At 69.2% G+C, this 55,252-nt stretch carries 51 protein-coding genes and 2 pseudogenes; 31 read left to right on the forward strand and 22 right to left on the reverse strand.

From position 1 onward, the window contains the following. Positions 1 to 421: 421 nt before the first annotated feature. The 3 genes and pseudogenes from ACIPQB_RS10215 to rpmE form a co-directional block, all read right to left on the reverse strand. A pseudogene (locus tag ACIPQB_RS10215) lies at positions 422 to 559 on the reverse strand (DUF2188 domain-containing protein); the annotation flags it as partial. An 82-nt stretch (positions 560 to 641) separates the two neighbouring features. Beyond that, positions 642 to 1,220 carry a TMEM175 family protein gene (locus tag ACIPQB_RS10220; protein WP_446485117.1) on the reverse strand — a complete coding sequence of 193 codons (579 nt, stop codon included), beginning with the start codon at positions 1,218 to 1,220 and terminating at the stop codon, positions 642 to 644. Between the two features lie 167 nt (positions 1,221 to 1,387). Then, positions 1,388 to 1,615: a 50S ribosomal protein L31 gene (gene rpmE / locus ACIPQB_RS10225; protein WP_056751777.1), complete on the reverse strand. Its 228-nt coding sequence runs from the start codon at positions 1,613 to 1,615 to the stop codon at positions 1,388 to 1,390. A 113-nt stretch (positions 1,616 to 1,728) separates the two neighbouring features. On the opposite strand from rpmE, the gene ACIPQB_RS10230 reads away from it, so the two are divergent. Then, complete coding sequence (locus ACIPQB_RS10230) at positions 1,729 to 3,582, forward strand: ABC transporter transmembrane domain-containing protein (protein WP_446485118.1); 1,854 nt, start codon at positions 1,729 to 1,731, stop codon at positions 3,580 to 3,582. On the opposite strand, the gene ACIPQB_RS10235 is transcribed toward ACIPQB_RS10230, so the two are convergent. Next, positions 3,579 to 4,691 carry a Rieske 2Fe-2S domain-containing protein gene (locus tag ACIPQB_RS10235; protein WP_446485119.1) on the reverse strand — a complete coding sequence of 371 codons (1,113 nt, stop codon included), beginning with the start codon at positions 4,689 to 4,691 and terminating at the stop codon, positions 3,579 to 3,581. The genes ACIPQB_RS10230 and ACIPQB_RS10235 overlap by 4 nt on opposite strands. Before the next feature lie 354 nt (positions 4,692 to 5,045). Between ACIPQB_RS10235 and ACIPQB_RS10240 the strand changes: the two genes are divergently transcribed. After that, positions 5,046 to 6,011 carry an NAD-dependent epimerase/dehydratase family protein gene (locus ACIPQB_RS10240; protein WP_446485120.1) on the forward strand — a complete coding sequence of 322 codons (966 nt, stop codon included), beginning with the start codon at positions 5,046 to 5,048 and terminating at the stop codon, positions 6,009 to 6,011. A gap of 176 nt (positions 6,012 to 6,187) precedes the next feature. Here the strand turns inward: ACIPQB_RS10240 and ACIPQB_RS10245 are convergent, their stop codons facing one another. The 3 genes from ACIPQB_RS10245 to ACIPQB_RS10255 all read right to left on the reverse strand — a co-directional run bounded on the left by ACIPQB_RS10245 (position 6,188) and on the right by ACIPQB_RS10255 (position 9,961). Next, the gene (locus tag ACIPQB_RS10245) at positions 6,188 to 7,801 is read right to left on the reverse strand and encodes a family 43 glycosylhydrolase (RefSeq protein WP_446485121.1); all 1,614 of its coding nucleotides are present in this window, start codon (positions 7,799 to 7,801) and stop codon (positions 6,188 to 6,190) included. Positions 7,802 to 7,985: 184 nt separating this feature from the next. Then, positions 7,986 to 8,408: a TonB family protein gene (locus ACIPQB_RS10250; protein WP_446485122.1), complete on the reverse strand. Its 423-nt coding sequence runs from the start codon at positions 8,406 to 8,408 to the stop codon at positions 7,986 to 7,988. A gap of 113 nt (positions 8,409 to 8,521) precedes the next feature. Beyond that, positions 8,522 to 9,961, reverse strand: a complete 1,440-nt coding sequence (locus ACIPQB_RS10255) for a sugar porter family MFS transporter (RefSeq protein WP_446485123.1) — start codon at positions 9,959 to 9,961, stop codon at positions 8,522 to 8,524. A 273-nt stretch (positions 9,962 to 10,234) separates the two neighbouring features. Between ACIPQB_RS10255 and ACIPQB_RS10260 the strand changes: the two genes are divergently transcribed. From ACIPQB_RS10260 to ACIPQB_RS10270, 3 genes are all read left to right on the forward strand, one after another. Then, a complete protein-coding gene (locus ACIPQB_RS10260) occupies positions 10,235 to 12,415 on the forward strand; it encodes a TonB-dependent receptor domain-containing protein (RefSeq protein ID WP_446485124.1) in 2,181 nt (726 codons plus the stop codon). Positions 12,416 to 12,905: 490 nt separating this feature from the next. Continuing rightward, positions 12,906 to 15,308 carry a TonB-dependent siderophore receptor gene (locus ACIPQB_RS10265; protein WP_446485125.1) on the forward strand — a complete coding sequence of 801 codons (2,403 nt, stop codon included), beginning with the start codon at positions 12,906 to 12,908 and terminating at the stop codon, positions 15,306 to 15,308. Positions 15,309 to 15,310: 2 nt separating this feature from the next. Beyond that, positions 15,311 to 16,585: an MFS transporter gene (locus ACIPQB_RS10270; RefSeq protein ID WP_446485126.1), complete on the forward strand. Its 1,275-nt coding sequence runs from the start codon at positions 15,311 to 15,313 to the stop codon at positions 16,583 to 16,585. A gap of 68 nt (positions 16,586 to 16,653) precedes the next feature. Here ACIPQB_RS10270 and ACIPQB_RS10275 read toward each other — a convergent pair whose 3' ends face one another. Next, positions 16,654 to 17,346: a TorF family putative porin gene (locus tag ACIPQB_RS10275; RefSeq protein ID WP_446485127.1), complete on the reverse strand. Its 693-nt coding sequence runs from the start codon at positions 17,344 to 17,346 to the stop codon at positions 16,654 to 16,656. 253 nt (positions 17,347 to 17,599) lie between these two features. Then, on the reverse strand, positions 17,600 to 18,403 hold the full coding sequence (locus ACIPQB_RS10280) for an SDR family NAD(P)-dependent oxidoreductase (protein WP_446485128.1): 804 nt from the start codon (positions 18,401 to 18,403) through the stop codon (positions 17,600 to 17,602). 92 nt (positions 18,404 to 18,495) lie between these two features. Here ACIPQB_RS10280 and queF point away from each other — a divergent pair, with 92 nt between their 5' ends. Next, positions 18,496 to 18,951 (forward strand): preQ(1) synthase, encoded by a 456-nt coding sequence (gene queF / locus ACIPQB_RS10285; protein WP_446485129.1) that lies wholly within the window; start codon positions 18,496 to 18,498, stop codon positions 18,949 to 18,951. Position 18,952: 1 nt separating this feature from the next. Here queF and ACIPQB_RS10290 read toward each other — a convergent pair whose 3' ends face one another. Then, positions 18,953 to 19,570 (reverse strand): nitroreductase family protein, encoded by a 618-nt coding sequence (locus ACIPQB_RS10290; protein WP_446485130.1) that lies wholly within the window; start codon positions 19,568 to 19,570, stop codon positions 18,953 to 18,955. Here ACIPQB_RS10290 and ACIPQB_RS10295 point away from each other — a divergent pair. Together ACIPQB_RS10295 and cysE are read left to right on the forward strand one after the other, a co-directional pair. Beyond that, positions 19,521 to 20,268, forward strand: a pseudogene (locus ACIPQB_RS10295) (NUDIX domain-containing protein). The gene ACIPQB_RS10290 and the pseudogene ACIPQB_RS10295 sit on opposite strands and share 50 nt — an antisense overlap. 103 nt (positions 20,269 to 20,371) lie before the next feature. Continuing rightward, positions 20,372 to 21,202, forward strand: coding sequence for a serine O-acetyltransferase (cysE, locus tag ACIPQB_RS10300; RefSeq protein WP_446485131.1), 831 nt, complete (start codon positions 20,372 to 20,374; stop codon positions 21,200 to 21,202). Between the two features lie 72 nt (positions 21,203 to 21,274). Here the strand turns inward: cysE and ACIPQB_RS10305 are convergent, their stop codons facing one another. From ACIPQB_RS10305 to ACIPQB_RS10315, 3 genes are all read right to left on the reverse strand, one after another. Then, entirely contained in the window at positions 21,275 to 21,496 is a 222-nt protein-coding gene (locus ACIPQB_RS10305; RefSeq protein ID WP_446485132.1) for a hypothetical protein, read from the reverse strand. Positions 21,497 to 21,826: 330 nt separating this feature from the next. Next, the gene (locus ACIPQB_RS10310; RefSeq protein ID WP_446485133.1) at positions 21,827 to 23,587 is read right to left on the reverse strand and encodes an aspartyl protease family protein; all 1,761 of its coding nucleotides are present in this window, start codon (positions 23,585 to 23,587) and stop codon (positions 21,827 to 21,829) included. Between the two features lie 439 nt (positions 23,588 to 24,026). Continuing rightward, positions 24,027 to 24,980, reverse strand: coding sequence for a hypothetical protein (locus ACIPQB_RS10315; protein ID WP_446485134.1), 954 nt, complete (start codon positions 24,978 to 24,980; stop codon positions 24,027 to 24,029). 182 nt (positions 24,981 to 25,162) lie between these two features. Between ACIPQB_RS10315 and ACIPQB_RS10320 the strand changes: the two genes are divergently transcribed. After that, on the forward strand, positions 25,163 to 25,711 hold the full coding sequence (locus ACIPQB_RS10320) for a PAS domain-containing protein (RefSeq protein ID WP_446485135.1): 549 nt from the start codon (positions 25,163 to 25,165) through the stop codon (positions 25,709 to 25,711). 119 nt (positions 25,712 to 25,830) lie between these two features. On the opposite strand, the gene ACIPQB_RS10325 is transcribed toward ACIPQB_RS10320, so the two are convergent. Continuing rightward, complete coding sequence (locus ACIPQB_RS10325) at positions 25,831 to 26,775, reverse strand: aldo/keto reductase (RefSeq protein WP_446485136.1); 945 nt, start codon at positions 26,773 to 26,775, stop codon at positions 25,831 to 25,833. 68 nt (positions 26,776 to 26,843) lie between these two features. Then, positions 26,844 to 27,374, reverse strand: coding sequence for a gamma carbonic anhydrase family protein (locus tag ACIPQB_RS10330; protein ID WP_446485137.1), 531 nt, complete (start codon positions 27,372 to 27,374; stop codon positions 26,844 to 26,846). 315 nt (positions 27,375 to 27,689) lie between these two features. On the opposite strand from ACIPQB_RS10330, the gene ACIPQB_RS10335 reads away from it, so the two are divergent. Further along, positions 27,690 to 28,475 carry a PhoH family protein gene (locus ACIPQB_RS10335; protein ID WP_446485138.1) on the forward strand — a complete coding sequence of 262 codons (786 nt, stop codon included), beginning with the start codon at positions 27,690 to 27,692 and terminating at the stop codon, positions 28,473 to 28,475. 128 nt (positions 28,476 to 28,603) lie between these two features. Then, on the forward strand, positions 28,604 to 30,592 hold the full coding sequence (locus ACIPQB_RS10340) for an OPT family oligopeptide transporter (RefSeq protein WP_446485139.1): 1,989 nt from the start codon (positions 28,604 to 28,606) through the stop codon (positions 30,590 to 30,592). A gap of 204 nt (positions 30,593 to 30,796) precedes the next feature. Here the strand turns inward: ACIPQB_RS10340 and ACIPQB_RS10345 are convergent, their stop codons facing one another. Further along, a complete protein-coding gene (locus tag ACIPQB_RS10345; protein ID WP_446485362.1) occupies positions 30,797 to 31,483 on the reverse strand; it encodes a GNAT family N-acetyltransferase in 687 nt (228 codons plus the stop codon). Between the two features lie 2 nt (positions 31,484 to 31,485). Next, complete coding sequence (locus tag ACIPQB_RS10350; RefSeq protein WP_446485140.1) at positions 31,486 to 32,118, reverse strand: TetR/AcrR family transcriptional regulator; 633 nt, start codon at positions 32,116 to 32,118, stop codon at positions 31,486 to 31,488. 70 nt (positions 32,119 to 32,188) lie between these two features. On the opposite strand from ACIPQB_RS10350, the gene ACIPQB_RS10355 reads away from it, so the two are divergent. Together ACIPQB_RS10355 and ACIPQB_RS10360 are read left to right on the forward strand one after the other, a co-directional pair. Then, the gene (locus tag ACIPQB_RS10355) at positions 32,189 to 33,457 is read left to right on the forward strand and encodes an MFS transporter (protein ID WP_446485141.1); all 1,269 of its coding nucleotides are present in this window, start codon (positions 32,189 to 32,191) and stop codon (positions 33,455 to 33,457) included. A 203-nt stretch (positions 33,458 to 33,660) separates the two neighbouring features. Beyond that, a complete protein-coding gene (locus ACIPQB_RS10360; protein WP_446485142.1) occupies positions 33,661 to 34,248 on the forward strand; it encodes a dihydrofolate reductase family protein in 588 nt (195 codons plus the stop codon). Positions 34,249 to 34,259: 11 nt separating this feature from the next. Here the strand turns inward: ACIPQB_RS10360 and ACIPQB_RS10365 are convergent, their stop codons facing one another. After that, positions 34,260 to 34,817, reverse strand: coding sequence for a sugar O-acetyltransferase (locus ACIPQB_RS10365; protein ID WP_446485143.1), 558 nt, complete (start codon positions 34,815 to 34,817; stop codon positions 34,260 to 34,262). 169 nt (positions 34,818 to 34,986) lie between these two features. Here ACIPQB_RS10365 and ACIPQB_RS10370 point away from each other — a divergent pair, with 169 nt between their 5' ends. After that, on the forward strand, positions 34,987 to 37,884 hold the full coding sequence (locus ACIPQB_RS10370; RefSeq protein WP_446485144.1) for a M16 family metallopeptidase: 2,898 nt from the start codon (positions 34,987 to 34,989) through the stop codon (positions 37,882 to 37,884). A gap of 4 nt (positions 37,885 to 37,888) precedes the next feature. On the opposite strand, the gene ACIPQB_RS10375 is transcribed toward ACIPQB_RS10370, so the two are convergent. Beyond that, positions 37,889 to 38,032: a hypothetical protein gene (locus ACIPQB_RS10375; RefSeq protein WP_446485145.1), complete on the reverse strand. Its 144-nt coding sequence runs from the start codon at positions 38,030 to 38,032 to the stop codon at positions 37,889 to 37,891. Between the two features lie 71 nt (positions 38,033 to 38,103). Here ACIPQB_RS10375 and ACIPQB_RS10380 point away from each other — a divergent pair, with 71 nt between their 5' ends. From ACIPQB_RS10380 to ACIPQB_RS10435, 12 genes are all read left to right on the forward strand, one after another. Further along, positions 38,104 to 39,063 (forward strand): LysR substrate-binding domain-containing protein, encoded by a 960-nt coding sequence (locus tag ACIPQB_RS10380; protein ID WP_446485146.1) that lies wholly within the window; start codon positions 38,104 to 38,106, stop codon positions 39,061 to 39,063. 51 nt (positions 39,064 to 39,114) lie between these two features. Beyond that, positions 39,115 to 39,321: a DUF3126 family protein gene (locus ACIPQB_RS10385; protein WP_446485147.1), complete on the forward strand. Its 207-nt coding sequence runs from the start codon at positions 39,115 to 39,117 to the stop codon at positions 39,319 to 39,321. 17 nt (positions 39,322 to 39,338) lie between these two features. Continuing rightward, positions 39,339 to 39,677 carry a class I SAM-dependent methyltransferase gene (locus tag ACIPQB_RS10390; protein ID WP_446485363.1) on the forward strand — a complete coding sequence of 113 codons (339 nt, stop codon included), beginning with the start codon at positions 39,339 to 39,341 and terminating at the stop codon, positions 39,675 to 39,677. Between the two features lie 24 nt (positions 39,678 to 39,701). Further along, positions 39,702 to 40,919, forward strand: coding sequence for a glycosyltransferase family protein (locus tag ACIPQB_RS10395; RefSeq protein ID WP_446485148.1), 1,218 nt, complete (start codon positions 39,702 to 39,704; stop codon positions 40,917 to 40,919). Positions 40,920 to 40,995: 76 nt separating this feature from the next. Continuing rightward, the gene (locus ACIPQB_RS10400; RefSeq protein WP_446485149.1) at positions 40,996 to 41,286 is read left to right on the forward strand and encodes a hypothetical protein; all 291 of its coding nucleotides are present in this window, start codon (positions 40,996 to 40,998) and stop codon (positions 41,284 to 41,286) included. 254 nt (positions 41,287 to 41,540) lie between these two features. Further along, positions 41,541 to 42,212, forward strand: coding sequence for a hypothetical protein (locus ACIPQB_RS10405; RefSeq protein ID WP_446485150.1), 672 nt, complete (start codon positions 41,541 to 41,543; stop codon positions 42,210 to 42,212). A 60-nt stretch (positions 42,213 to 42,272) separates the two neighbouring features. Then, the gene (locus ACIPQB_RS10410) at positions 42,273 to 42,584 is read left to right on the forward strand and encodes a hypothetical protein (protein ID WP_446485151.1); all 312 of its coding nucleotides are present in this window, start codon (positions 42,273 to 42,275) and stop codon (positions 42,582 to 42,584) included. 95 nt (positions 42,585 to 42,679) lie between these two features. Further along, complete coding sequence (locus tag ACIPQB_RS10415) at positions 42,680 to 42,931, forward strand: hypothetical protein (protein WP_446485152.1); 252 nt, start codon at positions 42,680 to 42,682, stop codon at positions 42,929 to 42,931. 100 nt (positions 42,932 to 43,031) lie between these two features. Further along, on the forward strand, positions 43,032 to 43,775 hold the full coding sequence (locus tag ACIPQB_RS10420; protein WP_446485153.1) for a response regulator: 744 nt from the start codon (positions 43,032 to 43,034) through the stop codon (positions 43,773 to 43,775). After that, positions 43,772 to 45,094 (forward strand): ATP-binding protein, encoded by a 1,323-nt coding sequence (locus ACIPQB_RS10425; protein WP_446485154.1) that lies wholly within the window; start codon positions 43,772 to 43,774, stop codon positions 45,092 to 45,094. The genes ACIPQB_RS10420 and ACIPQB_RS10425 overlap by 4 nt, the downstream gene beginning before the upstream one ends. Before the next feature lie 109 nt (positions 45,095 to 45,203). Continuing rightward, positions 45,204 to 45,899, forward strand: a complete 696-nt coding sequence (locus ACIPQB_RS10430) for a carbonic anhydrase (protein WP_446485155.1) — start codon at positions 45,204 to 45,206, stop codon at positions 45,897 to 45,899. Continuing rightward, complete coding sequence (locus ACIPQB_RS10435; RefSeq protein ID WP_446485156.1) at positions 45,896 to 47,449, forward strand: SulP family inorganic anion transporter; 1,554 nt, start codon at positions 45,896 to 45,898, stop codon at positions 47,447 to 47,449. The genes ACIPQB_RS10430 and ACIPQB_RS10435 overlap by 4 nt, the downstream gene beginning before the upstream one ends. Here the strand turns inward: ACIPQB_RS10435 and ACIPQB_RS10440 are convergent. Then, the gene (locus tag ACIPQB_RS10440; RefSeq protein WP_446485157.1) at positions 47,410 to 47,625 is read right to left on the reverse strand and encodes a hypothetical protein; all 216 of its coding nucleotides are present in this window, start codon (positions 47,623 to 47,625) and stop codon (positions 47,410 to 47,412) included. The two genes, ACIPQB_RS10435 and ACIPQB_RS10440, sit on opposite strands and share 40 nt — an antisense overlap. Before the next feature lie 556 nt (positions 47,626 to 48,181). On the opposite strand from ACIPQB_RS10440, the gene ACIPQB_RS10445 reads away from it, so the two are divergent. The 3 genes from ACIPQB_RS10445 to ACIPQB_RS10455 are packed head-to-tail and all read left to right on the forward strand — an operon-like array spanning position 48,182 to position 52,171. Next, a complete protein-coding gene (locus ACIPQB_RS10445) occupies positions 48,182 to 50,347 on the forward strand; it encodes a TonB-dependent receptor (protein ID WP_446485158.1) in 2,166 nt (721 codons plus the stop codon). A 3-nt stretch (positions 50,348 to 50,350) separates the two neighbouring features. Further along, positions 50,351 to 51,802, forward strand: coding sequence for a PepSY domain-containing protein (locus ACIPQB_RS10450; RefSeq protein ID WP_446485159.1), 1,452 nt, complete (start codon positions 50,351 to 50,353; stop codon positions 51,800 to 51,802). A gap of 24 nt (positions 51,803 to 51,826) precedes the next feature. Beyond that, positions 51,827 to 52,171: a DUF3088 domain-containing protein gene (locus ACIPQB_RS10455; RefSeq protein WP_446485160.1), complete on the forward strand. Its 345-nt coding sequence runs from the start codon at positions 51,827 to 51,829 to the stop codon at positions 52,169 to 52,171. 1 nt (position 52,172) lies between these two features. Here the strand turns inward: ACIPQB_RS10455 and ACIPQB_RS10460 are convergent, their stop codons facing one another. Further along, positions 52,173 to 52,973, reverse strand: a complete 801-nt coding sequence (locus tag ACIPQB_RS10460; protein WP_446485161.1) for a UTRA domain-containing protein — start codon at positions 52,971 to 52,973, stop codon at positions 52,173 to 52,175. A 201-nt stretch (positions 52,974 to 53,174) separates the two neighbouring features. Between ACIPQB_RS10460 and ACIPQB_RS10465 the strand changes: the two genes are divergently transcribed. Continuing rightward, on the forward strand, positions 53,175 to 53,507 hold the full coding sequence (locus ACIPQB_RS10465; RefSeq protein ID WP_446485162.1) for a ribonuclease E inhibitor RraB: 333 nt from the start codon (positions 53,175 to 53,177) through the stop codon (positions 53,505 to 53,507). A gap of 172 nt (positions 53,508 to 53,679) precedes the next feature. Here the strand turns inward: ACIPQB_RS10465 and ACIPQB_RS10470 are convergent, their stop codons facing one another. Continuing rightward, complete coding sequence (locus tag ACIPQB_RS10470; RefSeq protein WP_446485163.1) at positions 53,680 to 54,462, reverse strand: winged helix-turn-helix domain-containing protein; 783 nt, start codon at positions 54,460 to 54,462, stop codon at positions 53,680 to 53,682. 142 nt (positions 54,463 to 54,604) lie between these two features. Here ACIPQB_RS10470 and ACIPQB_RS10475 point away from each other — a divergent pair, with 142 nt between their 5' ends. Further along, positions 54,605 to 55,108, forward strand: coding sequence for a nuclear transport factor 2 family protein (locus ACIPQB_RS10475; RefSeq protein WP_446485164.1), 504 nt, complete (start codon positions 54,605 to 54,607; stop codon positions 55,106 to 55,108). Positions 55,109 to 55,252: the final 144 nt, after the last annotated feature.

Consider the following 55,252-nt stretch of genomic DNA (forward strand, 5'->3'; position numbering starts at 1 on the left):
GCGGTTTCGACGCCGAGGGCTTGTGACGCTGAAGATTTTGCAAGGCTTTGGAAAGCTTGAGGTTCGCAGCGCCGCCCGCGGGGATCGACCCGCCCCGATCCCCCCAAACACCTTCCCTCCTCCTCTTTCTTTCCTTCCCTCCCCCTCGTGGGGAGGGTGGCCCTGGCGGAGCCAGGGTCGGGTGGGGGGCTGCTGAGCCGGCCGGTCTTCGACGCCCTGCGCCGGGCCCCACCCGACCCCTTCGGGGCCACCCTCCCCGCAAGGGGGAGGGAAGGTAGCGAGAGGGGAGGGGGGAAGAGAGAGTCGGTCCCCCTCAGCGCTTGTCGACCACGTGCGTCGTGGGGCGGTCGTCGCCGGCGGAGAGTTCCTCGCGCCATTGGCCGCGGTCGTCCTCGTAGGAAATGCCGGTCTCCTCGCCGGCCACCCGCTGTTCGCCGGCGGCGCGTTGGGCGGCGTGCAGGGCGGCGTCGTGGGTGCGGAAGGTTTCGGAGAACACCTCGCCCTGCTTGTAGGCCCAGCCGCCGTCGTGCTCGACGATGGTGTAGGTGATGTCGGTCATCGGGGACTCCGTTGAAAGCTTGAGGCGAACTTGCGCCTCGAAGGGCGCGGTTCCAAGCGGGAAGTCTTGAACCAAAGCGCCCTCAGCCCGCCTCCAGGACCCGCTCGATCCGGCGGTCGGGCACGAACCAGATGACGGCGACTAGCACATACAGCCCCATGGCGGCCGGCGGGCTGAGGAAGGCGACGACCACGGCCGCGGCGTAGATGGCCAGCGAGATCTTGCCCTTGACGTCGGAGCCCATGGCCCGGGCCAGCTTAGAGTCGGCGCCCTCGTGGCGGGCCAGCAGCGTCGACAGCAGCACGAAGGCCACCGCGCACAGGAACAGCACCGCGCCATAGAAGGCCACCGGCCGGGCGGCGAAATGGTTCTCGCCCATCCAGGCGGTGGCGAACGGCACCAGAGACAGCCAGAACAGCAGGTGCATGTTGGCCCACAGGATCGGCCCGGTGACCGCCCGGACCGCCTGCATCATGTGGTGGTGGTTGTTCCAGTAGATGCCGACAAAGATGAAGCTGAGCACATAGCTGAGAAAGACCGGGACCAGCGGCGCCAGGGTCGCGTAATCGGTCCCATGCGGCGCCTTCAGCTCCAGCACCATGATGGTGATGATGATGGCGATCACCCCGTCGCTGAACGCCTCGAGCCGGCCCTTGTGCATGAGTCCCTCCGTGCAGGGGCAGGTTAGCGGCAAAGGCGGCGGGATGTCTCTGGCGGCGTGGCCGTCTTCCGCGGGACCGGGCGGGGGAGGGGCCCAAAACAGAAAAGGCCGGCCCGCGAACGCGGAACCGGCCTTTCGTCGCCCTTACGGCGAGAAGCGTAGAACGCCTACTTCTTGGCGGTGAAGCCGGCGAACTTGGCGTTGAAGCGCGAGACGCGGCCGCCGCGGTCGAGCATCTGGCTGTTGCCGCCGGTCCAGGCCGGGTGGACGCGCGGATCGATGTCCAGCGCCAGCGTCGCGCCCTCTTTCCCGTAGGTCGAACGGGTCTGATAGGTGGTGCCGTCGGTCAGGGTGACGGTGATGAAGTGGTAGTCGGGGTGAATGTCTTGTTTCATCGGGCGATCCAACCGACTTGAGGCGGCGTGTAATGTGGGCGGGGGCCGAACCTTGCGGTGGCTCTCGGAGACGCGCGGCTATAAAGAAAGCGCGCGAATTTGGCAAGGGACAGTTGATGACCGACGTGAACGCGGGCGAGATTTCGGCCGAGGGCAGGCCGAGCGCGGGCGCGGAGCTGGTGCAGTCCCTGGCCGAAGCGGCCAACCGGCGGCCGCGCCGCAAGGATGTCCGGCCCCTGGCCCACCTGCTGCCGTTCGTGCGCCGCCACATCGGCGACGCCCTGGCGGCGGGGTTTTTCCTGCTGTTCTCGACCGGCGCCGCCTTGGGGCTGACGGCGGCCTTCCGGGGGGTGATCGACAAGGGCTTCGCCAAGGGGTCGGGCGCGGCGGTCAACAGCGCCTTCATTGGCCTGGGCGCGGTGGCCCTGGTGCTGGCGGTGGCCACCGCCCTGCGGTTCTTCTTCGTCACCCGGCTGGGCGAGCGGGTGGTCGCCGACCTGCGGCGGGCGCTCTACGGCCACACCCTGACCCTGGACCCCGCCTTCTTCCTGAAGACCCGCACCGGCGAGGTGCTGTCGCGGATGACCACCGACATCACCATCATTGAGCAGTTGGTCGGGGCCAGCGTCTCGATCGCCCTGCGCAACACCCTCAGCCTGGTCGGCGGCCTCGGCTACATGGCCTTCGTCAGCCCCAAGCTGGCCGGTTTCATCGTGCTGCTGGTGCCGGTGATCCTGGCGCCGATGTTCCTGCTGGGCCGCAATGTCCGCAAGCTGTCAGTCACCGCCCAAGATCGCTTCGCCGACGCGGTCGGCTATGCCGGCGAGAGCCTGGACGCGCTCGACACCGTCCAGGCCTTCGGGCGCGAAAACGCCGCCGACACCCGGTTCGGCGGGGCGGTGGAGGCGGCCTACAAGGCTTCGGTGCGGCGGATCCGGGCCCGGGCCGGCCTGACCGCGGTGATCATGGTCCTGGCCTTCGGCGGCATCGCCCTCTTGCTATGGGTCGGCGCCCACCTGGTGCTGTCGGGCGAGATGACCGGCGGCACCCTGGCCCAGTTCGCCCTGTTGGCGATCATGGCCGCCGGCTCGGTCGGCTCGCTGGGCGAGGTCTGGGGCGACGTCCAGAAGGCGGCCGGGGCCATGGAGCGGATCTCCGAACTGCTCAACTCGACCCCCGGCATCGCCGCCCCGGCCAAACCCCAGACCCTGCCGGTCCCGGCCAAGGGCGGCATCGCCTTCGACAATGTCACCTTCGCCTATCCGGGCCGCCCGGACCTGCCGGCCCTGAAGGGTTTCGACCTGGTCGTGCGGCCCGGCGAGACCGTGGCCCTGGTCGGACCCTCGGGGGCGGGCAAGAGCACGGTGCTGCGGCTGCTGCTGCGCTTCTACGACCCGCAGGCCGGCGTCGTCCGGCTGGACGGCGTCGACCTGCGCCAGGCCGATCCGGCGCAGGTGCGCGAGCGCATGGCCCTGGTGGCCCAGGACTCGCCGCTGTTTTCCGGCTCGGCCCTGGACAATATCCGCTTCGGCCGCGAGGACGCCACCGAGGACGAGGCCCGGGCCGCCGCCGCCGCCGCCCAGGCCACGAGCTTCCTGGAGGCCCTGCCGCAGGGCTTCGACACCCCGGTCGGCGAGCGGGCCAAGACCCTGTCGGGCGGCCAGCGCCAGCGCCTGGCCATCGCCCGGGCCCTGGTCCGCCAGGCCCCGATCCTGCTGCTCGACGAGGCCACCAGCGCCCTGGACGCCGAGAACGAGCGGCTGGTGCAGAAGGCCCTGCACGACGCGATGTCGGGCCGCACGACCCTGGTCATCGCCCACCGCCTGGCCACCGTGCTGAAGGCCGACCGCATCGTGGTGATGGAGGAGGGCCGGGTGGTCGAACAGGGCACCCACGCCGAACTCTCGGCCCAAGGCGGCCTCTACGCCAAGCTGGCGCGGCTGCAGTTCGGGGTGGAGGCGGCTTAGGTCCGCCAGCGCAGGGTGGCGGCCTCGACGGGATTGGCGAACGGCCGGCGCTCACGGCTGGCGGCGTTCCATTCGCGCTTCAGCTGCTGGTACCAGCGGCCCTGCTGGTCGGCGTCGCCCACCCACATCAGGGCCGGATTGTCCTGCAGGCCGCGGGTCTGGGCGGCGACGATCCGGCCGTCCTGGCGCAGGAAGGCGCGGGCGGCCAGGCGGATCACCGGATAGAGCAGGGTGAAGGCCGGATGGTCGGACCAGATGATCTGGTTCATCCGGGTCTTGCCGGCGTTGATCGGGGTCATGGCCGACAGGGCCAGCACCTGGCGCTCGCCGACCTTCACATGCTCCCAGCGCAGGCCCGGCAGGCGGAAGGTGATCTCGGTCAGGGGCTCGCCGCCGAGGATGGCGTAGGCCTTGGAGTTCTTTGACGGCTCGTGGCGCACCATGGTGAAGCCGGCCTCGGATGGGGCGAAGGCCTTGCACTTCTCATGCTGGCTGGCGGTGGTGCGCCACCACCACTGCTGGTGCACGAACGGGCCGTGGGCCGGGTCGATCAGGCCCAGCACCGCGTGGTCGATGTGGATGTCGTAGTCCAGGTGGTCGACCAGCTTGGGCTTGCCGCCGACCACGCCGGGGATCACCGGCGGCGGGGCCGGCGGCTCGCCGTCGAAGCGCGGGTCGCTGGACATCCAGATCCACACCAGGCCCTGGCGCTCGACCAGCGGATAGCGGCGCACCCGCACCTTGCCGATGTCGAGCGGGCTGTCGGCGGTCAGGGATGGGATCTTGGCGCAGGCCCCGTCGGTGTGGAACCGCCAGCCGTGATAGGGGCACTCGACCGTCTCGCGGCCGTCGGCCTCGGCCCGGACCTTGCCGGCCGACAGGTTGGCGGCGCGGTGCGGGCAGACGTCGCGCAGGGCGTAGACCGCGCCGGCCTTGGTGCGGCCGATCAGCACCGGCTCGCCGAGATATTCGCGGCTCTCCATCCGGCCCGGCCTCAGATCGGGCGACAGGGCCGCCACGTACCAGGCGTCCAGGACGAAGCCCTCGCCGAAGCGGGCCGATTTGGCGGGCTTGGCGGCCAGCAGTTGCGCGTCGTCGGCCATGTCCATCGTTCAAAACTGTACAGCCGGCGGGCGCGAATTCCTTCTCGCCAGCTTGGCGAGCCCCGGATCCGAATTTCGCGGCGAGCTGTTCCCCGGCCGGCACTAGGCCCGATCCGCGGGCCGGCGTCCAGAGCGGCGAGGTGTCGCTGGGCGTGAAGCTTTGGCGACGAGGCCCGCCGCGGCCAGCGCGGCCTTGCTCTTCCAGCCCACGGTCCCGCTCGCCGCGAACGCCCTGTTGGACCGACCTTCGAGCGGGTTCGGCCGGGCCCCCGATCGCCGATTCGCCGGCGGCGATTTGCATTGCGGCCGCCCGGCGCCTCCCGCATAGGCTGGCGCGGCGATGGCGGAGGTTGCGGCAAGATGAGCGTCCTGGTCCTCGGCGGAACCGGCTTCATCGGCGCGCCGCTGGTCCGGCGGCTGCTGGCCGACGGGGTCGAGACGGCGGTCGGCCATCGCGGGACCGGTGCGGTCGCGGCTGGGGCCGCCTCGCGCGTCCTCGACCGCCGGGATGTCGCGGCCGTGGCGGCGGTGGTCCGCGAGCTTGGCGCGACCACGGTCGTCGACCTGCTGGCCTATACGGAGGCCGACACCCTGCCGCTGGTCGCCGCCCTGTCGGGCCGGATCGCGCGCTATGTGCTGGTCAGCTCGGCCGACGTCTATCGCAACTATGAGGGCCTGCACCGCAAGGCGCGGCCGGCCCCGATCCTCGAGCGGCTGACCGAGGATTCGCCGCTGCGCGAGACCCGCTTCCCCTACCGGCTAGCCCGGCCGCGCGCCGCCGGCGATCCCCAGGCCTGGATGGACGCCTACGACAAGATCCCGCTTGAAGAGGCGGTCCGGGCCGAGGCCGGCTTCGCCTCGACCATCCTGCGCCTGCCGCTGGTGTTCGGGCCCGGCGACCGCCAGCGGCGGTTCTCCTGGGCGATCCGGCCGATGGTCGCGAACCGCCCGCGCTTCGTGGTGCCCCATCCCTGGGCCAGCTGGCGGGCAACCTTCGGCTATGTCGACGACGTGGCCGCCGGGATCGCCCTGGCCGCCGTCGATCCCCGGGCGGCCGGCGAGACCTTCAACCTGGGCCGCGCCAACACCCCGACCAACCTGGCCTGGGCCGCGACCTTCGCCGAGCACCTGGCCTGGCCGGGCGAGGTGCAGCTGGCCCACCCCCGCGTCGCCCGCGGCGCTCTGGCCTCGGCGGTGGCCGGGCTGGACCTTGGTTATCCGCTGTTCCTCGACAACGCCAGGATCCGTCGCCGGCTGGGCTACAGCGAGCCGACCCCGCTGGAGGAAGCCCTGGCGCGAACGGTGGCGGACGAGACGGGGCGGTGAGGGGATATTCCTTCTCCCCTTGCGGGAGAAGGTGGCCTCGCGGAGCGAGGTCGGATGAGGGGTCGACGGGCGATTACCGTCTTATCTTCGAGAGCTTACCGGATAGGGCGGCGCGACCCCTCATCCGACCTGCTTCGCAGGCTACCTTCTCCCGCAAGGGGAGAAGGGAAGGAACCTCAACCCAGCGCCCGGTACTTGAACCCGCGGAACCGCGCCGAGCCCTGGCCGGCGGCGTAGAGGCCGGGCTTGAGCATCAGGAAGCCGCCGCGGACATTGTGGTGGTAGCCGGACACCTCCATGCCGCGGTCGAAGCGCTTCCAGGTCGCGCCGCCGTCGCCGCTGGTGTGAAAGCTGACGATGTGGCGGTCGTTGCGCAGCCGCATCAGCATCCTGGACCCGTGCGGATTGGCCGGCCGGCCGCGTTCGATGCCGTACTGGTGGGTGACGAAGGCCTTGGCGTCGAAGCCGAGGCCGCAATAGAGTTGGCGGTCGTAGAACAGGATCAGGCCGGCGCGAGTGTCGGGATCGACCTCGATCTCGCACTCGATCTCGTAGGCCTGGTCGCCATTGACGAAGATCAGCGGCGCGCCGGTCGAGGGGGCCTCGCCGGCCCCCTTCAGGGTCAGCACCCCGCCGGCCCGCGACAGGCGCTTGTGCTCGCGGGGGCCGGGATTGAAGAAGTTCCACTGCACGCCGTACTTGTCGGCGCTGAAATCGTCCGACAGCGCCAGGCCGTGCGGGCCGGGCTTGCCGCCTTTCGGCTTGGGGAGGGGCTTTGACAGGTCGCCGCCGCCCACCTCGAACCAGCCGTCCTTCGTCCAGGCCACCGGGGCCAGCAGGGTCTGGCGGCCCAGGGTGTAGAAGCTGTTTTCATAGCCGTGATAGACGGTCCACCAGTCGCCGGCCGGGCCCTCGACCAGGGTGGCGTGGCCGCGCGACCACCACTTTTCCGCATTGTTCGTCGTGCGCACGACCGGGTTCTTCGGGTCGTTCTCCCACGGGCCGGCCAGGGACTTGCTGCGGGCGACGATGACCATGTGGCCGGTCGGCGGGCCGGCGGTGCCGCCGACGGCGGTGACCAGATAGTACCAGTCGCTGCGCTTCATCACCTTTGGACCCTCGGGCGAGAAGCCCTCGACGTCCCAGTCGTCGGGATAACGCCAGGGGTCGTAGACGTGCTCGGGCGCGCCGACCGTCGACAGGCCGTCGGCGGCCAGCTGGATGCGGTCGCCGCCCGACAGGAACAGCCAGCGCACGCCGTGCTCGTCGACCACGTGGCCGGGATCGATGTAGCGCGGCAGCTTCAGGTCGACCGGCTCGCTCCATGGCCCCTCGATGGCGTCGGCCCAGATCACGTAGCTGGTGTTGCGGTCGGGAAACTTGGCCGGCAGGTAGATGTAGTAGCGGCCCTGGTGCTTGCAGAGCTCGGGGGCCCAGACCGAGCCGACATTGGTCTTCAGGGTGGTGACGACCGGCGTCCAGTTGACCAGGTCGGTCGAGCGCCAGATCAGCAGGCCCGGATAGGCGTCGAACGACGAGTGGGTCATGTAGTAGACGCCGCCGTCCTTGAGGATCGACGGGTCGGGATGGTCGCCGGCCAGGATCGGGTTGAGGAAGGTCCCGTCGCCCAGGTCGGCCTTGCGCTGGCCCTCGATCCCCTTGGCCCAGGTCGCGGCCGGGGCAGGGCAGGGGACGGCGGCCTCGGCGGCCTCGGCGGCGGCGGGAACGGCGGCGACGGCCGCGCCGGTCAGCAGCGAGCCGAGGGCGCCGCGGCGGTTGAGATGGACCATGAAAACTCCTCCCGACAGCGGCGCTTGTGCGCCTGTTGCCGGCCACTTAGCGGCAAGGTCAGGGGATTGTCTACCGGTGTCATTTTCGATTTTCTTGACCGGAAGAGGGGCGCCGAAAACGACGTTTGGCGTACGGAAACCGCACAAAAAAGATTGGCGTCCTACCGGTTTGACTTGCCGGGCCTCATTTGGCCTTGGCCGGCTTTTCGTCTCTTGGAATATTCCAGTGCAGAGGTATCTGGATGCGGCCGCCCGGCACGGGCTTGCCGTCGGCGTCCAGCTTCGGCTTGAGCTTGAAGTATCGCGAGACCTCCAGCGTGGCGGCCCCGAAGCCCCAGCCCTCGGGTGTTTCCGAAACCAGTTCGCAAACGGTGAGGCGACCTTCCTCGGTGACGTCGCAGGTCATGACCGCCTGGCCGTCGAGCTCCATGCGCTGGGCCCGCTCGGGGTAGTACCAGGCGAACGGATTCACGCCCGGCGGGGGCGGAGGCTTGATCCGCTGCGGAGGCGGAGGAGACGTCGGAGGCGCTGGGGACGGAGATTGCGCGTGCGCCGGAAGGGCGAGGCAAAGGGCCGCAAAACCGGCTGCGGCGAACGCGCGCTGCATTCCAAGATCTCCATGCGAGGTAGAGTTTGGCTAACACGCGCCCGTCTCGCGACAAAACAAAACCCTCCCCGGCGAGCCGAGGAGGGTCCGTTGTTCGTCGATGCAAGGAGAGCCTAGCCCTCCATCGCCTCCAGCTCCTTGCCGCGCGTCTCCTGGACCAGCTTCTGGACCAGGAAGAACGAGACCAGGGCGCTGAGCGCGTAGAAGCCGTAGGTCATCGGCAGGCTCCGGGCGGCCATCGACGGGAAGCTGACCGAGATCGCGAAATTGGCGATCCACTGGGCGAAGCCGGCGACGGCCAGGGCCGAGCCGCGCATCTGGTTGGGGAACATCTCGCCCAGCATGACCCACATCACCGGGCCCCAGCTGAGGTTGAAGAACACCACATAGGCGTTGGCCGCGATCAGGGCGATGACGCCGGTGTTGTCGGCCAGGTGCAGGGCGCCGTTCACTGTGGTGGCGGTCGAGAAGCACCAGGTCAGGACGCCCAGGGTCACGGCCATGCCGGCCGAGCCGACCAGCAGCAGCGGCTTGCGGCCGATCTTGTCGATGACCGCGATCGTGGCCAGGCAGGCCAGGATCGACAGCGAGCCGGACAGGATGTTGATCTTCAGGCTGTCGTCCTCGGTGAAGCCCACCGACTGCCACAGCACCGAGCCGTAGTAGAAGACGATGTTGATGCCGACCAGCTGCTGGAAGACGGCCAGGACCAGGCCGGCCCAGACGATCAGGCGGATCTTACGGGTGGTCGGGTCCAGCAGGTCCGACAGCTTGGGCTTGTGGTGGTCGGAGGCCAGCGAGGCGCGGATCTCGGCCACCTTGCCGGCGCCCTGGCCGGCGCCGAACAGGCGCGACAGGATCTTCTCGGCCTCGATTTCCTTGCCCTTGGCGACCAGGTAGCGCGGGCTTTCCGGGATCGACAGCAGGCTGAAGAAGAAGATCCCGGCCGGAATGGTCTGCATCCAGAACATCCAGCGCCAGGCGGGCAGGCCCATCCAGAACGGCGCGGTCGAGCTGCCGGCGGTGTGGGCCAGGATGTAGTTGGCCACGAAGGCGCCGGTCAGGCCGGTGATGATCATGATCTGCTGCACGGACGACAGCCGACCGCGGATGTTGGCGGGCGTGACTTCCGAGATGTAGACTGGGCACAGCACGCTGGCCGCGCCGACGCCCAGGCCGCCCAGCAGGCGGAAGGCGATGAACACCATCGAGGTGTGCGAGGCGCCGGTGCCCAGGGCGCTGACCAGGAACAGCAGCGACGCGATGATCATCACGGTGCGGCGGCCCCAGACGTCGGCCAGGCGGCCGGCGGCGAAGGCGCCGACGGCGCAGCCGATCAGGATGGCGCCGACGTTCAGGCCGGTGCCCAGCTTGCTGAGGCTGAAGGCCTTCTCCAGGCCTTCCTGCGTGCCGTTGATGACGCCGCTGTCGTAGCCGAACATGAAGCCGCCGATCGTGGCGACGGCCACGATGGCGGCGATGAAGGCCATGTTGACCTTGGCGCCGTCGGCGCCCATGCCGGGGCTCGGCCCGGCGTTTATTACTGCTGCCACTTTGGTCTTCCCCGAAAGGCCCGAAGGCCGCGTTTGATCCCTAACGAGTCCCGTCTTGGGCTCTTGGTTGGCCCGACCTTAATGTTAGCGGTATCAGGTCGCAAGCGTCCTCAAGTGGTCCAGGCTTAAGACCGGTTGGCAACGTTGTCATCCCCGCGCCGCGGGTGCGAGCGCGAACATTGCCGAAAAGACATTTGCCCTGGCGGCCCCGATGGCGTCTTAGCCTCGGCGTCGGGCCGGGCGCCCGTCGGGGTTGTCTTCGGGGGAAGTCCGTTGCGTCTGAAAGTCCTGCTGCTCGCCGCCGTGGCCGGCCTGTCGCCCAGCCTGGCCCTGGCCCAGGCCGCCGCGCCCAAGCCGGCGACCAAGCCCGCCGAGGCCCCGACCGCGGTCGGGGCGGTGACGGTCACCAGCGACGCCACCGCCCTGCGCACCGCCATCGACCGCCGCAGCTACAGCGTCGCCAACGACCTGTCGGCCAAGACCGGCTCGATCAGCGACGCCCTGCGCAACATCCCCTCGGTCGAGGTCGATATGCAGGGCAATGTCAGCCTGCGCGGCGATCCCAACGTCACCATCATGATCGACGGCAAGCCCTCGGGCATGTTCAACGGCCAGGGTCGGGCCGACGCCCTGCAGCAGATGCCGGCCGACCGCATCGACCGGGTCGAGGTGATGACCAACCCGTCGGCCGCCTATCGTCCCGACGGCTCGGCCGGGATCATCAACCTGATCACCAAGACCACCGCCAAGCCTGGCGCGACCGGCTCGGTCAAGCTCAACGTCGGGCCCAATAGCCGCTACAACACCGGCCTCAGCGGCAACTATGTGCACGGCAAGCTCAGCCTGTCGGGCGAGGCCGGCTATCGCTACGACCGCCAGCGGTTCTGGCAGACCGACGAACGCGACACCACCTCGGCCTCCGACCCCGGCGCCCGTACGCTGCAGGACGGGGCGTTCCAGAACGCCGGTTCGGCGCTGAACCTGCGCGGCGGCGTCGACTACACGCTCACCCCCAAGGACCGCCTCAGCGGCGAGGTCCGCTACCGCGGCATGGACTACAGCACCGGCGGCCAGGAGACCTTCACGACCTTCGGGCCGACGCCGGATATCCAGGGCCCGTCCTATGCGCGGGCCTCCAGCGCCAGGATGAACCGCAAGAACGGCGCGGCCAGCGGCGACTGGCGCCACCAGTTCAAGGGCGCCGAGCACGAACTGGACGCCCACCTGGAATACGAGGTCACCGACTTCTCGCGCGACAGCCAGGCCTTCATCGACAGCAATCTCAATCCGGACCAGTACGAGACCTTCGGCTTCGGCGCCGACCAGGATCGGGTCAATTTCAAGCTCGACTACACCCGTCCCGGGGCCGACGACTCCAAGCTCAAGGCCGGGCTGGACCTGGAAGCGACCGACAACGACTACGACAACCACGGGACCAGCGGGCCGACGCCCGACGGCCAGATCGTCGATCCGCGCCGGACCAACCGCTTCCTCTACGCCCAGGACGTCTATGCCGGCTATGTCACCTACGAGCGGCGGCTGGGCGACTTTACGGCCTTGGGCGGGCTGCGGGCCGAGCAGGTCGAGATCCGCACCAACCAGATCACCTCGGCCCAGAAGGACGACAACGCCTATTTCCACCTCTATCCGTCGCTGCACCTGGGCTACACCCTGAGCCAGACCCAGACCCTGACGGCCAATTACAGCAAGCGGGTCCAGCGGCCGCAGGTCCAGGACCTCAATCCCTATCCGGTCTATGTCGACCCCTATAACTACCGGGCCGGCAATCCCGACCTGAAGCCGCAGCTGACCGACTCCTACGAGCTGGGCTGGCAGTATCGGAAGGGCCCGGCCTCCTACCTGGCCACGGCCTATTACCGGCAGAGCCGCGACGGGGTGACCGACGTGGTGCGCGACCTCGGCGGCGGCGTGCTGCTGACCACTCGCGAGAACCTGGCCAAGAGCCGCAACGGCGGGCTGGAGCTGGTGGCCAACGGCAAGCTGACGCCCAAGCTCAGCTACAATGTCAGCGCCAACGCCTTCTGGAACGAGATCGACGCCAGCACCCTGGGCTTTTCCGGCACGCGCTCGGGCACGACCCTGTCGGGCCGGGCCAGCCTCAACTGGCAGGCCACGGCCAAGGACTTCTTCCAGCTCAACGGCTTCACCTCGGGCGAGCGCCTGACGCCGCAGGGCCATCGCGAGCCGATCCAGCTGCTGAACCTCGGCTATCGCCGCAAGGTCAGCGACAAGCTGAACCTGCTGGTCACGGTGATGGACGCGGCCGACTCGTTCAAGGACGTGCAGGTGATCGACACCCCGGCCCTGCGCGAGCGCGTCGAGCGCACCGCCAGCGTCCGGGCGGTGTTCGTCGGCTTCACCTACAGCTTCGGCGGCGGCCGCGCGAAGGATCCGGGCTTCGACTTCGGCAGCGGCGCGACGCCGGGCGGCTAGAGCGTATCGATTTTAGAACGACGCGCTCTCCTCTTCCTCCGTCTTCCCGGCGAAGGCCGGGACCCAGATTCATCCGAAGCGGCTCGTGGGTTTCACCTGGGCCCCGGCCTTCGCCGGGGAGACGGGTTTGAGAAGCGTGATTCAGCTTGAAGCAAGTGTGCTCTGGGCGGGCGGGGCGGCCAGGCGCATCGCCCATGCGTTTTGCCGCTGGGCTCTGACCCGCCTGCGCTCTCCGCGAGGCCGGCCGAAGGCACGTTCGCTCAGGCCACGGATCGGCGCCCGGCCAGGAATGATTCCGCCCGCTGCATAACGGAAATCGGCCGCCCGACAGGGACCGTCACGCCGAAAGGCCCTGGCCGGGCGTTTCATATTCTCTGACAAGGGGCGCAATATAATTCTTTCTGAAATGTTACATAACGTTTTGACGAAGATTGGCTGATCGCGCATTGGCTAGCTTCACCGCCCTCCACGCGGACCTGGAGCCTTTCGAATGTCGCGCCGCGCCCGTCTTTTCGCCACCGCCCTGACCTCGGGGCTGCTGCTGTCCGCCTCGGCCTTGGCCGAGGACGCCGCGCCGGAGACCACGACGGTCGATCCGGTCCTGGTCCTGGCGCGCGACCGCGCCGGGCTGCTGGAGAAACAGCCCAGCACCACGGTGTTCGGCCTGGAAAAGCCGCTGCTGGAGACCCCGCGCTCGGCCAGCTTCGTCAGCGACACCACCCTGCAGCGGTTCGGCGTCGAGACCCTCGACGGCCTGACCGCCGTCTCGCCGGGGACCTATACGGCCAGCTTCTACGGCGTGCCGGGCGCGCTCAACATCCGCGGCACCCTGGCCGAGAACTATTTCCGCGGCTTCAAGCGGGTCGAGAACCGCGGCACCTACGCCACCCCGATCGGCGGCGCGGCCCAGATCGAGATCGTCCGCGGCCCGCCGACCCCGCTCTACGGGGCCGGCAAGGTCGGCGGCATGCTCAACTTCATCCCCAAGTCGGCGCGCGACGAGGGGCGGTTCCTGACCGCGCCAAAGGGCGCGCTGACCGCCACGCTGGGGTCCTACGACAAGAAGAACCTGACCGGCGAGGTCGCCCTGCCGGTCAGGCTGGGCCAGGCCGACGGCGGCGTCTACGCCTATGGCGAGCTGGACGACTCCAAGAGCTTCTATCGCGGCCTGCACCCCAGGCGGCAGCTGGCCGAGGTCTCGGCCGACTTCGACCTGGGCGGCGGCTGGAGCACGGCGTTCGGCGGCATGGTCTATCACTCCGACGGCGAGGTGCAGACCCCGGGCTGGAACCGCCTGACCCAGGACCTGATCGACCACCGGACCTATGTCACCGGCCGCGACACCACCCTGGTCGACGCCGACGGCAATGGCCGGCTGACCCCGGGCGAGGTGGGCTTCTACCCGTTCGGCAGCGCCCTCTACATTCCCTACTTCGGCTTCCCCGCCACCGACGCCAACCACACGCTGGACGCCGGCGTGGGAACGACCAGGCTCAGCCCGCGCACCGTCCACATCAGCACCGCCGACTTCTCCAAGACCCGCACCAACACGCTCTATTTCGACCTGGCCCGGCGGTTCGACGACGACAGCACCTTGAAGCTGCAGCTGTTCTACGACGACCAGGAGAACAAGCGCTTCGTCGCCTACGGCTATCCCGCCTGGTTCGACAGTTCGGTCTGGGAGGCGCGGGCCTCCTACGCCTTCAGCCGCGACTTCGGCGTGATCGGCGCCCAGTCGATCGTCGGCGCCAGCTACCGCCGGTTCGAAGGCCGCCGGCGCGAGAGCTTCAACAGCGGCATGATCGCCCTGGACCGCCGCGACATCGCCTTCGGGGCCACGGCGACCGACATCATCGACAGCCCGTTCAGCCCCGAGCCGGCCGGCGTCCAGGGCCTGCAATGGGAGAACGACAACCGGGGAACCTGGAGCCAGACCGGCTTGTTCGTCACCAGCGACGTCAAGCTGGGCCAGCGCCTGACCCTGACCCTGGGCGGCCGCTACGACTGGTACGACGTCGCGGCCGAGGACACCGGCTTCCTGCCGTTCACCGTCAGCGGCCGCCAGACCGACAAGCGCGGCAAGGGGACATATTCGGCCAGCCTGGCCTACCAGGCCCGGGCGGGGCTGATGCCCTATATCAGCTACGCCAAGGCCTCGGCCCTGGAGGTCAGCCAGGCCGGCGAGCTGGCCCCGGGCCTGATCGCCGACGGCTCCTGGCTGTCGGACAGCGACCTGGCCGAGGCCGGGGTGAAATTCCAGCTGCTGCGCGGAACCCTGGTCGGCTCCCTGGCCGGCTACCGCCAGAACCGCACCCAGCTATCGGGCCTGACCTCGGTGGTGCAGGGCACGCGGGCCAAGGGCGTCGAGCTGGAGGTCCGCTGGCTGGCCTCGCGCCATCTCAGCTTCACGGCGACGGGCGACGCCCAGCACACCACGGTCAAGGGGCCGGACGCCTCGTTCCAGTACGTCCCGGCCTATACGGCCGGCGTCGCCGGGGCCCAGGCCTATGGCGGCTCCTACGTGGTCTGGACCTTCGACAGCCTGCCCGGCCGCGGCGGCGACTACGACTACACCCTGATCCCCAAGTCGGTGGTCAGCCTGTACGGCGCCTATACCAGCGACACGCACGCCTGGGGCTCGGCCGGGGCGACACTGGGCGTCACCCATGTGACCAAGACCTCGGGCACGGTGCAGAACGCGGTGGCCTATCCGGCCTACGCAGTGGTCAACGCCTCGGCCTATTACGCGCGCGGCCCCTACACCGCCGAGCTCAACATCGATAACCTGTTCAACAAGCTCTATTTCACCCCCGACGCCGACACCTACGCCAACCTCGGCGCCTTGCCGGGCAAGGGCCGGGAGTGGCGCGTGACCCTGAAGCGGACGTTCTAGCCATGACTCTCAGCACGGACGTAAGTTCGCTTCACTGGCGTCCCTGGCTGCTGGTCGCGATCTTCAGCCTGCTCCTGTTCCTGATCACCGCGGCGACCTATTCGTCGCTGGGCGTGGTGATCCCGGCCATGGTTCCGGAGCTGGGCTGGAGCTGGGAGCACGCCTTCCTCGGCTTCTCGATCCTGGGGGTGTTCACCGGCCTGTCCTCCTGGCTGCCGGCCCTGCTGATCCGCAGGTTCGGGGTGCGCGGGGCGGTCCTGGCCGGGGTGGCGGTGATGGCCGGCGGCCTGGCCTGCCTGTCGCGGGTCCACGCCCTGCCGATCTATTTCCTCGGCGCGGCCCTGTGCGGCGTCGGCTTCCAGATGGCCGCCCTGATCCCCGGCACCCACGTGCTGTCGGCGCTGTTCAAGCAGCGGGCCCTGCCGTTCGGAATCTATTTCACCTTCGGGGCCCTGGGCGGCGTGGCTGGGCCGTGGATGGTGGTGGCGGTGCTCGGCGCGACCCACAACGACTGGCGGCTCTATTGGGCCCTGCAGGCGGCGGTCGTGGGCCTGGTCGGGCTGGTCTGCGCCGTCGCGGTCGGCGGTCGGCGCTGGCTGGAGCAGGCGGGAACGGCGCTGGACGCGGTGCTCGACGCCGAGGCCAAAGCGGCCAACGCCTCCACGGCCACGCCCCCGCGGGTCTATCATACCGACCACGAATGGAGCGTCGGCGACGCCGTCCGCACGCCGCAGTTCCTGGTGCTGCTGGCCGCCTATTTCAGCCACCTGCTGGCCGGGATCAGCGCCGCCAGCCTGGCCCAGGCCCACCTGACCCAGCTGGGCGTGGCCGGGGCGGTGGCGGCCGGCATGCTGAGCCTGGAGGGCCTGATGCAGGTGGTCGCGCGGCTGGGCGGCGGGGCGATCGGCGACCGGATCGATCCGCGCTGGCTGCTGGTCTTCGCCCAGGGCCTGCTGGTGATCGGCCTGCTGGCCCTGGCCCGGGCCGACACGCCGCTGCTGCTGGCGCTGTACGCGGTGGGGGTGGGGGTCGGCTTTGGCCTGACGGTGCTGGCGGTCAGCCTGCTGCTGCTCAACTATTTCGGCCGCCGCAATAATGTCGAGCTGTTCTCCCTGACCTGCCTGGTCGGGGCGGTGTCGGCGGCGGGACCGTTCATCGGCGGCGCCATGCGCGACCGGCTGGGGACCTTCGCCCCGACCTTCCAGCTGTTCGCCGCGATCACCGCGATGGTGTTCGTCGCGGCGCTGTTCATGCGGCCGCCGCTGGCCAGGGCGTAGCCATTGATCCCAAAAAAAGCCGCCTCGCAGAGCGAGGCGGCTTTCTTCTTGATCGCTATATCGCCGTCTTAGAAAGACGCTTTCAGAGAGACGGTGAAGCGCGAACCGTAGATCTTGGCGTAGCCGTGTTCGTCGGTGTCCGAGTACCGGGCGTCCAGGGCCAGGTTCGGGGTCACGGCGTAGGTGCCGCCAATGTTCCAGGTGGCGTAGTCGCCAGCCGAATCAATTTCCTGGTGGCCCAGGGCGCCGCTGAAGCTCAGCTTTTCGCCGGCCGGGATCGAGCCGTTGACTTCATAATAGATGGCTTCGCCGGTCTTGCCCGGGAATTCCGGCGAGTAGTAGGCCGCCAGGCCCACGGTTGCCGGGCCGAGCGAGCGCGAAGCCGCGGCCTTCACTTCGAAATAGCTGTAGGCGCCGGGGGTCAGGCCCTTGTCCTTGACATAGCTGTAGTAGATGACGCCCAGATCCAGATTGGTGTCGCCCACGGTCGGCTTCACACCGGTATAGAGGTCGATCTCGGCCGAGGGGTCATCGGCGCCGAAATCGACGTTCGAGGCCCAGACGCCCGCATAGCCGATGCCGTAGGTCGCATCGACGCCGCCGAAGACCTGCGGATCGTTTTGGGTCTGGCTGACGCCGCGGAAGATGTAGTCGCTGGCGACGCCAACGTTGTAGGAGAGCTTCAGCTCTTCAGCCATCGCGGCGCCGCCCATGGCGACCGTAGCGGCGGCGGCGACGAGCGCCAGTTTCAGAAATTTCATGTGTTCTATCCCCTTGATGTGTTTTGCCGTCAGAAGGCTTTTCGAACCTTCGACCTCCAGCGACGCCTGCAAGCGCGTTTGGGCACCGATGAGTAGTTGTTGACGCGTCCCTTGTTGCAATCTTGTTGGTTAAACCGCCAGCACAAACGCCTGCGCCGGTGCAAAGTTTGGGCGCAGTGTGACGATTTTGCTTCAGAACTGGCGCTGGGCGCCACAGTGCCGATATTCGGTTCTTTACGCTTTACCTGCGGCTTTAGCGCATCGCCAGACTCGCCGAGCCCAGGTGCAGGCCGGCGTCGACCAGCAGGGTTTCGCCGGTGACGTGGCGGGCGGCGGGCGAGGCCAGGAACACCGCCGCGCCGGCGACGTCCTCGGCGGTCGAGGCCACTTTGAGCGGCGCGGCGGCCGCCGACCTGGCGCGCAGCCGGTCGACGCGCTCGTCGTCCATGACCTTGCCGAACCACGGGGTGTCGATGAACCCCGGGCAGACGGCGTTGACGCGGATGCGCGGCGCCAGGGCCCGTGCTAGCGACAGGGTCATGGTGGTCAGGGCGCCCTTCGACGCCGCATAGGGCACGGACGAGCCATTGCCGACCACGCCGGCGATCGAGCCGGTGTTGACCACGGCCCCGGGCTGGGGCGCGGCCTCCAGCAGGCTGCGCGCGGCCCGCACCATCTGGAAGGCCCCGACCACATTGACCGCGTAGAGCCGCAGGAAGTCCTCGGCGTCGACCGCGTCGAGATCGGCATGGTCGGGCGCGAACTTGGTGACGCCGGCGTTGTTGAACAGGGCGTCGATCCGCCCCGAGGCGGCGGCGGCCGCGACGATCCGCCGGCAGTCGGCGTCCTGGGCGACGTCGCCCTGGACCAGCGCCGCGCTCGCGCCCTCGGCCGCCACCAACCGCGCCGTCTCCTCGGCCTCTTCGGCGCTGCGGGCGAAGTTGACGACCACCAGGGCCGCGCCGCGCCGGGCGGTCTCGACCGCCAGGGCTCGGCCCAGGCCCGTGGAGGCGCCGGTGACCACCACCGTGAAGCCGTCGAAATCCCGTCCGCTCATGATGCGTGTCCTGCTCCAAGGGCTATCGGAAGGATTGATAGCGACGCCGCGCCCGCTTGTCTCGCCGCCGGCCCGGGCCTAAATGCCGGCCCATGAGCGAACTTCACGTCACCCAGCTTGGCCAGACGGTCCGGCCCGCCGCCAGCCCCGAAGAGGCCGTCCTCGAGCGCGTGCCCAATCCGCAGAGCGACGTCACCTATCTGGCGCGCTTCGTGGCGCCGGAGTTCACCTCGCTGTGCCCGGTGACCGGCCAGCCCGACTTCGCCCACCTGGTCATCGACTATGCGCCCGGCGACTGGCTGATCGAGAGCAAGTCGCTGAAGCTCTACCTGACCAGCTTCCGCGACCACGGCTCTTTCCACGAGGACTGCACGGTCAAGATCGGCCGCCGGATCGTCGAGGTCGCCCAGCCGCGCTGGCTGCGCATCGGCGGCTACTGGTACCCGCGCGGCGGCATCCCGATCGACGTGTTCTGGCAGACCGGTCCGGTCCCGGAAGGCCTGTGGGTGCCCGACCAGGGCGTCGCGCCCTATCGCGGACGGGGCTGAGCTATTCCGGCGCCCATTCGCTGGTGATCGCCGCCACGTCCGGCCGGGCCCGCTCCTGCGGGGCTTCGGTGGCCGTGCCCAGATAGACGAAGCCCGCCACCTGCTCGCCGTCGGCCAGGCCGAGGATCGCCTGGCCGCGCGGGTCGTAGCTGTACCAGTCGGTGATCCAGTTGGCGCCCCAGCCCAGTGCGGCGGCGGCCAGCAGCATCTGCTGGCAGACCGCGGCGGCGCTGAGCCGCTGCTCCCATTCGGGGATCTCGCCCGGGACGTATCGCGAGATCACCGCCACTGCGACCGGCGGCCGGGTCAGCTTGCGCAGGGCGGCGTTGGCCTTGGCCGGGTTGGCCTGGCTGTCGGCCAGGGCGGCGATGCGGGCGGCGAAGGCGTCCTTGGCCAGGCCGCGCAGGATCACGAACCGCCAGGGCGACAGCTTGCCGTGGTCGGGCACGCGGGCGGCCAGGCGCAGCAGCTCGGCCAGCTGGGCCTCGTCCGGCCCGGGCGCCGCCAGGGTCATGGCCGAGGCCGAGCGACGCCGGGCCAGGAAGTCCACCACCGCGTCGGACGGCTCGATCGGCAGGCTTTCGCCAAATTGCGGGGCGGCGGGAACGGAACCGGTCAAGACGACCTCCACGAAGCATTGTAAGCCGCACACCTATGGCCGCGTCCCGGCCGCCACAAGCGCGAGCCGTTCGCATGTCCGACAGAGACCCACTTTCTCGGCCCGCCTGGCTGAAGCCGCATGGCGCGCCCTGGGGCGTCAGCAGCCAGACGCCGGTCTACGACAATCCGTGGATCAGCCTGACCGAATACCAGGCCATCGCGCCCACCGGCCGGCCGGCGCTGTACGGCAAGGTATCGTTCAAGAACCGGGCGATCGGCGTCGTGCCCCTGCACGCCGACGGCACGGTCACCCTGGTCGGCCAGAACCGCTTCGCCCACGCCAACTACAGCTGGGAGCTGCCCGAGGGCGGCGCGCCGCTCGACGAGGACCCGCTGGACGGGGCCAAGCGCGAACTGGCCGAGGAGGTGGGGCTGGAGGCGTCCGACTGGCGTCTGATCCTGACAATGGAGCTGTCCAACTCGATCACCGACGAGATCGGCCACGGCTTCCTGGCCATGGGCCTGACCCCGACGCCGACCGCGCCGGACGAGACCGAGGACCTGGCGATCGCCCGCGTGCCCTTCGGCGAGGCCCTCGACGCGGCGGTGGCCGGCCACATGCCGGACTCCTTGACGGTGGCTTTACTGCTGCGGGTGCACCATATGGCGTTCAAGGGCGAGCTGCCGGCCGATCTGGCCAGGCTTGTGCTAGGTTAGGGCGGCGGCGGCGAACGGTTTCGCGCGTTGTCGCTCAAGGCGCGGGACTGGAGCATTTCCTAAAAGGATGCTCTAAGGGCCGCAAGGCGAGAGGGAGATCCCGGTGGCCAAGCATCTCGAGGTCGTCACGCACGACGCCACGCCCCCCGTCTGGGCGGCGCTGCGCAACCAGGCCGAACACGCCGCCAAGGCCGAGCCGGCCCTGGCCTCGCTGCTCAACGCCGTGATCCTCAGCCACGACAACCTGGCCGACGCCCTGACCTTCCAGCTGGCCCGCAAGCTCGGCGACCAGGAGATGCGGGCCATGACCGCCCGTGAGTTCGCCGCCGACGCCTTCCAGAGCGACCCGGCCCTGGTGGCCGCCGCCGAGGCCGACCTGGTGGCGGTGTTCGAGCGCGACCCGGCCTGCAAGGGCTATGTCCAGCCGTTCCTGTTCTTCAAGGGCTTCCTGGCCCTGCAGACCCACCGGGTGTCGCACTGGCTGTGGGCCCAGGGCCGCGAGACCCTGGCCTTCTACCTGCAGAGCCGGGCCAGCGAGGTGTTCCAGGTCGACATCAATCCGGCCGCGCGCATCGGCCAGGGCGTGTTCATCGACCACGGCACCGGCATCGTCATCGGCGAGACCGCGGTGGTCGGCGACGACGTCTCGATGCTGCACGGCGTCACCCTGGGCGGCACCGGCGCCGACCGCGGCGACCGCCACCCCAAGATCGGCAAGGGCGTGCTGCTGGGGGCCGGGGCCAAGGTGCTGGGCAACATCACCATCGGCGACTACGCCAAGGTGGCCTCCGGCTCGGTGGTGCTCAAGCCGGTGCCGCCCCACTGCACCGCCGCCGGCGTCCCGGCCCGCATCGTCAACTGCCCGACCTGCGACGAGCCGGCCCGGACCATGGATCACACCCTGGCCGACGTGGTCTACGACTACGTGATCTAGGGGCGGCCCGGCTAGCGAGCAGCTTAGCTGAGTTCGCAAGGTCCCCCAGGGTCGCGGGCCGACATCCCGCGCCTACTGCGCAGGTTGAACAAGTTCGCGGATCGTTGACCAGCCGCATGGACTGGCGGCGTCGCGCAGGTAGACCACCTGGGTTCGCCCGCCAAAGCTCCATGGCCGCCCGCCTGTCTTCGGCGTTCCTTCGATGACGAAGCGGGCCACCTCCACGGCGACGTCGCCGCGGACCAGCAAGCTCTCCAACTCGTTGGACCGGAACCTCACGTTGTTCTGCGACAAGGTGGTCCTGAGGCTCTCCTCGACCGCCGCCTTGCCGACAAGTCGCGAACCCGGCACCTCCGAGAATTTGAGACAAGGTGTACCGCGCTGAAGGATGTCCGCAACGGGCCGATCATCGCCATCGGCGCCAGGCCCGACAGCGGACGTTCAACGGGTCGGTAGCGGGGGCGGGCGTTTCGACCCTGGTCTGAAGTTGCTGGGGTCTGCTTGTGTTTGAAGTCCCAGCTACGGCCGTCCGACGGTTCGTCATTGAACAGCACCTAGAGGCTGTCGGTCGCGAGCATTGCGCTGGCCGTGCTGTTGGCCGGTCTCTTGTCCTGAGGCCAGCCCTTAGCCTTCCAGCTGGTAGCGTTTGATCCGCGCGGCGACGTCGGGATTGATCGCCAGGGCCTTGGCCTTGTCCGCATCGGCCTCCGCGACCTTGCCCAGGCGGTGCTCGACGAGGCCGCGGGCGTAGAGCGACCAGGCTTCACGGGGCGATCCCTTCACGGCGGCGTCGTAGTCGACTAACGCCTTCTCCAATTCGCCACGGCGGAAACGGACCAGGGCGCGGCTGTCCAGGAAGGCCGGATCGCCAGGACGCAGGCGTAGCGCCGCCTCGCAGTCGCTCATCGCCTTGTCCAGCTCCCGGTTCAGCAGCGCCCGCGCCCAACAGCGGCCGTTCAGCGCCTCGGCGCGCCCCACGTCTTCCGAATGACTTTTCAGCCATAGATCGTAATTGGTCAGGGCCTGCTCGGGCGCGTCGAGAGCCGAATACAGACGGGCCAGGTGCAGCCGGGGCTGGGCGGACGGCGCTAGGTTCTCGTCCGCCGCCTTGAGATCGTCCAGCGCCCCGACCGGATCGCGCGAGCCGCGGCGCAACTGGGCGCGGGTCAGACGCGCCTCTGCGTCCTTCGGATCCAGCGCGATGGACTTGTCCAGGTCGGCCGCGCCGAGCAACACTTGACGGTTGGACAGGCGCGCCCGGGCGCGCTGCAGCAAGTAGTCCGCATCGTTCGGCGCCAGGGCGACGGCCTTGTTGAAATCGGCGATGGCGGCGTCGAACTTGCCGTTCGAAGCCAGCACCGCGGCCCGCCGGGCATAGCCTGGCGCATCGGTCGGCTCGGCCGTCCTGTCGGTCAGGTCCACCGCCTTGCCAGCCTGATCAACCGCGCCCTTGGGGCTGATCCCGAACAGGGACCCGCCTTCGTAGGTGAAGAACATCCGGTGGTTCTGGTTGTCGACGAAGACCCGGTGGCTCAGGAAGAAGTCGACGCCGATCAGCATGTCGGCGTCACCCAGCGCCCCGTCGAAAATCTGCAGCCAGGGCTTCCTGATCACCTCTCCGCCGATATCGATCTTGTCGAAACGCGCCTTCCAGGTCCGCACGCGCTTCTGGCCAACGCCCCAGCTGAAGCCTTCCAAGGGCAGGCCGTCCTTGTCCGGGTTGACGCCCAGGCGTTTGGCCGCGTCCAGCGAAAGGACCGAATTCGAGGCGCCGGTGTCGAATATCGCCTTCAGCTTGACGCCGTTGACCTCGACCGTACCCATTGTGTGCCGGTCGCGGTTCTCCATCGGGGCGATGCGCATGAGGGTGTAAGGCTTGTCCCCGGCCCAGTAGGCTAGACCGACGTCGCCGCAATCCTTGGTCTTCATGATCCGGACGGCCCCGTGGGCCAGGTCGTATTCCGCGCCCGACAAGCCCAGGATGTTCTGGCCCAGGAAGCCGGCATAGCGCGTGGAGCTGCCGCCGACCGCGAACTCGATTCGCGAGAGCTTCTGTCCGGCGATGACGAACTCCTTGGCCGTCGCCACTCCTAGCGAGGTTTCGCCGCCCACGCCCTTCAGGCGCGCGTTCCCTCCCAAGCTGCCGATCGAGAGGCCGAGCTCCTGGGCGGCGCCGGCCGACATGGTGCTGTAGAACGCGCCGCTGTCGACGATGAAGCGAGCTTCGCGCCCATTGATCTGGCCCGTCGTGACCGGCGACAGGCCTTCCATGGTGACGGGAAGCTCGGCCAGCTTCATGACTTGGCATTTCGACGCCGCCAGGGCCTGGGTGGACAGCAAGGCAAGCGCCAGGCCAAGGCCCGACACGCGTAACGCAGAAAACATCAACGACACCTCGCCCCTGGCGACAGCAAAGCCGCTTCACTCGTAAAGCGATCTTCCTACGCCGGTTTGCGCTCGGCAAGCGCCTCGCCATGGCTTGTTCAATAGGACGCCAGGCTCTTGGCCCGCCTCAGTCCAACAGCGACGCGTCCGGGCCAGCTGAGGCCGAGGTGTCGAATGTCGCCTTCCTGGAGACGCGCCAACGTCAGGAACCCATCCTTCACAGACCCTGGAAGGGTCGGCTGATCGGTTGGGGCCATGCCGATGCGGCCGGTCTTTAAGTGAGGACCGCCAAGTTGGGGAAATGCTCTCTTTCGAGGGATTCAACGGCCGGGGGCGCGGCAAGTTGACCCCGCGCTCGGATGCGGAGCATCCGAAGATCGTCAACCAGTCAGAGCCCGGCCAGGCGCGCCATGGAGGCGCCTGGCCAAGTCTCTTTTGCCTAGTACACCACCCCGCCGACGCCGCCGTCGAGGCTGAGGCTCAGGCCCGAGCTGGACTGTTCGCGGATCATCTCCTCGCGATAGGCGGTGTATTTCTCGGTGGTCAGGATGGTCAGCACCTTCACGCCGGCCCCGTAGCGGCGCAGCAGCGAGCGCTCGTTGCAGTCGCGGGCCGGGCGTTGCGGACGGCAGCTGAGCGCCCCGCCGCGGCCGCCAGGGCCGTCAGGGCCGCCGGCCAGGCCGGAGCCGCCGCCGGCTCCGCCGCCATAATAGAGCGCTTCGTTCTTGCCGCAGACATAGGTCTCGCCGCCGAAATTGCTCTGGCTGAGGCCCTCATAGGCGCCGATCACATACTGCATGCGCGAGCCGGCGATGCAGCGATAGAGCTCGCCGTCATAGCCGCTGTCGATGTCGCGGTCGGGGGTGACCTGCGAGGCCGGGTGGGGCACGTCGCGGTCGTCCAGGCAGACGGCGCGGATGATCACCCGCTTGAAGGTGGTGCGGGTGGCCTGGTAGGCGGCGCGGCGGCGGGCCTCGCCGCCCTCGACGTTGAGGCCCTGGATGTAGCCGGTCGAGACCGGGCCGGAATAGTAGCCGCCGTGAGTGCCGCCCCCGTAATAGACGGTCGTGCCGGCGCTGGCCCCCGCGCCGGCGCTGGAGCCGGACGAGGCGTTGCTGCTGGCCGAGGCGTTGGCGCTGGCGTTGACCACCACCGTGCCGCCGACATGGACGTTGATGCCGGGCACATAGACGTTATGGCCGCCGCCACCGCAGGTGTCGCAGCTGGGCGGGGCGGGCGGCCGCGGCGGGGCCGGCGGCGGCGCGCAGCAGGGCGGCGGCGGCGGCGTGCAGCTGCCGCACTGGGCGTAGGCGACTCCGCCGAGCACCAGGCCGGCCAGTCCGGCGCCCAGGCTGATCCACAGCTTGGACAAGGTCATTTTCGGCGCCTGCATCGGCGTCTCCCCTTCACAACACGTCGGCGTCGCGCATGGCCGAGGCCAAGCAAGAATCGCGCCAGGATTGTCGTTCCACCGGAAATTGTCCCAGGACGGCACGGTCCGGGGGCTGGCCCGGCTCTCCCTGCAAGCCCGATGCGGTCGAAAACGACCGTGACGGACCCGCAAGGGGAACGACGATGTTCCATCCAAGCACGGAACGGTTGATAGACTATTGGCGAAACCGGGCCGGCGACGACGGCCTGCCCGCGCGGGCCAGCGTCAATCCGGGCGATTTCCTCGACCTGCTGCCGCAGGTCTTCATCCTCGGACGCGACGGCCTGGGGCGCTATCCGGTGCGCCTGGCCGGCGGTTTCGTCAGCGACCTGCACGCCCGCGACCTGCGCGGCGAGGACGCCCTGGGCCTGTGGGCCCTGTCGCATCGGCTGGAGGTCAAGTCGGCCCTGGAGGTCGCGCGCCGCCGGGCCGAGCCGCTGGTGATCACAGCCGACATCCGCGCGGTCGGGGCGCCGTCGGTGGGCATGGAGGTGCTGCTGGCGCCGATGACCGGCGCCGACGGAGAAACCGATCGTTTTCTCGGTCTTTACCAGCCCATCGCTATGATCCAGCGACTGATGGGCCGCCCGGCCTCGGCGCTGGGCGTGCGCCGGATCCAGACCCTGGGCCCGGCCAATGAAGAATCGCCGCGTCTGCGGCTGGCGACGCTGCACGGACGGCGCATCGCCTAAGGGTTCAACGAGCTTTTCCGTCCGGGGGGGCGGAAGGGACGGCGTGGCGCAGGGGACGCGCCGGGGTGGGGAGAGGGCGCAAGCGGCGACCTCTCCCCATACGGCCCCCTTGCCGAGGGCTAGGCGGCGCCGGCCGCGCTGAGATTTTCGATCACCTCGGCCGGCAGGGTCAGCCGGGCCGCGCCCATCAGTTCGGTCAGTTGTTCGACGCTGGTGGCGCTGGCGATCGGGGCGGTGACGGCCGGATGGGCCATGATCCAGGCCAGGGCGACCTGGGCCGGCGTGGCCGACACCGCCCTGGCCGCAGCGTCGAGAGCCTCAAGAATCTTCAGGCCCCGGGGGTTCAGATAGCGCTCGACGGTGCGGCCGCGGGCCTTGCCCTCCAGGTCGGCCGCGCGGCGGTACTTGCCGGTCAGGAAGCCGGCGGCCAGGCCGTAATAGGGGATCACGCCCAACTGTTCGCGCGCCGCCAGGGCCGCCAGCTCGCCCTCGACCTCGTCGCGGTCATAGAGGTTGAACTTCGGCTGGATCGTCTCGTAGCGGGCCAGGCCCCGGTCGGCCGAGACCGCCAGCGACCGGGCCAGCCGGTCGGTCGGGAAGTTCGAGGCCCCGATCGCCCGGACCTTGCCGGTCTTCACCAGCCGCTCGAACGCCTCCAGCGTCTCGTCCTGCGGCGTCTGGGGATCGTCCTGGTGGGCCTGGTAGAGGTCGATGTGGTCGGTCTGCAGGCGCTTGAGCGAGCCCTCGGCCGCGGCGACGATATTGGCCGCCGACAGGCCCGGCTGGGCCGACCACATGGCGACCTTGGTCAGGATCAGCACGTCGTCGCGCCGGCCCCGCGCCGCCAGCCAGCGGCCGATGACGCTCTCGGACTCGCCGCCGGCGTGGCCGGGGACCCAGGCCGAATAGACGTCGGCGGTGTCGACGGCGTTGAAGCCGCCGTCGACGAAGGCGTCCAGCAGCCGGTGCGACATGGCCTCGTCGGCCGTCCATCCAAACACATTGCCGCCGAACACCAGCGGCGCGATCGACAGGCCGGAACGGCCTAGCGGGCGATGATCCATGGGAAACCTCGTTTGACGGTCCCTAGAGATAGGCGTCGGCTGGCGATCCGCGAGCGCGGCCGCCGCCTTCAGTCCGCCCGCGCCAGCTCGGCCCGGTAGCGCTTCCAGTTCTCGACATAGTGCAGGGCCGAGGCCTGGAGGACGAGGGCGTGCGACTCGCCGATCTCGCGGATCACCTTGCCCGGCGCGCCGACCACCATCGAATTGTCGGGGATTTCCTTGTTCTCGGTGATCAGGGCTCCGGCCCCGATCAGGCAGTTCCGGCCGATTTTCGCCCCATTGAGCACGATTGCCCCAATTCCGATCAGCGAGCCGTCGCCGATCGTGCAGCCGTGAAGCATCACCATGTGGCCGATCGTCACATTCGCCCCGATCGCCAGCGGACTGCCGACGTCGGTGTGCAGTACAGATCCGTCCTGGACATTGCTGTTCTCGCCGATCGTAATCGGATCATTATCTCCGCGAACTATTGCGCCCCACCAGATGCTGGAATTCCTGGCCAGGACGACGTTTCCCATCACCGCGGCATTCGGCGCGATCCAATATTCGCCGTCCGGGGGAAGCGTGGGACTTGCGGCGCCCAAGGAATAGACAGTCATCCGTACACCCCGTGTTCTGAAAGCAGCCGGCGCCTTAACGGCTCATAAACCATGTGACCCCCATTGTATTTGTGCGATTCGAGGGGGAACACTCCCATATCGGGAGTCATTCTTCTCGTATCCGTGCCGCGCTCGATCTCCGGACGCGGCCTCCCGATAGCGGAGACCATGGGTGTCGGTTTTGGGGTTTGGGCGTTCATTACCGCCTTCGGGGGCAAGCTCCGAACCGCCAGGCCGCGCACGCGTCGCCGTTTTCTTCCTCCCCACCTGCCACAAGGACGACGCCATCCGGCTTCGTCCTTTTTTCATGCCTGAATGGAGGCTTTCATGACCAAGCGAGCTCTCAAGCGGACCGTGCGCGAAGGTGCGAACGACGCGGGCCATTACGACGACGGCAAGGTGCGTCGCCTGCCGGTGGAGCATCGCAGCGCATGGTCGCCGTTGAGCAGCGGACCAGGGCATGAGGAGCGCGACCAGAGCTATCTCAAAACCATAAAACCCAAATCGCCAGGCCAGGCCGGGCTGATGGAGGCGATCGACGACAAGAATCTGATCATGGCCCTGGGTCCGGCCGGCACCGGCAAGACCTACATCGCCATCGCCAAGGCCGTCGAGGCTCTGGAGGCCGGCAAGGTCGGCCGCATCGTGCTGTCGCGCCCTGCCGTCGAGGCCGGCGAGTCGATCGGCTACCTGCCCGGCGACATGGAGGACAAGCTGGCCCCCTATCTGCGGCCGCTCTACGACGCGCTCAGCGATCGGCTGTCGGTCAAGCGGATGCGGGCCCTGATGGCCGAGGGCGCGATCGAGATCGCCCCGGTCGGCTTCATGCGCGGCCGCACCCTGAACAACGCCTTCGTGGTCATCGACGAGGCCCAGAACTGCACCTACATGCAGCTGAAGATGTTGCTGACCCGGCTGGGCTGGAACTCGACCATGGTGGTGACCGGCGACCCCAACCAGTCCGACCTGCTGCCCGGCATCTCCGGCCTGGCCGACGTGGCGGCCCGGTTCGAGGCGGTCGAGAACATCGCCGTGGTCCGCCTGGCCGACCGCGACATCGTCCGCCACCCGCTGGTCGCGGAGATGCTGGGCGTGCTGTAGCCCGTTCTTCGGTCGGCGGCGTTCAAGGGCGCCGCCGACCGCAAAAACGCCAAATCGCGATCAAGACTTGAGTTAGGGGCGGTCGGACGTGCAAGGTCCGACCGCCTTAACTGTTTTGGGACCCCTGCATGTCGTCCGACGCCGCCGCGACTCCCCGTTCGGAGTTCACCACCCGAGGGGTCCTGCTCGGGATCTTGATCACCCTGGTCTTCACCGCCGCCCAGGTCTATCTGGGCCTGAAGGTCGGGCTGACCTTCGCCACCTCGATCCCGGCCGCGGTGATCTCCATGGCCCTGCTGCGGGCCTTCAAGACCGCGACCATCCAAGAAAACAACATCGTCCAGACCATCGCCTCGGCGGCGGGGACGCTGTCGTCGGTGATCTTCGTGCTGCCGGGCCTGCTGATGATCGGCTGGTGGAGCCACGTGCCGTTCCTGACCACCTTCGGGGCCTGTCTGGTCGGCGGCGTGCTGGGGGTGATGTACACCATCCCGCTGCGCCGGGCCCTGGTGACCAATTCCGACCTGCCCTATCCCGAGGGCGTCGCCGCCGCCGAGGTGCTGAAAGTCGGCACCGGCTCGCGCGAGGGCGCGGCCGAGGGGCAGGCGGGCCTGATGGCGGTGGTGCTGGGTACGGTCGCCTCGGCCCTGTTCGCCGCCCTGGCCGCCGCCAAGATCTTCGCCGCCGAGGTGGCGGGCTATTTCAAGGCCGGAGCCGGCGCCACCGGCCTGGGCGCCTCCAGCTCCCTGGCCCTGATGGGCGCGGGCCACCTGATGGGCATCACGGTCGGGGCGGCGATGTTCGCGGGCCTGGCCATCGCCTGGGGCGTGCTGGTGCCGGTGATGACCAGCCTGCACCCGATGCCGGGCGTCGATGTCGCCACCCACGCCCTGACCGTCTGGAAGACCGAGGTGCGGTTCATGGGCGCGGGCGTCATCGGCGCCGCCGCGATCTGGACCCTGGGCAAGCTGGCCCTGCCGATCTGGTCGGGCCTGATGTCGGCCTTCGAGGCCAGCAAGGCCCGCAAGGTCGGCGGCGCGGTGATCGCCCGCACCGAGCAGGACATCCCGATCGGCATCGTCGGCCTGGTGTCGCTGCTGCTGCTGGCCCCGGCCGGCTGGTTCCTGGCCCATTTCCTGACCGGCGGCCCGATCACCAGCCTGGCCGCGCCGCTGGTGATAATCGGCGTCGGCTATGTGCTGGTCGCCGGCCTGCTGGCCGCCGCGGTCTGCGGCTACATGGCCGGGCTGATCGGTTCGTCCAACAGCCCGGTCTCGGGCATCGCCATCCTGACCGTTCTGGGCGCCTCGCTGATGGTCGGCGTCGTCGGCCGCGGGGTGATCGGCCCCGACATCGCCAAGGCCCTGGTCGCCTACGCCCTCTATGTCACCACCATGGTGCTGGCCGTCGCGGTGGTCGCCAACGACAACCTGCAGGACCTGAAGACCGGCCAGCTGGTCGACGCCACGCCGTGGAAGCAGCAGGTGGCCCTGATCATCGGCGTCGTCGCCGGCGCGGTGGTCATCCCCTTCGTGCTGGAGCTGCTGAACCAGTCGAACGGCTTCGCCGGGGCGGCCAATCTCAGCACCGTGGCCGGCTCGACGCCGCTCAACGCCCCGCAGGCGACCCTGATCTCGACCCTGGCCAAGGGGGTGATCGGCGGCGACCTCAACTGGAACCTGCTCGGCGTCGGGGCCCTGATCGGCCTGGGCCTGGTGGCGGTCGACATCATCCTGCGGCGGACCAGCGGCGGGCGGCTGAGCCTGCCGCCCCTGGGCGCGGGCCTGGCCATCTACCTGCCCAGCGCCGTCACAGCCCCCGTCGTCGTCGGGGCCGTGGCCGGCTGGATCTACGACAAGATCGTCGACAAGGACCGCCAGGGCGAGCCGGCCAAGCGGCTGGGGGTGCTGATCGCGTCGGGCTTCATCGTCGGCGAGAGCCTGTTCAACGTCGCCCTGGCCGGCCTGATCGTCGCCACCCAGAAGCCCGGCCCGCTGGAGGTTCCCTTCGCCCCGGCCGAGCACGTGGGAATGATCTTCGCCCTGATCGCCGCGGCGGTGGTCATCGTCGGCCTCTACGGCTGGGCGCGGCGGGCGGCGAACGCGATCGAAGCCTAGGTTCAGGCCTGAGCGTTTTGAAGGGACCCGGAGGGCGCAAGCTTTCCGGGTCCTTTTTGTTTGCCCCCCTCTGACCCGCTCATCCCGGCGAATGCCGGGACCCAGATCCCATGGCGGTCTGGATGATTGGAAGGGCTCTGAGCCCTTGGCGTCAGCCTCAACACCCTTCCATTTGGGTCCCGGCATTCGCCGGGATGAGCGGTTTTATTGGGGCGCCAGCACCGTCAACACCTGCTCGCACCGGAACCGGAACCCCAGCGCCTCGTACAGCACGATGGCCCCAGCATTGTCGGCGTAGCTGTGCAGGAACGGGGTCTCGCCGCGCTCGGCGATCTTGCCGGCCACGTGCAGCATCAGCCGCGCGGCGTAACCCTTGCCGCGGTGGTCGGGATGGGCGCAGACCCCGCTGACCTCGGTGAAGCCGTCGGGCCGCAGGCGCTCGCCGGCCATGGCCGCCAGCTGGCCATTGATCCTGACGCCGACGAAGTCGCCCAACGCGTGGGTGCGCGAGAAGAACGGGCCCGGCGCGGTCAGGGTCGCCAGGGCCAGCATGTCCGCCGCGTCGGCGTCGGTCAGGGGCTGGATCGGGAACGGGGCGGGCTTGGCCTCGGCCAGGGTCTCGGCGACCATCTGCCAGCACAGGGCGCGCTTGACGACCGTGGTTCCCGGAACCGGCGGCGGATCGAAGCGCTCGACCAGCCCGACCTCGCCGCCGTGGGCGCGGACCAGCCGGCCCAGGGCGGCCAGGGTCGCGGGTTCATGGTCGGCCGCCGCGGCGAACAGGCCGAAGTCGGGATGCATCCGCAGGGCGCCGCCGTCGACCTTGGCCAGCTCGGCCTGGCGTCCGGTGAGGGCGGACCAGACCGGGCGGTCGAGCGGGTGGCCGCCCATGGTCATGCCGGCGGGCAATAGGCCGCGATCAGCGCCTTGACCGCGCCGACCACGGCCAGGGCCGGCTTGTCGTCGTCGTCGAAGATCTGGCTGGAGGTGAACACCCCCTCGATCAGCAGCATCAGCGCATCGCCCAGGGCCGCCGGGTCGGCGGCGCCCATCGCCTGCGCCTTGGCCCGCAGCCGCGCGCGCAACTGCTGCTTGTGGGCCTGGGACACGGCCCGTCCGGCATGGTCGCGGTCGGGATATTCGACCATGGCGTTGCTGAGGGCGCAGCCGCGATAGTCGGCCCCGCCCGATCGGGCCGCCAGCCCCTCGAAATAGCCGATCATCTGGGCCTTGGGATCGTCGGGAAAGGCCGCCTCGGCCGCCTCGAACCGGTCCCAGAAGCCGGCCTCGACCTCGCGCAGCACTGCGGCCACCAGCTCGTCCTTGGACTTGAAGCTGCGATAGAGGCTGGGCTTGGTCACCCCGGCCTTGGTGACGATCTCGTCCACCCCCACCGCCCGGATGCCCTCGCGATAGAACAGCTCGCGGGCGGTCTCGAAGATCCGCTCGGCGGCGCGCGGACCGGGACCGTAGGGCAGGTGGTGCTCGGGGACGTCCGAGGACTTTTTTGGATCGATCTTCGACATGGCGCTTGACGATGTTACTTACCGGTACGTATAGGCGAAGACAACCCCCGTACCGATCGGTTACATCGCCATGTCCCTTCTCCGTCGCACCCTTGGTTCCCGCTACGCCTTCGTCGTCGCCGCCGCGACATTCCTGGCGCTGTTGTCGGCCGCTGGCCTCCGGGCCGCGCCCGGGGTGCTGATCCTGCCGCTGGAAAAGGCCTTCGGCTGGGACCGCGGGGTGATCTCGACGGCGGCGGGGATCGGCATCCTCCTCTATGGCCTGACCGGCCCCTTCGCGGCGGCCCTGATGCAGTCGTTCGGCGTGCGGCGGACGCTCAGCCTGGCCCTGCTGCTGATGGCGGCGTCGACGGGGCTGTCGGCCTTCATGACCCAGAGCTGGCAGTATGTCGCCACCTGGGGCGTGCTGGCCGGCCTGGGCAGCGGGGCGGTGGCCATGGTGCTGGGCGCGACGATCGTCAATCGCTGGTTCGTGGCCCGGCGCGGCCTGATGCTGGGCCTGCTGACCGCGGCCACCGCGACCGGCTCGCTGATCTTCCTGCCGGCCATGGCCTGGATCGCCGAGCATGGCGGCTGGCGGCCGGTGGTGCTGACCGTCGCCGTCGTCGCCGCGATCATGGCCCCGATCTGCTGGCTGCTGATCCCCGAGAGCCCCGACGCCATCGGCCAGCGGCCGTTCGGCGCCCCCGACGACTGGACCGCCCCGGCCAAGGGCTCGGCCGCCAACGCCCTGTCCGCCGCCTTCGGGGCCCTGGCGCGGGCCAGCCGCACCCGCACCTTCTGGCTGCTGTTCGGCGGCTTCTTCATCTGCGGCCTGACCACCAACGGCCTGATCGGGGTGCACATGATCGCCTTCTGCGGCGACCGCGGCATGCCCGAGGTCAGGGCCGCCGGCCTGCTGGCGCTGATGGGGCTGTTCGACCTGTTCGGCACCACCCTGTCGGGCTGGCTGACCGACCGCTACGACCCGCGCAAGCTGTTGTTCGTCTATTACGCCGTGCGCGGGCTGTCGCTAATCTATCTGCCCTATTCGGACTTCTCGATCCTCAGCCTGTCGGCCTTCGCAGTGTTCTACGGCCTGGACTGGATCGCCACCGTACCGCCGACCGTGCGGCTGGCGACCGAGGCGTTCGGCGACCGCGACGGCCCGATCGTGTTCGGCTGGATCGCGGCCAGCCACCAGCTGGGCGCGGCGACGGCGGCGATCGGGGCCGGGGTGATCCGCGCCCAGCAGGGCCAATATCTGGAGGCCTTCGTCATCGCCGGCTTTGCGGGCTTGGTGGCGGCCGGGGCGTCGCTGATGGTGCGGCGGGGCGTTGCGGCGGCGGCGGTCGCTTAGGCGCCCCACGGATTAAGGACCGGTCCGCCCCAGCCTCGGAAATCGCGGACGTTGCGCATCACCAGGGTGGGGCCACGAATCTCGGCCGCCGCGGCGGCGGCCTTGTGGTCGCGGCGTGCGGCCAAAAAAGAGATCGCGCATTGTCGGGACCTGTCGATCAGGGGCGTCCTTGGATCAGACCGCCAAGCTGAAAGACGAAAACCATGAGAGCGCTGATCCTGAAGATGTCGATGTCCCTCGACGGCTTTGTAAGCGACCTGGAGGGTCGAAACACGTGGATGTTCGGCGCCGACCCGGAGGCCAAGGCCTGGTCCGTAGACTATCTGTGGAACGCCGGCCTGCACATCATGGGCGGCCGCAGCTTCCAGGACATGGCCGCCTGGTGGCCGATCTCCACCGACCCGTTCGCCGCGCCGATGAACCAGATTCCCAAAGCCGTCTTCTCGCGGCAGGGACCGGCGATCCTGGAGACGGTGAAGACGACGGCGGCCACGCAGCCCGGCGGCGAGAGCTGGGCCCAGGCCCATGTGGCCAGCGGCGACCTCTCGGCGGAGATCGCCAGGCTGAAAGCCCAGGAGGGCAAGCCGATCATCGCCCACGGCGGCGTCCGCTTCGCCCGCAGCCTCGTCGCCCAGGGCCTGGTCGACCAATTCACCCTGCTCGTCGCCCCCGTGGCGCTGGGCCAGGGCCTGCCGCTGTTCTCCGACCTCGCCGCGCCCTTGTCGCTCAAGCTGATCAGCGCGAAGGCCTTTCCCGGCGGCGCGATGGCGCAGATCTACCGGCCGGCCTGACCGTTCGCGCCTCAGCCGGCGATCGACCGCAGGATCCGGGCCGGATTGCCGCCGACCAGGCTGTTGGGCGGCACGTCGCGGGTGACGACCGAGCCGGCGGCGACCACCGAATTTTCGCCGACCGTGACGCCGCCGATGATCGTCGCACCGGCGGCGATCCAGACGTTCTTCTCGATCACGATCGGCCTGGCGACCACCGCGGCGCGGCGTTGGGCGGGGTCGATCGGGTGGCCGGAGGTGATCAGGCTGACGTTCGGCCCGATCATCACCTCGTCGCCGATGTCGAGGCCGCCCAGGTCATAGAAGGTGCAGTTCTGGTTCACGAAGACGTTGCGCCCGATCCGGGTGTCGGCGCCGCCGGTGGCGTAGAACGGCGGGATCAGCGTGAAGCCGGCGTCGACCGGCCTGCCGATTAGCTCGCTGAACAAGGCCCGGACCTGGTCGGCGTCGTCGAAGGTCAGGCGGTTGAGGGCGGCGGTGATCGCCATGGCCCGCCGGACCTCCGCCGTCATCGCCGCCGATTCCGGCGTCCGCCGCGGAATGGTCCGGGTGCGGTCGTCATGGGCCATGGGTTCGTTCCTGGAGAGCGCGTCGAGAGTCGCGCAGCCTAGCGGCGCGACGACCGCGGCGCCCAGCCGGAAAGCTCTGAACTCAACCTCGCCGCTGCGCCGCCTTGCTTGCGCCACGGCCTGCGGCCAAGGTGTCGCCCTTCCGACGTCCTCCCTTTCAAGGTCGCCCATGATCCGCGTTTCGCGCCTGGCCCTCGTCGTCTCCGCCGGGCTCAGCCTCTCCGCCTGCGCGACCCTGTTCCATCCCAAGGCCGGCGACCGCCCCGTCGCTGCGGCGACCACGCCGTCCGCCCCCGCCGCCCCGACCATCGACGCGGTCAAGCCGGGCCAGTGGCCGCAGGCGGTGTCCGACGTCGCCCCCGACCCGCGGGTGCGGTTCGGGGTGCTGCCCAACGGCGTGCGCTACGCGATCCAGAAGAACGCCACCCCGCCCGGCCAGGCGGCCCTGCGCCTGTGGTTCGACGCCGGCTCGCTGATGGAGACCGACGAGCAGCAGGGCCTGGCCCACTTCCTCGAGCACATGGCGTTCAATGGGTCCAAGAACGTCCCCGAGGGCGATATGACCAAGATCCTCGAGCGCCACGGCCTGGCGTTCGGGGCCGACACCAACGCCTCGACCGGCTTCAGCGAGACCACCTACCAGCTGGACCTGCCCAAGACCGATGACGACACTGTCGACAGCTCGCTGATGCTGCTGCGCGAGGCGGCCGGCGAGCTGACCATCGCCCCGGCCGCCGTCGACCGCGAGCGCGGCGTGGTGCTGTCGGAGGAGCGCACCCGCGACACCCCCAACTACCGGGTGTTCGTCAACACCTTCGCCTTCCAGCTGGCCGGCCAGCGGCCGCCGCAGCGCCTGCCGATCGGCAAGACCGAGGTGCTGCAGACCGCCCCGGCCCAGCGGATCCGCGACTTCTACCAGGCCTGGTACCGGCCCGAGAACGCGGTGGTGGTGGCGGTGGGCGACTTCGACGTCGACGCCATGGAGGCCAAGATCAAGGCCCGGTTCGGCGACTGGAAGGGCCAGGGCCCGGCGGGCGTGAAGCCGGACCTCGGTCCGGTGGCCAAGCGCGGCCTGGCGACCCAGGTGCTGGTGGAGCCGGGCGCCCAGCTGTCAGTGCAGATGGCCTGGGTCGCCCCGCCGGACCTGGAGCTGGAGACCCGCGCCAAGGACGCCGACGAACTGGTCAAGGCCCTGGGCTTTTCGGTGCTGAACCGCCGGCTGCTGGCCCTGACCCGCTCGGACGCCCCGCCGTTCATCTTCGGCGTCGCCCAGCAGAGCGACCAGGAGCACGCCGCCCAGATCACCACCCTGGCCGCCACCGCTCAGGCCGGGCGCTGGAAGGAGGCGATGACCGCCCTCGACCAGGAGCAGCGCCGGATCGTGCAGTACGGCGTGCGCCAGGACGAGCTGGACCGCGAGATCGCCGCCATGCGGGCGGGCTTCGTGGCCGCCGCGGCCGGCGAGGCCACCCAGCGCACCACCAGCCTGGCCGCCGCCATCGTCGGCACGCTGGGCGACAAGGAGATCGTCACCAGCCCGTCCCAGAACCTGGCGGTGTTCGAACAGGCGACCAAGGGCCTGACCGCCGACAAGGTCTCGGCCCGGCTGAAGGCCGCCTTCGCCGGTAGCGGCCCGCTGATCACCGTGCCGACCCCCACGGCGATCGACGGCGGCGACAAGACGGTCGCCGACGCCTATGTCGAGTCCGGCAAGACCCCCGTCTCGCCCCCGGCGGCGCCGGGGATCACCACCTGGCCCTATGCCAGCTTCGGGCCGATCGGCAAGGTCGCCGAGCAGCGCGACGTCACCGATCTCGACACGGTCTTCGTGCGCTTCGCCAATGGCGTGCGGCTGACGGTCAAGCCGACCAAGTTCCGCGACGACCAGATCCTGGTGAAGGCGCGGATCGGCCACGGCCTGCTCGACCTGCCGGCCGACGTCCAGAGCCCGCTGTGGGCCGGCTCGGCCTATATCGAGGGCGGCCTCAAGCAGATCTCCGCCCAGGACATGGACCGGGTGCTGAACGGCAAGGTGTGGAACGCCGGCCTGGGGGTTGAGGACGACGCCTTCAGCCTGTCGGGCCGCACCCGGCCCGAGGACCTGTCCACCGAACTGCAGGTGCTGGCCGCCTACGCCGTCGAGGGCGGCTGGCGGCCCGAGGCCTTCACCCGGGTCAAGACCTACTACAGCTCCATCCACGACCAGCTGGAGAGCACCAGCAGCGGCGTGATGAACCGCGACCTCGGCGGGCTGATGCATGTCGGCGACGGCCGCTGGACCTTCCCGACCCGCCAGCAGATCGCCGCCGCCTCGCTGGACCAGCTGAAGACGACGCTGGCCGCGCCGCTGGCCGCCGATTCCATCGAGGTGGTGGTGGTCGGCGACATCACCGTCGACAAGGCCGTGGCCGCGGTGGCCGAGACCTTCGGGGCCCTGCCGCCCCGGCCCGACACGCCCGCCCCGGCGGCCGGCGCCCGGACCGGCTTCCCCGCCCCCTCGCCTGTGCCCGTGGTCCGCACCCACAAGGGTCGGGCCGACCAGGGCCAGCTGTTCATGGCCTGGAAGACCGACGACCTGTTCTCCAACCTGCAGCGGGCCCGCAACGTCCAGGTCCTGGCCCAGGTGATGCAGCTGCGCCTGACCGACGAACTGCGCGAGAAGCAGGGGGCGACCTATTCGCCCTCGGCCTCGGCCACGGCCAGCGTCTCCTTCGAGCACTGGGGCTATCTGGCGGTCGGCGTCGAGGTCCCGCCGGCCAAGATGGACGGCGTCCTGGCCAGCATCCGCCAGATCGCCGCCGACCTGCGCGACAAGCCGGTCGACGAGGACGAGCTGGAGCGGGCCAAGAAGCCGCGCATCGACCAGATCGAAAAGGCCCGCGAGACCAACGAATACTGGCTGAACGCCCTGTCAGGGGCTCAGACCGACCCGCGCCTGCTGGACGCCACCCGCTCGGTGCTGGCCGGCCTGCAGCGGGTCACCGCCGCCGACGTCCAGAAGGCGGCCCGCGAGTTCCTGGGCGACGACAAGTCGTGGACGCTGCTGGTCAAGCCGGAGGGGAAGTAGGCCCTTACCGGCAGGCGATCAGGCGAACCGGCTGGCGCGGCGCGTCCTGCGGCCGGGCGGCCAGCGCGCCATAGGCGGCGAGACCCCAGACCGCCAGCACGGCCAGCCATTGGGCGAGGGTGACGCGGGGCGGAACGGGCGGGCTCATGGCGTGGTTATCGGCCGGTTGCGCGCGGCGGAATAACGACTTATCAGCGTCCTTCTGTGAGGTTTCGTCACATGGCCGCCCGCTCGCTTCCGCCGCTCAACGCCCTGCGCGCCTTCGAGGCGTTCGGCCGGCATGGGCGGATGACCCTGGCGGCCGACGAGCTGTGCGTCACCCACGGGGCGATCAGCCGCCAGATCCGCCAGCTGGAAGCGCACCTGGGCGCGGCCCTGACCGAAGGCCCCCGCACCCGGCTGGTGCTGACCGAGGCCGGGCTGAAGCTGGCCCAGGCCCTGACCCTGGCCTTCGACCAGATCGACGCGGCGGTCCCCCGCCCGCCGGCGGCCGGCGACCGGGCCCTGGTGGTCTCCTGCCTGCCGACCTTCGCGATGAAGTGGCTGATCCCCCGCCTGCCCGACTTCGTGGCCGCCCATCCCGACATCCCGGTGCGGATCGTCGAGTCCAACGGTCCGTTCGACTTCCGCGCCGACGGCGTCGACCTGGCGATCCGCATGCGGCTGCCGACCGCCCCGCCCTCGCCCGACGCCGACGTCACGCCGTTCCTCGACCACCATGTCGGCCCGGTGGTCTCGCCGCTGCTCGCCGCCCAGGCCGGCGACCTGGCCGCCCTGGCCCGCCTGCCGCGGCTGCACACCCGCACCTTCCTGGAAAGCTGGGCCGAGTGGGAGGCCGCGGCTGGAATCGTCCTGCCGCCGACGGCGGTCAATCGCGAGTTCGACCACTATTTCTACATGCTGGAGGCCGCAGCCGCCGGGCTCGGGGCGGCCGTGGCGCCCTGGGCCTTCGTGGCCGGCGACCTGGCCGCCGGACGCCTGGTCGCCCCGCTGGGCATGATCCCCGGCCAGGCTCGGGTCTGCGCCCTGATGCCCAAGGCCAGGGCGTCGCGCGCCGCCCGCCGGTTCCGCGATTGGCTGGTCGCCCAGGGCGCGGCGACCCCGCCGCCGGCCGGTTCTCAACAGCTGGTCGAGCGCGCGCGAGCAAAACCGCTTACACTTTCGCCACCGGCGATCTAGTTTCCGGCGACACACCGCGCCCCGCGCGCCCCACCGAGACCAGGAGCCGTCATGGACGCCGCCACCATCGCCAAGCTCGAAGGCCATCTGAAGCGCACCTTCGGCAATCCCCACATCGCCCTCAAGGCCCGTCCCAAGCAGAAGGATTCCGCCGAGGTCGAGGTCAAGGGCGAGTTCATCGGCGTCGTCTTCCAGGATGAAGACGAGGACGGCTCGTTCATGTTCGAGATGGCGATCCTGGCCGAAGACCTGGAATAGGGGTCACCGCCCTCCGCCTGACCGACGACGGGGTGATGCTGCTGCACACCACCGGCTGCTCGGACGAGCCCAGCGTGACCAATCCCTGGATCACCCGCTACATCTTCCCCGGCGGCCACCTGCCGTCGCTGTCGGACATCGTCAAGGCGGTCGAGCGGTCGGGCCTGGTCGTCACCGACATCGAGGTGCTGCGCCTGCACTACGCCGAGACCCTGCGAGCCTGGCGGTCGGCCTTCATGACCACCCCGACGAGGCTGTGGCTCGTCCTGGCTTTGGCCGAGGCAGGCGAACGGCCGGCGGCCAGATCGCGAAGTTTCGTTATGGCGAGCGGCCCCATTGCCTTAGGTTGCATCTAAGGGGTTGTAACGTGGGGTGAGTCTGTGCGGGCGGTCTTTGTCAAGGGGCGGTCCGAGTACGACGCCACGCGGATTTTCGTCGACGAGCTCGCCGACGCGTTCACGCGACAAGGTTACAGCGCCGTGGTGATCGACGCGCTCGGCGAGCCGGACCTGGACGAGGCCCTGGCCCGCGAGGCCGCCGCCGGTCCGACCGCCTTCGTCTACACGGTGGGCATGCTTGGCGAGAAGCGCGACCGGCAGGGCCGTTCGGTCGGCCAAGTCTTTGGCGCGCCGCACGTCCTGCAACATGTCGACTATCCGCTGAGCCATCTTGACCGCCTGGAAAGCACGGCGGCCGAGACGGCTCTTCTCCTGGTCGATCCCACCCATGTCGAGGCCGTGCGCGCCACCTTCGGCGAGGCGCGCTTCGCCCATATCGGATTTGGGCCGCACGCGGCGGTCGGCGAGCCGGCCGCCGCGGACGAAAGCGCCGAGGCGTTCGTTGAGCGTCGTCCGATCCCGCTCCTGTTCGCAGGCACCTATTACGGCCCGGGCGAACCGGCGTGGAGGGGCGAGGATGGTTTGGTGCGCGATATCTTCGACACGGCCCTGGAGACCGCGCTCGGCGCGGAATTCGTCGCACCGCTCGAGGCGCTGGACCTGTCGCTGCGCGCCCACGGCCTCGATCCGGCCGATCCCGCGCTCCAGCGCACCCGCAAGTTTGCGATGGCGATCCATGAACAGGTGCGACGCGTGCGCCGCCGCGCCCTGCTCGATGCCGCCGGCGCCGCGGGCCTGCCGGTCCATATCGTGGGCGCGGGCTATGAGGGACAGTTCGAACATTTTCCGACGTTTCGGCGCATGGGGGCGGTCAGCCTGTCGGAGGTCTCGCAACTGATGCGGGCGTCCAGGCTGGTCCTGAACGTCAACGCCAATTTCGGCGCCGGCTCGCACGAGCGTCCGCTGAGCGCTATGCTCGCCGGCGCAGCCGTGGTGTCCGACTACGGCGCCTGGTGGGACGAGCATTTCGTCGAGGACCGGGAGATCGCGTTCTATCGCTGGAAGACCCTGGACGCCGACCTGGAGCGGGTGGCCGCGCTCCTGGCGGATCCCGCCGCCGCCTGGCCGATCGCCAAGGCGGGACAAGAGCGCGTTCTTGAGGCGCATCGCTTCGATCAGCGCACCCAGACGGTTGTCGACGCTGCGCGCCTGGCTCGGGCGCGCCGGCCCGACATCTTTGCGCATCCGGGCGGATCCTAGGCCGGCCTGAGCCCGATTCGACGCGAGTCGCCAGGAACTGCAGTTCCCAAGCGGAGGCGACGCCGCTGGCGTCCCCATGATCGCGCATGACTTCCGAGAGGCTGGCGGCCGTCGCCTCTTGCGCCCATTCACGCTGCCATTCGGAGAGCACGGCCATCCAGATGATCGGCACGGCCCCGACGGCGACCATGCGGCGCACGGCCATGTCGTGGGTTTCGGCCGAGACGCCGCCCGAGGCGTCGGTGACGATGAACACGTCATAGCCCTCGCCGAGCGCCAGGATCGCCGGCAAGGCCAGGCAGATCTCTGGCAGGAGACCGGCGCGTTCGGTCCCAGCTATCAGCTCAGCTTCGTCTACAAGATGTAGCGGTCCGCGGCGCGTCGCGGCTGCAACCGCGACGCTATTTCCCCCTCCTGCCCGCCGCGGCCTTGGCGGCCTTGTTGGTCCTGGGCAGCCAGAGGCCGCTCTCGTGATCGTCCGTAACCGTCACACTTTGTCACGATCGCGATGCGCTCGGGCAAAACGCTCCGGGCAAAACAACCCCCAGACCGATGTCGCCCCGGGGGAAGAGGAACGATGAGCGTTCCGATCCCGGCGGGGCGCGATGGCAGGAGGTTTTCGTGTCCCGCACCCCCGTCTCCCTGGCCGGATCGGCCGCGATGCTCGCGGTCGTCCTGGCCGCCACGACGCCGGCGGCCGCCCAAGCGCCGAAGGTCCCGCCCAGGCTCGCGGCCATGGCGGCCGAGGAGTTCCAGGCTCGGGCCCGAATCGTCGACGACCATCTCGAGACCGAGACGGTGATCTCCACCGAGGACGGGTTCCGCCATACGCGCGGGCTTTTCAGGACGCCGTGGAACGACAACCACCTGCGGGCGGTGGTCGACAAGCGCACGGGCGCGGCCCGTTTCGAGGTGCGCCAGACCCTGAAATATCCCGGGTCGTTCCGGGGCTATGGCGAGGTCAATTACCAGACCGCCAGCTGGCCGGTGAGCGCGCCCTTGGTCAAGGTTCGCGACAACGCCCAGAACTGCGCCCTGTTCGAGGCCGGCGAGGTCTGTTTCGAGGAGGTGACCTTCGCCGTCGACGAGGCCCACCTGCGCCAGATCGCCGAGCGCTCCGCCGCCGGGACGCCGGAGCCCTGGACCTTCAAGTTCAAGGCCGGCGACGCCCATGAGCATCGGGCGGCCATCGTCCAGGCCGAGGTCGTGGGCCTGCTGCGGGCGGTCGAGGACTACCGGCGCGGCCTGACCCATCTGGACGCCATGACCGGCCCCTCGGCCGAGGCCGGCTAGAGGCGTCCTCGCTTTCCATCCCGCGTCAGCTTTCTCTGCAATCCTGGAGTTCCTCAGATCATGAAATCAGCGTTCCTTGGCGGCGCGGCCGTCCTGCTGGCGGTCGCGCCCGCCGTCGCAGGGCCGGCCGGGTCCGGCCTTGCCCATACCGAAGCGGTGGCCCGCCAAGCCGCCCAAAGGACGATCACCGTCGCCCAGTCCGATCCGGCCTGCGCCCGCCAGGCGGCGGAGCGGATCCGGACGCAGGACGGCGTCGCCTGGACCAAGGCGCGGCCGGGCAAGGTCCTGGTCGCCTTCCGCTCCGACGAGCACGCGGCGCGGGGAGCGGCCGAGGCGCGCGCCGTCGTCGCCGAGAATTGCCGGGCGGCCTAGCCGCGTCCGTCCCGGCGGCCGGGCTCCCGCCCCCGAGCCCGGCCGTCCGCGTTCCGCCTCGTTTGTCCCCCGGTACGAGGCGGAACGCGGACAATTTGGCGATCTGCCGCGAAGTCCGCCGTCGGGCGAAGGACTCTGACGGCTCGCGCCGCGCCGACATGTTCCGGCGGCGCTTGCCTATTCGCAAAGCAAAGCTTGCAGTCAATTCTACAATGAATGAGAGTTTAGTCGACATATTATTGTTGAAAATGATTCACGCGATCGCCTATTGCCCATTTTTCGGAGAGACAGCTGCTGAAAATTTCGCCCAAAAAGCGGATGAACGCGGAAATACCGTGGCCTCTTGAGAAACTTGAGCCGAAAGACTTGTCCCAAGGGCGCCCGCGCCTAGATAGCGACAGCGGTTCCCGGGCCGCGCTCCGGTGTGACACTTCTTCAGGCTACGGAATGCTCGATCTCCAGCGCGAACTCGCCATGGTCTCAACCGCGCCTGTCGTGCTGATCGTCGAAGACGATCCCTCCCTACGAACCCTGCTGTCCCGGGTCCTGCGCGAGGAGGGCTTTCATCCGCTCAGCGCCGCGCACGGCGCCGAGATGGCCAGGGTCATCGACGCCAATCCGATCGACCTGATCCTGCTCGACATCATGCTGCCGGGATCGAACGGCTTCGAACTGTGCCGGGCCCTGCGGCGCTCCAGCCAGGTGCCGATCATCATCCTCAGCGCCCGGGACGAGGAGACCGACCGGCTGATCGGCCTGGAGCTGGGCGCAGACGACTACATCGCCAAGCCGTTCAGCAACCGGGAACTGGTCGCCCGCATCCGCGCCATCCTGCGCCGCACCCAGGGCGGCGCCCAGAGCGCGCCCCGCGGCTATCAGCTGCTGGCCTTCTCCAACTGGACGCTGGATCCGGGACGGCGGGAGCTGATCTCGCCCGAAGGCGCCGTCGTCGACCTGTCGGGCGCCGAGTTCGACCTGCTGCTGGCCTTCGTCAGCTCGCCCCAGCGGGTGATCGGGCGCGAACGCCTGTTGGAGATGTCGCGCACCCGCCTGGCCGACGCGTCGGACCGCAGCATCGACGTCCTGGTCAGCCGCCTGCGCCGCAAGCTGGCCGCGGTCCAGGCCGAACCCCTGCTACGGACGGTGCGGGGCGTGGGCTATATCTTCACCGCGCCCGTCGAGCGGCGATGACTCAACGCCTGTGGCCCCAGAGGCTGGTGGGGCAGGTTTCGCTGGTGCTGATGCTGGCGGTGCTGCTGGAGTTCGTCGGCAGCTCGATCCTGTTCGAACGCAGCGATCTCTATATCAGCCAGGGTCATCAGGCCCGGCGCCTGGCCGAACAGCTGGTCGTCACCGACGGCTTGCTCGCCGACCTGCCGCCGGAGGCGCGGCCAGGCCGGGCCCGCGCCCTGTCGACCGGCCGCATCGCCCTGTCCTGGAGCCAGATCCCCACGACGCCGCCGGGCGAGGACCGGCCGGCCGACCGGCGCCTGCGCGAGCGGTTGCAGGCCTGGGAGCCCAGCCTGCGGACCCGGGAACTGCGGATCGTCCGGTGGCCGGAGCGCGCCTGGCCCGGCGGGGCCAGGCTGAAGGTGGCGTTGAGGATGCGCGACCATTCCTGGCTGATGCTCCAGACCCAGGTGCGGGCTGCGCCCTGGGCGACGGTGCTCGGCGGGGTGGGATCGGCCTTCATCCTGGCGCTGGGCGTGCTGCTGGCCTCCATCCTGGTCCTGCGCAACCTCAGCGCCCCGCTGCGCGCCCTGGCCAGCGCCGCCAACGCCGTGGGCCAGGGCGCCCCGGTGCGGATCGCCGAGGAGGGCGCCGGCGACCTGAAGCTGGTCGCCAAGGCCTTCAACGCCATGCAGGCGCGCATCGCCGACCTGATCTCGGCCCGCACCCAGGCCCTGGCCGCCGTCGGTCACGACCTGCGCACGCCCCTGTCACGCCTTCGCCTGCGCGCCAGCTTCATCGACGACAAGGCCGCCCGCGAGGCCATGGAGGCCGATGTCGACGAAATGACCGCCATGCTCGATTCCCTGCTGGCCTATCTGAGCGGCGACGAGGATCCGGAACCGCGACGGCTGGTCGACCTGGCGGCCATGGCCATGACCCTGGTCGACGCCGCCACGGACGCCGGCCACCAGGCCCGCTACGCCGGCCCCGAGCGCCTGCTGGTCGAGGTCCGGCCGCTGTCGATGAAGCGGGCGCTCGGCAACCTCCTGCAGAACGCGATCCTCTATGGCGGACACGGCGACATCATTTTGCAGCGCGAAGACGGCCAGGTGGTCGTCGCTGTCGAGGACGACGGTCCCGGCATCCCCGAGGCCGACATGGCCCAGGTGCTCGAACCCTTCAGCCGTCTCGACAGCGCCCGGGCGCGCAACACCTCGGGCCTGGGCCTGGGCCTGACCATCGTCCAGCGGATCGTGAGCCGGGAAGGCGCAGCGCTGGCGCTGCACAATCGACCGCAGGGCGGCCTGCGCGTGGAGATCCGCCTGCTCTCGGCCTGACCGCCAGACATGCTTTGTCACACTTCTGCTGCGTTGCAGCAAATCGCTCCGGGCATCTTCGGCTTCCGGCGCGGGATATCCCCGCGTCGCCCAGCTCACGGAGGTTCTCTTGGAACACGTTCTGGAACGCGCCACGCGGTTTCGCGGACAGGTCTTTCCCGCTCAAAGCGCCCTCTATGAAAGGCTGGCCAGCGACGGGCAGAGCCCCAAGGCGCTGATGATCTCCTGCGCGGATTCGCGCGTGGTGCCCGAACTGATCACCCAGGCCGCCCCCGGCGACCTGTTCGTGTGCCGCAACGCCGGCAACATCGTGCCGCCGTTCTCGCAGGCCAATGGCGGGGTGTCGTCGGCGGTCGAATATGCGGTCGTGGCCCTGGGCGTCCGCGACATCGTCGTCTGCGGCCACTCCGACTGCGGGGCGATGAAGGCCTTTTCCCAGCCCGAGGCGTTGCAGCGCATGCCCAATGTCGCCGCCTGGCTGCGCCACGCCCAGGCCGCGCACAGCGTTGTCTGCTCGGCCTATCACGGCCTGGACAAGAAGGCCGAGACCCGGGCCCTGAGCCTCGAAAACGTGGTGGTCCAGATCAACCACCTTCGCACCCATCCTTCGGTCGCCTCGGCGATCGCCCAGGGCGACCTGACCCTGCACGGCTGGTTCTTCGAGATCGAGACCGGCCACATCCTGGCGTTCAACGGCGAGACCGAACAGTTCGAGCTGGTCGTCGAGGGCCGCTCGCTGCCCGTCGCCCTCAGCCCCAACCGCCGCCTCGCCGCGCGCGACTTCGTGGGGATGGCGGCCGAATGACCAGGACCACCGCCGCTTCCCAAGGTCCGGCCAAGACCGGCCTCTCGACGACCCTGTCGCGCGACCTCACCGCCTCGATCGTGGTGTTCCTGGTCGCCATGCCGCTGTGCATGGGCATCGCCGTGGCCTCGGGCGTGCCGGCCGAGCGCGGCTTGATCACCGGCGTCATCGGCGGCGTCGTGGTCGGGGCCCTGGCGGGCTCGCCCCTGCAGGTCAGCGGACCGGCCGCCGGCCTGGCGGTCATCGTCTTCGAGATCGTCCAGCGGCACGGGCTTTCCACCCTGGGCCCCATCCTGGTGCTGGCCGGGCTGATCCAGCTGGCGGCCGGCGCCCTGCGGCTGGGCCAGTGGTTCCGCGCCATCTCGCCGGCCGTGGTCCACGGCATGCTGGCCGGCATCGGCCTGCTGATCGTCGCCGGTCAGATGCACGTGCTGTTCGGCGCCAGCCCCAAGGCCCATGGGCTGGAGAACCTGCTGGCCATCCCGGCCGCGGTCGCCGGCCTTTCGATCCGGGCCCTCGGGACCGCCGAAGCCGCCCTGATCGTCGGCGTCGTCACCATCGGGGCCATACTGGTCTGGGAGAAGCTGCGCCCGGCCAAGCTCCGGCTCGTTCCCGGCGCGCTGCTCGGCGTGTTGGCCGGCACGCTGACGGCCGCGGGCCTGAACCTCGACGTCCAGCGCATCGTCGTGCCGGAGTCGATCGCCGCGGCGATCGCCGTTCCCGGCCTCGGCGACCTGGCCAAGCTGGCCGACCCGACCCTGGTCCTGACCGCCGTGGCGGTGGCCTTCATCGCCTCGGCCGAAACCCTGCTGTCGGCCGCCGCCGTCGACCGCATGCACGAGGGCCCGCGCACCAAGTACAACAAGGAGCTGCTCGCCCAGGGCGTGGGCAACATGCTGTGCGGCGCGGTCGGGGCCCTGCCGATGACCGGCGTCATCGTCCGCAGCTCGGCCAACGTCCAGGCCGGCGCCGCCACCCGGCTGTCGGCGATCCTGCACGGGGTCTGGATTCTGGCCTTCGTGGCCCTGCTGCCAGGGCTGCTGCGCCAGGTGCCCAGCGCCGCCCTGGCCGGGGTTCTGGTCGTCACCGGCTGGCGCCTGGTCAGCCTGCAGCACGTGCGCCACCTGTTCGCCCGCTATGGCCTGCTGCCGGCGCTGATCTGGGCGGCGACCTTCGTGACGGTGGTGGCGACCGACCTGCTGACCGGCGTCCTGGTCGGCCTGGCCCTGACCCTGGTCGAGCTCGTGCCGCACCTCCGCCGGCTGCGCCTGAAGGTGGCCGAACGCGAGATCGGCGAGCAGGCGCGCGAGGTGACCTTGGAGGGCGCGGCGACCTTCGTGCAGTTGCCGAAGATCACCAAGGCGCTGGAGGCCGTGCCGGACGGCGGCGTCGTCCACCTCAACACCCGCGGCCTGTCCTATCTGGATCACACCTGCGCCGAGGCTCTCAGCGAATGGCTGAAGGGCAAGGCGCGGGCCGGCGCCCGGATCGAGGTCAGCGACGCCTGCGCCTATGGCGATCGCCTGCGGGCCGCCGCCGCCCACGCCTGAAGACCCGGCCGGCGGAGGCGAGCCCTCCGCCGGCCGCGGTCGCCGATCTCGGCCTTGTCCAGGTCGAGGCTGCGCTCGAAATAGGGCCCGGCCAGGCGGATGGCCCAGACGATGGCGGTGTGCGACGTCGTCGCCGACAGACCCAGCAGGATGGCCTGCCAGACCGTGCCGCGCACCGCGATGATGAAAGGCGGCCATCATGGTCTTGGAGCGACCTGGCTCCAGACCGTGCAGCGCCCCCAGCAGCAAGGCCGAGGGCGCGAACGGCCAAGCGTGCCCGGCGCCCTGGGCGAGCTGATCGGCAAGCGATGTCATGGGGTTCTCAGAGGCGCCGCCAACCTTCGATAGCGCCTCGGCTGGACCGTCTGGCGTCCCGTCGCAGTCGGAAGCGCGTTCAAATTTGTATAGTCAAAATTGAAGTTTGCGAGCGTCGGGAATGACGTGCGCCCAGGGGCGGCGCGAACGATTTCGATCGTCGATCCCGCACGCCTCATGGGTGCGGATCGGGTTCAATCCAGGCTTGCAGGCCCGGTTTTCGTTCCTTCGACAAGATCTGACCGCGTAATAAACGGGCGAAGACGGGATCAGGCGCCGCCGAAGCGGGCGCGGAGGGGCGTCCAGACGGCATGGCGGCGGCAAGCCTTGACCTCCAGGGAGCCCCGTCAGAGTTTCTTAATTGACTATACAAAAGCAAACCGAAGCTCGGCTTCAGGTTCAATGGAGGGGTGGGTCATGCGTTTTCCAACCGGTGCGTCTGTCTTCGTGTTGGCGCTGGCGGCTTCGGCCGGGCCGGCGCGGTCGGCCCAGGCCCAGGAGGCGTCCGCGCCGTCCGCCGTCGACGCCGTCACCGTAACGGGGAGGGTGCGTTCGCTCGAACAGTTCACCCCCACCAGCAGCCGGCTGGGCCTGTCGTCGCGGGAGACGCCCGCCACGCTCGACGTGATCAGCGCCGAGACCATCGCCACCCGCGGCTATGCGACCGTGGAGCAGGCGGCCAACAGCCTGCCGGGCGTGACCTCGGGCGGCTCGCCGGGCGACCCGGCCTCGTTCTCGATGCGCGGCTTCACCGGCGACCAGATCACGGTCCTGCACAACGGTCTCTATCTGGGCCCGTCCAACATGACCAACCGGCCGCAGAACACCTTCAACCTGCAGAGCGTCGAGATCCTCAAGGGACCGTCCTCGGTGCTCTACGGCCAGGGCGCGATCGGCGGGGCGGTCAATGTCACCAACAAGGCCCCGTCGTTCGGCGCGCCGCGCTATGAACTGCAGGCGGGGATCGGCAGCTTCGGCTCGACCAGCTTCGGCTTCGGGGTCGGGGGCGGCTTGAGCGACAATGTCGGCATGCGCTTCGACATCAGCCGCACGGCCTCGGACGGCTTCGTCGACGACTCCGCCTCCAAGGCGCTCAACGCCACCCTGTCGGTGCTGTGGCGGGTCAGCGACAAGCTCGATGTCCAGGCCTCGATCGATTATGGCGAGGACGAGCCGACCAACTATTTCGGCACGCCGCTGGTCCCGGCCGGTTTCGCCAAGGATCCAATCAACAACCTGCTGACCAGCGCCAGCGGCTACGTCGTCGACAAGGCCATGCGCTACAAGAGCTATAACGTCGCCGACTCCAAGATCTATGACCACCAGGTCTGGCCGCAGGTCCTGGTGCGCTGGAAGCCGATTGAGGGCGTCACCGTCCAGAACCTGGCCTACTACTTCACCGCCAAGCGCCGCTGGATCAATGCCGAGTCCTATGTCTTCAACACCACCACCAACCTGATCGACCGCGACCGGTTCTTCGTGTTCCATGAGCAGGAGCTTTACGGCGACCAGGGCAGCGTCAGCGTCGAAAAGCCGGTGTTTGGTCTGAACAACAAGTTCCTGGTCGGCTTCGACTACAGCCACCTGGACTTCAAGCGCCGCCGGGGCTTTCCAGACGGCGACAGCGTCGATCCGTTCAATCCCAGCCCCGGCCGCTTTGGCGCCATTGTCCCGCGCCTGAGCCCCACCAGCTGGGACGATGTGGCGGTGTTCTTCGAGGACGCTCTCGATCTGACTCGGAAACTGAAGCTGGTAGTCGGCGGCCGCTACGAGGTGCTGGACCTCGACCGCAAGAACTATGGCCCGACCGGCGCCTTCCAGGCCGGCAGCAGTTTCTCGCGCACCTACAAGCCCAGCACCTGGCGGGCGGGGCTGGTCTATAATCTCAACGACTATGTGACGCCCTACGTCTCCTACACCACGGGCGAGGATCCGGTCGGCTCCAACATCTTCATCGTCAACGCTGGCCAGAACTTCTCGCTGAGTTCGTCGCGCCAGGCCGAGGCCGGGATCAAGGCCAGCCTGCCGGGCAACCGCGCCTCGATCACCGCGGCGGTGTTCGACATCAAGCGCAAGAACATCCTGACCCAGGTCGCCGTCGACACCGTCAGCAATGTCGGCGCCCAGACCTCCAAGGGACTGGAGGTGTCCGGCGACGTCCTGCTGACGCCGCAATGGAGCGTCAACGCCAACCTCGCCTACACCAAGGCCGAGTACGAGAACTTCGTCGACCCCAACTACGGCATCGACGCCTCGGGTCGCAGGCCGCCCAACGTGCCCGACTGGATCGCCAATGCCTGGACCAGCGTCACCCAGGTCGGCGGTCTGCCGCTCGAACTGGGCGGCGGGGTGCGCTATGTCGGCGCGCGCGAGGGCAATACGGCCGGGACGCTGAAGCTCGACAAGTACGCCCTTGTCGATCTCTATGCGACCTACGCCCTGACGCCCACGGTGTCCGTCACCGGCCGGATCAACAACGCCTTCGACAAGGCCTATGTCGGTTGGGCGGACATCTTCTACCCGTCCGAAGTGATGCTCGGAAAGCCGCGCAGCTACGACGTCAGTCTCAATGTGAAGTTCTAGTTCATGGACGTGGCCCAGGTCCTGCGCTGGTTGTCGTGGTTTCACCGTTGGACCGGCGTGGGGCTCTGCCTGCTGTTTCTGTTGTGGTTCGCCAGCGGCGCGATCCTGCTGTTCGTGCCGTTTCCGTCGCTGAGCGACCAGGACCGGCTGACGGCCAGCGAGCGGATCGACCTGGCCGCGGTGACGATTGCGCCGGCCCGGGCCTTGGCGGTGAGCGGCGGCGGAGAGAACCTTCGGCTGGTGTCCGCCGCCGGCCGGCCGCTCTACTTGGTCAAGCCGGACAAGGGCGAGGTCGTGGCCGTCGACGCCCGCACCGGTCAACGCGCGCCGCCGATCACGGCGGGTCAAGCCAAGGCGATCGGCGTGGCGTTCTCGCGCCAGGCGGTCGAGGCCGTCAGCTCGCCGCTGCGCTATGACCAATGGGTGGTCCACAATCGCTTCGATCCCTGGCGGCCGTTCTATCGCCTGTCGCTGGACGACGCGGCGGGGACGCAACTTTATGTCTCGTCGCGTACCGGCGAGGTTCTGCAGCGCACCGACGCCAGGGGCCGGGCCTGGAACTGGGCGGGCGCGGTGCCGCACTGGCTCTACTTCACGGTCCTGCGCCAGAGCTTCACCGCCTGGGACCAGACGGTCTGGTGGGTGTCGCTGGTCGGGGTGGCGACGGCCGCGGTCGGAACGTTCCTGGGCGTCTATCGGACCCAGAAACGGCTGCAGGGCCGCAAGCCCGACTGGTCGTCGTTCCGGGGCTGGCTGCGCTGGCACCACGGCCTGGGCCTGGGCGTCGCGCTGTTCGTCCTGACCTGGATCGTCAGCGGCTGGCTGTCGATGGACCATGGCCGGCTGTTTTCGCGCGGCGCGCCCGCCGCCCAGGCCGAGGCGGCCTATCACGGTCGCGACCTGGCCGCCGCCTTCCAGGCGGTCCCGGCCAGCGCCCTGGCCGCCCTGGGTCCCAGTTCGGAGATCAGCTTCAATGTCGTCGGCGGCCATCCGCTCGCCGCGGCCGAGGGGGGCGGCAGACCCGCGCGGGTCAGCCTGCTCGACGCACCAGGCCGGCCCATTCTGGCCGCCTTGCCGCCCGCGCTGCTGGCCCGGGCGGCGGGCAGGGCCTGGCCGCTGGCCTCGCCGGTTCCCCTGACCGCCGGCCCGGGCGACGGCCTCTACCGCACCGCCGAGGGCATGGCTCCGCGCATCGTCCGTTTCCCGCTGGCGGCGCCGAAGGGCGCGTCGGTCTATCTCGACCCGGTCTCGGGCCGGGTGGTGATCGTGATGGACGCCAGCCGCAGAGCCTATGCCTGGATCTACTACGCCCTGCACACCTTCAATTTTCCGGGCCTGATCGACCATCCGGTCCTGCGCAAGGTCCTGGTCCTGATCCCCTTGCTGGCCGGGCTGGTCTTCAGCTTCACCGGCCTGGTCATCGCCATCAAGCGCCTGCGCATCGCCGCGGCGTGATCCCGCTATCCTTCAGGAGTTCGCATGAAAGACCAACTCTACCTGCTCAAGCCCGGTTTCATGAACGGCGGCCTGGGCCCGCTCTATTGCGGCGACTCCGTCGCCGTCGAAGGGTTGCTGAGCTTTTTCCCGTCCCTGCGCGAGGCCGTCGATGTCCACTATATCGCCTTCGAGCGGCCGCGCGCGCTGCTGGTCGAGGCGCTGGGCGAGGCCAACCAGTCCGTCCCGGTGCTGGTCCTGGCGAAAGGCTCCGCCCCCAGCGACGACGGCGTCCAGCCCCAGCGGGTCGGGGATCGCCTGTTCATCGCCGATGAAAAGACCATCCGGCGCTATCTTTCCACCCAGTACGACCTGCCGATCGCCGGCTGACCTAACGCGACGGCTCGAAGCGGCCGACCAGGCGGTGTTGGGCGCCGGGGTTCCACAGCCGCGCCAGGGTCACGGGCACGTCGCCGTTCCAGGTGCGGCGCTCGACCACCAGGCAGGCCGAGCCCTGGCGCACGTCCAGCGCCTCGGCCTCGGCCGGTCCAGCCTCCAGGGCGCTGATGGTGTGCTCGGCCTGAGTCCAGGGCACGTGGGCCAGCAGCCAAGGGCCCGGCGCGGTGGTCTCCATCGGCTGGCAGGTGATGCCGGGCGCCGCGTCGACATTGACCAGGCGCTCTTCGAGCTGGAAGGGCTGGCCGTCCGACAGGTGCAGGCAGCGCATCCACACCAGCTGTGTCTTGCGGCTGACATTGAGCAGGGCGCGCTTGTCCGGATCGTCCTTGACGAAGGCGCATTCAAGCAGGCGATAGCCATAGATCCCGCCACCGCGCGCGACGACGTCGGCGGTGTCCCAGATTTCGAACACCGGACGTTCCTGCGCCCGCTCGGCGACCACAGTCCCGATCTTGCGCCGGCGCTGCAACAGGCCCTCGGCGGCCAGGCTCTGGATCGCCTTGTTGACCGTCATCCGCGAAGTCCGGAAATGTTCGGTCAGATCCATCTCCGCGGGAATGCGGGTGCCGGGACGCCAGTCGCCCCGCAGGATCGGCTGGGCCAGGGTGCGCCGGATCTGCAGCCACATCGGGCCCTGGCCGTCGAGCCTCAGGTTCGACAGGGCGACGTCCTCGACCCTCGAACCATCAAGGTCGAGGGGGCGCAAGGCGATGATCGTGGCGGGCGCGGACAAGAAACTCGGCTCCTTGGCGGAGCCGTGACTGTAACCTGTCAACAAGGCGCCGCCAAAGCGCTTATGCAAGGCCGGTTCGACCGCCCTCCGCGCAGGGCGAAAAGGGCTGCCGACGCCGGGCGAGACCTGAGGGTCCGATCAGGGTGGACCTTGAGCCGGCGCCTGATGTTTGGCTGACTAGATGGAATTCCGGGTGACCTGATGAGCGCTGATCTGCGGGCCGAAAACGAGACGGTGCTTCGGCGCATGGCTGATCGTGGCGATGATCTAAGCAGGGTGCGTTTCGTCGATTTCACTGCGGTGTTTGTCGACCAACCGTCCGCCTTTGCCTTTTCTCAAAAGGCTGCGGCCATGGGTTACATGGTCCATGTCGAGGAGAGCGGGACAGTTGCCAGCCAGCCTTGGGATGTCGTTGCTACCCGCAAAATGACTCCTTCAGTTGATGAGATCACCGATACCGAAGTCAGCCTTGGCAGTCTCGCGAAGGCGTTGGGCGGCGAAATGGACGGCTGGGGCTGCTTAGAGTCCGAGTAGAGTCCGGCTAGGGTCGAAGGCCGGCTGCTCTGCCTAGCCAGAGGACGGACGTTCGCCGCCGAGGCCTGAACCGGACACGGCAAGCCGGACGTGCTATCGCTCTGAATGCCGGACTGAGTACAGATAGCCGTCAACGGCGATCCGTCTCTCATGATCCAACTGAACGTCCGCATCATTTCCAGGTCCGCGGCGGCCCCGCCTTAAGTCGACGTTTGAGATCATCGAGCTTGCCGGCGGTGACGCGCGCGATCCTGGAGGCGGGCGCCTCGGCGATCGTCGCCCAGACGACGCGGCCATCGCGCTCGTCGACGGCGCGCAGGGACAAGGCCGGCGTCCCGTCCCAAAGGGTCAATCGTGGAACGAGGCGCAGGCCGGGCGAGCGCTGGCCGCTGGCGTCGATGACGGCGAGCCCGCCTGCGCCGGACAATTGATCGACGATCACGCCGTCCAGGGCCCGGCTCATCGGCGCGAAGGCCGTCGAGCCGGTTTCGTTGCGCACCCGCTCGACCGCCAGGGTGATCGGCGCGGACCGCTCGCGCCAACCCAGCACGGCGAGCGCGGCGAGCAAGCCCAGACCCACGACGACGACCCCGGCGCGACGCCGCCAGACCGGCGCCGCCTTGGGCCGCCCAATCATCCGGGTAGGGGGCTCGGGGGACGCGAGGCGATAGCCTCGCTTGGGAAGGGTCACGATATAACGCGCCGACCGCGCGTCCTCGCCCAAGGCGCGGCGCAAGTCGCCGATCACGATAGCGATGCTGTTGTCGGCGACCGCCCGTCCGTCCCAGACCTCCGCCAGAAGCTCGGCCTGGGTGACCGGCCTGCCGCGATGGCGGCAGAGCATCGCCAGGACCCGCGCGGCGCGGTGCTCCAGTCGATGCGATCCGCTCGGACTTCGGAGCACGCCTTCGGCGACGTCGAAGTCCCACTCCCCGATCCGATAGTCTTCGCCCATGCCTCAACGTGTCTCGGGCCGGCCGCCGAGGCAAGGCGAGGGAGGACGGCGACGGTGCGGCTTGAGGAAAATTTGAGGACTTCCTGACTGGGCGTCGGCGCTGCGGCGTGGGTATCGCCGAGGCGCTGACACAGGAGGTCCCATGATCCGTCGAACCTTGATCTTGCTGCTGGCGACGCCCGCCTTGATCCTCATGCCGATGACGCCGGCCGTGGCGCGGGAGACCGCGTCCGACCGGGCCGCGATCGAAGCCATCATGGCCGCGTTTCATGCCGCGGTCGTCGCCCATGACGGCGCGGCCCTGGGTCGCCTCTTCATGCCGGCGAGCGCCTGGTCCAACGTCTTGACCGACAGCGCCTTCGCGCGCGCGCAGGCCAAGAGCGCCGGGGCCGCCAAGGTCCGGCCCGGAAGCGCGCAGGCCTTCGCTGATTTCGTGACCCAGTCCAAGGCCGCGCTCAACCCGGTCCATACCAACCTGTCGATCAGGACCGACGGCGCGATCGCGACAGCCTGGTTCGACTATGTCTTCCAGATCGACGGCAAGCCGCAAAACAGCGGCAGCGAGACCTGGCAACTGGTCAAGACGGCGGAGGGATGGCGTATCGCCGCGATCGCCTATTCGTCCACGCCGCCATCGGCGCCCTGATGGACGCGCGCGCGGGCGATGACATGGGGCGGCGGCGCGGCCTTGGGCCGGGGGCTGGGGCTCCACCGCGCGGACCGGGGTCAGGCCTCGCGTGTCCACGCCCCGGCACGCCGCCCGGACGTGATTGACGAACGCCCGCAGCTT

Source organism: Caulobacter sp. LARHSG274, from assembly GCF_052871235.1.

Excerpts from the sequence above, each read along its gene's own strand:
- ACIPQB_RS10220 (WP_446485117.1), bottom strand. The coding sequence starts at position 1,220 with ATGCACAAGGGCCGGCTCGAGGCGTTCAGCGACGGGGTGATCGCCATC.
- rpmE (WP_056751777.1), bottom strand. The coding sequence starts at position 1,615 with ATGAAACAAGACATTCACCCCGACTACCACTTCATCACCGTCACCCTG.
- ACIPQB_RS10235 (WP_446485119.1), bottom strand. The coding sequence starts at position 4,691 with ATGGACATGGCCGACGACGCGCAACTGCTGGCCGCCAAGCCCGCCAAA.
- ACIPQB_RS10240 (WP_446485120.1), top strand. The coding sequence starts at position 5,046 with ATGAGCGTCCTGGTCCTCGGCGGAACCGGCTTCATCGGCGCGCCGCTG.
- ACIPQB_RS10245 (WP_446485121.1), bottom strand. The coding sequence starts at position 7,801 with ATGGTCCATCTCAACCGCCGCGGCGCCCTCGGCTCGCTGCTGACCGGC.
- ACIPQB_RS10250 (WP_446485122.1), bottom strand. The coding sequence starts at position 8,408 with ATGCAGCGCGCGTTCGCCGCAGCCGGTTTTGCGGCCCTTTGCCTCGCC.
- ACIPQB_RS10265 (WP_446485125.1), top strand. The coding sequence starts at position 12,906 with ATGTCGCGCCGCGCCCGTCTTTTCGCCACCGCCCTGACCTCGGGGCTG.
- ACIPQB_RS10270 (WP_446485126.1), top strand. The coding sequence starts at position 15,311 with ATGACTCTCAGCACGGACGTAAGTTCGCTTCACTGGCGTCCCTGGCTG.
- ACIPQB_RS10275 (WP_446485127.1), bottom strand. The coding sequence starts at position 17,346 with ATGAAATTTCTGAAACTGGCGCTCGTCGCCGCCGCCGCTACGGTCGCC.
- ACIPQB_RS10280 (WP_446485128.1), bottom strand. The coding sequence starts at position 18,403 with ATGAGCGGACGGGATTTCGACGGCTTCACGGTGGTGGTCACCGGCGCC.
- queF (WP_446485129.1), top strand. The coding sequence starts at position 18,496 with ATGAGCGAACTTCACGTCACCCAGCTTGGCCAGACGGTCCGGCCCGCC.
- ACIPQB_RS10310 (WP_446485133.1), bottom strand. The coding sequence starts at position 23,587 with ATGTTTTCTGCGTTACGCGTGTCGGGCCTTGGCCTGGCGCTTGCCTTG.
- ACIPQB_RS10315 (WP_446485134.1), bottom strand. The coding sequence starts at position 24,980 with ATGCAGGCGCCGAAAATGACCTTGTCCAAGCTGTGGATCAGCCTGGGC.
- ACIPQB_RS10320 (WP_446485135.1), top strand. The coding sequence starts at position 25,163 with ATGTTCCATCCAAGCACGGAACGGTTGATAGACTATTGGCGAAACCGG.
- ACIPQB_RS10325 (WP_446485136.1), bottom strand. The coding sequence starts at position 26,775 with ATGGATCATCGCCCGCTAGGCCGTTCCGGCCTGTCGATCGCGCCGCTG.
- ACIPQB_RS10330 (WP_446485137.1), bottom strand. The coding sequence starts at position 27,374 with ATGACTGTCTATTCCTTGGGCGCCGCAAGTCCCACGCTTCCCCCGGAC.
- ACIPQB_RS10335 (WP_446485138.1), top strand. The coding sequence starts at position 27,690 with ATGGAGGCTTTCATGACCAAGCGAGCTCTCAAGCGGACCGTGCGCGAA.
- ACIPQB_RS10340 (WP_446485139.1), top strand. The coding sequence starts at position 28,604 with ATGTCGTCCGACGCCGCCGCGACTCCCCGTTCGGAGTTCACCACCCGA.
- ACIPQB_RS10345 (WP_446485362.1), bottom strand. The coding sequence starts at position 31,483 with ATGGGCGGCCACCCGCTCGACCGCCCGGTCTGGTCCGCCCTCACCGGA.
- ACIPQB_RS10350 (WP_446485140.1), bottom strand. The coding sequence starts at position 32,118 with ATGTCGAAGATCGATCCAAAAAAGTCCTCGGACGTCCCCGAGCACCAC.
- ACIPQB_RS10355 (WP_446485141.1), top strand. The coding sequence starts at position 32,189 with ATGTCCCTTCTCCGTCGCACCCTTGGTTCCCGCTACGCCTTCGTCGTC.
- ACIPQB_RS10360 (WP_446485142.1), top strand. The coding sequence starts at position 33,661 with ATGAGAGCGCTGATCCTGAAGATGTCGATGTCCCTCGACGGCTTTGTA.
- ACIPQB_RS10365 (WP_446485143.1), bottom strand. The coding sequence starts at position 34,817 with ATGGCCCATGACGACCGCACCCGGACCATTCCGCGGCGGACGCCGGAA.
- ACIPQB_RS10370 (WP_446485144.1), top strand. The coding sequence starts at position 34,987 with ATGATCCGCGTTTCGCGCCTGGCCCTCGTCGTCTCCGCCGGGCTCAGC.
- ACIPQB_RS10375 (WP_446485145.1), bottom strand. The coding sequence starts at position 38,032 with ATGAGCCCGCCCGTTCCGCCCCGCGTCACCCTCGCCCAATGGCTGGCC.
- ACIPQB_RS10380 (WP_446485146.1), top strand. The coding sequence starts at position 38,104 with ATGGCCGCCCGCTCGCTTCCGCCGCTCAACGCCCTGCGCGCCTTCGAG.
- ACIPQB_RS10385 (WP_446485147.1), top strand. The coding sequence starts at position 39,115 with ATGGACGCCGCCACCATCGCCAAGCTCGAAGGCCATCTGAAGCGCACC.
- ACIPQB_RS10400 (WP_446485149.1), top strand. The coding sequence starts at position 40,996 with ATGATCGCGCATGACTTCCGAGAGGCTGGCGGCCGTCGCCTCTTGCGC.
- ACIPQB_RS10410 (WP_446485151.1), top strand. The coding sequence starts at position 42,273 with ATGAAATCAGCGTTCCTTGGCGGCGCGGCCGTCCTGCTGGCGGTCGCG.
- ACIPQB_RS10420 (WP_446485153.1), top strand. The coding sequence starts at position 43,032 with ATGCTCGATCTCCAGCGCGAACTCGCCATGGTCTCAACCGCGCCTGTC.
- ACIPQB_RS10425 (WP_446485154.1), top strand. The coding sequence starts at position 43,772 with ATGACTCAACGCCTGTGGCCCCAGAGGCTGGTGGGGCAGGTTTCGCTG.
- ACIPQB_RS10435 (WP_446485156.1), top strand. The coding sequence starts at position 45,896 with ATGACCAGGACCACCGCCGCTTCCCAAGGTCCGGCCAAGACCGGCCTC.
- ACIPQB_RS10445 (WP_446485158.1), top strand. The coding sequence starts at position 48,182 with ATGCGTTTTCCAACCGGTGCGTCTGTCTTCGTGTTGGCGCTGGCGGCT.
- ACIPQB_RS10450 (WP_446485159.1), top strand. The coding sequence starts at position 50,351 with ATGGACGTGGCCCAGGTCCTGCGCTGGTTGTCGTGGTTTCACCGTTGG.
- ACIPQB_RS10455 (WP_446485160.1), top strand. The coding sequence starts at position 51,827 with ATGAAAGACCAACTCTACCTGCTCAAGCCCGGTTTCATGAACGGCGGC.
- ACIPQB_RS10465 (WP_446485162.1), top strand. The coding sequence starts at position 53,175 with ATGAGCGCTGATCTGCGGGCCGAAAACGAGACGGTGCTTCGGCGCATG.
- ACIPQB_RS10470 (WP_446485163.1), bottom strand. The coding sequence starts at position 54,462 with ATGGGCGAAGACTATCGGATCGGGGAGTGGGACTTCGACGTCGCCGAA.
- ACIPQB_RS10475 (WP_446485164.1), top strand. The coding sequence starts at position 54,605 with ATGATCCGTCGAACCTTGATCTTGCTGCTGGCGACGCCCGCCTTGATC.